This window comes from Campylobacter sp. FU_520, from assembly GCF_025772385.1.
GTDB classification, from domain to species: domain Bacteria; phylum Campylobacterota; class Campylobacteria; order Campylobacterales; family Campylobacteraceae; genus Campylobacter_D; species Campylobacter_D lari_C.
On record NZ_JAKMRZ010000006.1, the window covers coordinates 1 to 56,917 of the forward strand.

Below are 56,917 nucleotides of genomic sequence, written 5' to 3' on the forward strand. Positions count from 1 at the left end.
CTATAATATCGTGCAGTTTATAAAGTGAAAATTGATAATAATCTTGATTGATTTTTTTGTATTTGACATCACAAAAAGGACTTATACGCGTAAAAAAAACGCGTATTTTATCCTTAGAATAAGCAATTTTTTCTTCTTTTAAAATTTTTATAAAATCATCATTTTCGAGTAAAAAGCGTCTTTGAACTTCACAAACCATTTTATTTTTTACAAGCTTTACAGCCATTTACATAGGCAAATACACCAAGATAATCAATAATATTGCCAATTTTTTTCTCAAGATCTTCTTGATATTTATTAATCCCACTATCTTCATAACATACATCTTCTATATGATTGCATTTGCTACAAATTACATGAATATGAGGATATTCATAGATATCATAACAAGTTTTTTGATTTGGCGTATTGATTTCTACCACCAAACCTTGTTCTTTTAAAGTATTTAAATTTTTATACACTGTAGCTAAAGAAATAGAAGGATATTCTTCCTTAATACTTTCATATAAAGATTCTATGTTAGGATGTTCATGGCGTTTTAAAATTTTTAAAATACAAAGTCTTTGTGGAGTAGCTTTCAAATCACAATTTTTAAGCATTTGAATAAGTTCCATAATAAATTCTCCAATATTTTTTTCTATAGTATAACGCTTTTTTTATAAAAAAATAATTATATTAAAGGATATTTTTTATCTTTTAATAAATTTTAATCTTTTCGCATAAAGAATCAACATCAAGTTTTAAAAACTGCTCAACCTCATTTGTCTTACCATGCGTGATAAAGCAATCTTCAAATTCAAAGCTTACTAGTTTTATGTGATAAAGATTTTCTTTTTGTAAAAAATTTGTAATTAAACTTCCCACTCCACCTATTTTAGCACTATCTGAAAAAACAAACCAAGTTTTTGTATCTTTTGCTAATTCTTTTAAAAGCTCTTCATCTAAAGGTTTTGCAAAAATCAAATCTATCAAACTCGCATAATCTAAACCAAGTTTATCCAAAGCTAGTTTTGCTTTGGCTACACCCTGACCAAAACCTAAAAATACTTTATCGCTTTGCACTTTAGATAAAATTTGACCTTTTGCAAGTTTTATCTCACATGGATTAAAATCATTATTTAATAAAAAATTACCCCTAGGGTAGCGAAAAGCAAAAACACCTTGATGAAAATAAGCATATTCCATGATTTTTTCCATCATAGCCTCATCTCTTGGAGCTGCTAGAGTAATGTTTGGAATAGCACTTAAAAAACTAACATCAAAAACACCTTGATGCGTTTCTCCATCTTCTCCTACAATTCCTGCTCTATCCATAGCTATAACTACATTTAAATTCATAATAGCACAATCATGAATAACTTGATCATAAGCTCTTTGCATAAAAGTGCTATAAATTGCTATAAAAGGTTTAAAACCTTCTTTTGCCATAGCCGCCATAGAAGTAACTGCATGTTGTTCTGCAATTGCTACATCCCAAAAGCGTTCAGGATATTTTTCCATTAGCTTATCTATTCCAGTACCACTTGGCATAGCAGCAGTTACGCCTACTATGTTTTCATATTTTTGAACTAAATTTAAAAGTGTATTTGAAAAAATTTCTGTAGCACTTTTTTTACTTACATTTGCCTTTAAACTCTCCCCACTACTTCTATCAAAAGCACCTACCCCATGCCATTTAGCATTTTTTCCCTCAGCTAATGCATAACCTTTGCCTTTGATAGTTTGCGCATGTACAACACAAGGTTTATTCATAGCTTTTGCTTGATTGAGCGCATTAATAACCTCATTTAAATTATGCCCATCAATAGGTCCAATATATTCAAGTCCTAATTCTTCAAACAAAAGTCCAGGTGTAATAAGTCTTAAACCCTCTTCAAAACGTTTTGCCATATAAGAAGCACCTTGAGGAAAGTATTCTAAAAGATTTTCTATGCGTTTTTTAAATTTTTGATAAAACTGCGTTGCCATTGCTTGAGAAAGGTATTTTGAAATAGCCCCAATTGGCCTTGAAATACTCATTTCATTATCATTTAAAATAATCACACAAGGATATTCTCTATCGCCAAGCTCATTTAAGGCTTCATATGCCATACCCGCACTTAGCGCTCCATCGCCTATTAATACAACAGGCAAGCGATCTTCATTTTTTAATCTTATAGCCTTACAAGCTCCAACTGCTAAAGATATAGAAGTGCTTGAATGTCCTGCTACAAAATAATCTCCCTCATCAGGCTTGGTATAGCCACTTAAACCATTAAACTGTCTTAGAGTATGAAAATTATTTATTTTACCACTTAAAAGCTTATGCGGATAAGATTGGTGTGAAACATCAAAAATAAAAGGATCTTTTTGCGCATTAAAAACATAATGCATTCCGATGCTAAGCTCGACAACGCCTAAATTTGAGCTTAAATGTCCACCATTTTTACTCACTGTATCTATAATAACTTCACGCAAATTGTTAGCTAAATTTTCTAGCTCCTTAATTTGCATATTTTTAATATTTAAGTTATTTAAATCTATCATTCATTAACCATATTTTTGATTTTTTGCAAACGATTGTTAAGGTTTGATTCTATATTACCCGCATCACTTAATATTAAAATACTTCCTTTATTAATCGCATCATCAAGACTAAATTTAATATTATTTTGTTCTTGCAAGTGTGTTTTTACATACTCAAAATCATCAGGATTTAATTTTAATTCTATCTTAGTAGCATTTTTAAGCTCATTCATAAGTTCTTTTGCCAAATTTAAGGCTATAAGTGAAGAATTTTCCTCAAGTTCTTTTGCAATTACCTCTTTTGCGATAATTACAGCTGTATCGGCTAATTCTTTTTCATTTTTAGATAAAAAGTTATTTAAATTTTGCACTGTATTTTCAAGCTTTTCTACACTTTTTAAGTATTTTTCTTTTAAAGCTTCTAATTCACTTTCAAAATTTTTTTGAGCTTGTTCATAACCTTCTTTAGTAAATTTTTCTTTTGCGTGTTCTAATTCTGTATTTAAGCGATTATTAAATTCAGCTTCTTGGCTTTCTATTTGCATTTGTAACTTAATGATATTTCCTGACATCTCATCAGTTTTTTTAAGTAAATCTTCTACAAAATCAGGTTGAATTTGTGGTTGAGGGGCTTGTGGTGTGGTTTCTACCGTTTGATTTTCTACTGCTTGCTGAGTAGTATTTTGAACAGGAGAGACTTGATTTATAGTTTGAGTTTCTTCTTGTTTTTGCTCTTCATTAAAAGACATTTCACTCATAACTTTAAAATGATAACCCTCAACTACATGAGCAGAAATGTTTTCGGGTGAAATTACATTAGTTAATTTTGCCATAATCTTACTCTATCATCTCATCAGCCTCACCCACTTGGATAAGACCTTGTTCTGCAAGTTTTTGCACCACTTCTACAACTTTTCTTTGAGCCTCTTCAACATCTTTTACACGTACAGCACCCAAAAAGCCCATTTCTTCAACAAAAGCTTCAGCAGCACGCGTTGACATATTTGCCATAAATTTTTGTTTTAAATCCTCGCTTGCGCCTTTTAAACCTATCATCAAGTCGCGTTTATCAGCAGCTTTTAAAACTTCTCTAATCGCATTAGTACTAAGCTGAGAAATATCATCAAAAGTAAACATTAAATCTTTAATGGTTATAGCAAGTTTTTCATCACTTTGCTCAATATAAGAAAGTGTTGTTTTGGATGCTTTTTGACCCAAGCGATTAAGCACTTCAGCAACCGCTCTTGGACCACCCACTTCAACCTTATAAGAAGTAAGACTTTCAAGTTTACTTTCAAGCACAGCAGATACTCTTTTGATAATTGAAGGTGAAATATCCCCAAGATTTGCCATTCTTATTACAACTTCAGCTCTTAATTCATCACTAAAATACTCCAAAGTTTCAGCAGCTTGAGTGGTATCCATATGAGCTAAAATCAAAGCTATAGTTTGCGGGTGTTCTTTAATGATAAAGTCAGCAAGCTGTTGTGGTTTAATTTGTGAAAGATAAGCAAAATTTTGGTTATTTTCCATACTTTTGGTAAGTTTTTCCAAAATTTTATTGGCAATTTCAGGACCAAAAGTTCTAAATAAAATTTCTTTTGCATATTCCAAACCACCACTTTTTAGGTATTGGTTTGATTGTAATAAAGTATAAAATTCCTCAAGCACTGCAGTAGCAACTGGTTTGTCAACATTTTTTGCTAAAGCAATATAGCGAGAAATTTCAGTGATGACATTAATATCCATATGAGAAAATAAAACTGTCGTTACATCTTCTCCAAGTTGGATTAAAAAAATTGCGACCTTTTCTGGCATAGAAAGGTCATCATAGACCATTTTTTGTTCTTCACTAAGCTTTATCATCAGATATCCTTCTCACCAAATTCAGCTTCATTTTCAACAAGTTTTTGTAACAATAATGCCACTTCTTCACTTTTTTCATTAGCCACTGCTCTTAATTTTTCAAGTAAAACATCATATTGAAGTGCATCTTCATCAAAATTATCCCCAAAGCCAAGTTGCTCTTCAACTTTCTTGCGTGCTGCGTTGAATTTTTCAATAGCGTCTTCAGCTTCATCAATAACTTGTCCATCTTTACCTTCCATCTCTTCTTCAAGCTTGATATCTGCAAGCATTTTTTGAGAAAATGGCACAATAACTTTTTTGTAAAAGATAAAAAGCAAAATCGCAGCAAAGACATACTTAACAGGCGGGATAAATGGCTCAACAAATCTTGAATAAAAAGTTTGAACCTTATTTTCAACTTTAGCTGTTCTATGAAATTCCAAATTATTTACTTCAACCGCATCACCCCTAGCAAGATTAAAACCTATAGCACCTTTAGTGAGATTTTCAATCGCTTTAATTTCTTTATCACTCAAAGGAATATATTCATTAGTAACATTTCCTTGATCATCAGTAATTACTTTATACTTTCCATCTACCACAACAGCTGCAGAAATTCTCTTAACGGTTGCAAATTGCTTAGTGGTGTTGGTAATTTTTTTAGAAATTTCATTGTTAGTTGTGGTTTGATTTTTAGTATAAACCTCGCGTGCACCTTTATCATCTAAACCTTCTACAGGACCGATGTTTGAAACAGCGCCTGGCACACCTTGAATTTCTTTATCTTTATAGCCTTCTCTATGTTCTTCTAAGGTTTGCTCACTGCGTACAACTGTGTTTGGATCATAAACTTCACTTTGAGATTCTTCTTTAGAAAAATCATAATCAATACTAACCTTTGCTACTACCCTATCATAACCGCCTGCAAATGGAGCAATAGAAGCAACAATTTTTTGTTCTAATTCATATTCTTGATCTCTTTTATATTTAATTTGAGCAGCGATTAAATCACTCTCAAAAGCACCTTCATCATCCAAAGGAATACCTTTTTGATCCATGATTTTTACATTTTCAGGAGTAAGTTTTGTTACTGAGGAAGCAATTAAGTTTTTAATCCCCATAATTTGCTTTTTATTAAGCTTTAAACCTTCTTTTATTGTCAAAGCTACTGAAGCAGTTGGTGGGACTTGTTGTTGAGTAAAAAGTGTATCTTTAGCAAAAGCAATATGCACCGTAGCACTATGAATAGGCTCTAAACTTTCAATCGTTCTAGCAAGCTCACCTTCTAATGCTCTTTGGTATTTTACCTTTTGTTCAGCTTCTGTTGCGCCAAATTCTTGTTTATCAAAAAGCTCAAAACCTACTTTATTATCCTTTGGCAATAATCCTGCAGAAGCAATAGCTAAACGCTGTTTATATACTTGTTCGTTAGGAACTAAAATTGTTCCTTCATTGCGCAAAATATAAGGAACCCCACTTTTTTCAAGTTGAGTTACTATCATCGCCGAATCACTAGTATTAGCATTTTCAAATAATACTGAATATCCAGCCTCGCTAGCCACTGTAGAGCCACTTCTAAAAAGGGTTAAAAATACTAAAAATCCAACTACAACAACAATAGAAGCAGCAATGATAATACGCTGTCTTAAACTTAAATTTTGATAAAGCTGACCTACTTGGTGCAGTATAGTTTTATAATCCATTTATTTCCTACAAACTAAAAATTTTTAGAAAACTCTTCAAAAAACCTTGAATTTTCATACTCTGTACCTATACTTATACGCACAGCATTTAAACCATAACTTTGTAAATTTCTTATTATTATACCGTTTTTAAGCAGTTTTTCAGATAAATCTGTGCTATTTTTTTCATCAAAAAAATAAGTAATAAAATTTGTATAGCTTGGAATATATCGAATTTTATAATTTTTAGCAAAATCTTCATAAAGTTTCATTTGTGAAAAATTATTTTCCAAAGTTTTTTGCACAAACTCATCATCATCTAATGCAGCAACAGCAGCTTTTAAACTCAAATTAGTCACATTAAAAGGTGCTCTTAATTTATAAAATGCATTAATAATTTCCTTACAAGCTATACCATAACCCACTCTCATACCACCCAAACCATAAAGCTTAGAAAAGGTTCCTAGATATACTACATTTTGAAATTTATGGATTAATTCTTTAGGATTAATATGCTTTTTACTATCTTTAAATGAAGCAAATTCATTATAAGCTCCATCAATGACTACCAAACAATCCTCATCAATTTTTTCTAAAAACTCAAAAACCGCACTTGCATCCAAACACTCACCTAAAGGATTATTAGGTAAGCATAAAAAAATTACTTTGATTTCATTTTTATGCTTTTGATATAACTCATATAATTCATTTAAATCATGGGTTAAGCTTGGGGTTTTATAAACCTTAACTCCTAGTTGTTTTGCATAAATTTCATACATAGCAAAGCTAACCCCACATTGCAAATAAGCCTTAGAATGATCAAGTTTTGCATGCACTATATATTCTATGATTTGATCACTCCCACTACCTATGATGAGATTTTCTTTCAAAATATCATATTTTTGCGCTAAAGCTTGTTTTAATTCACTCATAGTATCATCAGGATATAAATGAGCTAAATGTGCATTATTTATAATGGCTTCTTTGGCTTTTTTGCTTGTGCCATAAGGATTTTCATTACTTGCTAGTTTAATAACTTCTTTTAAACCATATTCTTTAGCAATTAAATCTATATCCTTGCCACTTTCATAAGTTTTAATAGCTTCTAAAAAAGGATTAAATTTCATTACTTTCTCCTGATAAATATGATCCAAGCCATTTTATATGCTCGGCTTTTTTTAATACTCTTTGGACATTTTCATCATCAATATGTCCTTCAAAATCTATATAAAAACTATGCACAAATTCTCTTGTTTTTATAGGGCGTGATTCAAGTTTTGTTAAATTTATCCCCTCTTTTTTAAACTCATATAACAAATCACTAAGCCCACCTGGTTTGTGTGCAGCAAGTGCCAAAATAGAAGTTTTACAATGAGGCATTTGAGGTATTTTTATATCACTTAAAATCAAAAACCTAGTGCGATTTGCCAAATTATCCTCAATCGTTTCAAATAATATAGGCACATTATAAAGTTTTGCTGCAATCTTAGAGCAAATCGCAGCCGAAGTAACATCTTGCGAAGCTAAGTAAGCCGCATGAGCTGTGGATTTACTTGCTACAAATTCTACTTCACTTAAATCATGACTTTCTAAAAAATTTCTACATTGATTATAGCCTTGTGGATGAGAATATATGCGTTTAATATCTTTTAAATTTTCACTCATACTTACAAAAGAATGATGGATATCCATATAAATTTCAGCAAAAATCTTTACATCTTCATATTTTCCAAGACAATCAAGTGTCACACCCACTGCACCTGCTGTATTATTTTCTATAGGCACTACTCCATATTTTGCTTCTTTGTGAGCTAATTCTTTAAAAACATCTTCTATATTTGCAAGTGGAGTATAACGACTCATAGCACCAAAACGCGTTCTTGCTACTTGATGCGTATAGCTTCCCTCAGGTCCTAAATAAGCTATGCTTTGAGGCATTTCTAAATTTCTTGATACAGCAAAAATTTCTTGATAAATTGCTTCGATTGCATTTTGATCTAATAAACCATGATTATAATTTTTAAGTCTATTTATAATAGCTCTTTCGCGCTCAGGTCTATAAATACTCCCACCTAAATTTTGCTTAATAACTCCTATATCTTTAACATGAAGCATTCTTTCATTAAGTAAAGCCAAAATTTTATCATCGATAGTATCGATTTTATTGCGTAATTTTTCTATCTCTTTCATTTAAACCTCGATATGTAGTAATCCTTAATACTATCATATACAAAATTAAGTTTAGTTGTATCAAGACCTTGAGTGTTAGAAATTTTACCGCTTAAAACCAAGGCTGTTTGCATGCCAAGCTCATAAGCACCAAGCAAATCACCTTTAAAATCATCACTAATGATTAAAGTCTTTTCAAAGCTTGCATTATAATCTTGCTGTTTTAATAAATTTAAAGCACTTTCATAAAAAGCCTTACTAGGTTTTCCTATCACTTTATAATCAAACTCGCATGCATTTTTAAGCATAGACATGATACTTCCAACGCCTGGATAAAGCCTTGAGTTTTTCTTATAAATACTACTTTCATGCATTGCTATAGCTTGCACACCATTTTTAAGATACTCTATCATACTAGCAAAATCTTGAAATTTAAAATCATCATAACTTGCTAGTAAAAATGCTTTTGGGTTTTTATAATCAAGCTCATAGCCTAACTCTTGAAGTGAATCTAAAAATTCTTTTGCTCCAAAAGCTGCTATTTTACAAGGCTTTAAATGATCTTTTAAAACACAAAAAGGATCAATATAAACTTTTTCATTAATTTCAAAACCTAAATTTTGCAAATAATTTAAAAAATCTAATTTTTTGGTATTATTAGTAATAATCACATAAGGAATTTTTTCTTTATTTAAAGATTGAATGAGTTCTAAAGCACCATTTATAGGACTTTTATCATAATCTGAAATCAAAGTTCCTTGCACATCTAAAAACAACATTTCAATCCTTTAAAAAATCAAGCTCTAAAGCAATTTGATCCTCATAACTTTCTCTTTTTCTAATCATTCTTACCGTGCCATTTTCACAAGCTAGCTCGCATACTCTATTACGAGTATTATAATTACTACTCATGCTAAAACCATATGCACCTGCACTTTTAACTATGATCAAATCTCCTGCTTTTGTTTTAGCTAATTTTCTATCTTTAGCTAAAAAATCTCCACTCTCACAAATCCCACCAACAATATCACAAAGGCTTTCTTCTTTATTTTCGCTCAAAAGTTTGATTTCATGATAAGCACTATACAAACTTGGACGCAATAAATCATTCATCGCCCCATCAACAATTACAAAACGCTTTTTATCATTAAATTTTTCATATAATACTTTAGTAACAAACTCGCCTGCATTTGCTACCAAAAACCTACCAGGTTCCATACCTATGCACACATCAAGACCTTGTAAACTTGCTAAAATTCCTTGAGCATAATCATATAAATTTGGCTCTTGTTCATCTTTATAACAAACTCCTAAACCCCCGCCTATATCAAAGAATTTAATATTAATTTTCAAAGCTAAAAGTTCTTTTACTAATTTTGCAACAATCGCTGAGGCCTCATGGATACTACTTACATCAAGAATTTGCGAGCCTATGTGAAAATGCACTCCAACTGGCTCTAAAAATTGTGAGTTTTTAGCATAAAGATACATTTTTTTAGCACTTTCTATATCTACGCCAAATTTATTTTCATGCAAACCTGTAGAAATGTAAGGATGTGTTTTAGCATCTACATTTGGATTTACTCTTATGCTTATACGGGCTGTCTTTTGATTTTCTTTAGCAATTTGCTCCAAAAGAAGCATTTCTTCATAGCTTTCTAAATTTACATAAAGTATGTTTTGCTCTAAAGCATATTTTAACTCATCAGCACTTTTACCTACCCCACTAAAAATAATTTTATAATTCTTAGCCCCTGCTTTTAAAGCTCTATAAATCTCACCCGCGCTAACACAATCAAACCCGCTATCTAAAGAAGCTAAAAGTTTTAAAACACTTAAATTAGAATTTGCTTTAACTGCATAAAAAATTTGTGACTTTCTTGCTTTAAAAGCATCTTTTAACATTGTAAAACGTTCTTTGATTTTATCAAAATCATAAATATAAAATGGTGTGTTATATTCTTTTGCTAATTTTAAATAATCCATAAAAACCTCACTTGTAGTTATTTGTGTTTAAAATAATAAAAACTTCCTATACTCATTAAAATAAATACTGGCAGCATTATACCAAGCTCTGGAAGTAAAATTTCATTTTCACTCAATCTTGTTAATAAAAACAACAAGCCCCAAACTAAAAGTATGCACACAAAAAACACAAAAGCTAAAAGTGCGAGATTAAAAAATCTTGCTGTTAAAGGAAAATAATAATACACAATAAGCATTAAAAATGGCGCAAAAAATGGTGTAAGAACCAAAGAATACAAACTTGTTCTAAGTGTATTAGTAGAAATATTTTGTTTTGCAAAAATTACCATACTTTCTAGCGCGTCTAAAATAGAATAAGAAGGATTGCTCTCTACTAAAGAAATTCTTTCTAAAATTTTTGGAGAAAAGTCTTCTAAACCTTTAATATTTTTAAATTCTTCTATACTCAAACCCTCTTTTGAAACAATCAAATTTTGTGGTACATTAGTAGCTTTAGCATCATTTAAATCCCAAGAATTTCCATTAAATTTAGCAGTTTTTGCATGGATTATGTTTTGAATGTCTAAATTTTTTACATCAAAGATTTTTACATTATATAGGGTTTGAGAATTTGTTTTTTGTATATAAATAAATTTATCATTATATTTAATCAAAACTTCCCCACCCTCTCTATCTACAACGCCACGCTTGAGAATATTACTTTTATATTCATCTGCATAAGCAAAGGCACTAAAATTAAGTCCTACATAAACACAACAAAAAAACATAGCCCATAAAAAAGGATAAAAAATCACTTGATTTTTACTTAAACCCAAAGCATACAAGCTAACAAATTCATTCGAGCGTATCATATTAAAAATACATAAAACCAAAGCAAGGACTATAGCTAAAGGTAGTATATAAGAAGCTGCTGAGCATGTTAAAAAAAATATATACAAAAGCTCTAAATTTGCACTTTTTGGTAGCCTATTGAAATTGAGCAAAAAATCAATCGCTACAAAGAAAAAAGTCAAAGAAAAAAATAAAATAAAAAATGATTTTAAATACAAAGATGAAATATAGCGAAAAAATATACTCATCGTTTAACTTTTTAAAGAATATTTTGAAGCGATTTTTTCTATATCAGAATTTAAAAGCTCAAATAAGGCTTTTTTACTATGTTCTAAAACCTTAGTTAAGCTTTCTTGCTCTTCTTGTTTAAATTTCCCCAAAACATGAGAAATTACATCTTGTCCTTTTCCTACTCCTATACGTACTCTCTCATAAGCATTACCACAAAGATTATCTATACTTTTAAGTCCATTATGTCCACCACTTGATCCACCTATTTTAAATTTCAATGCACCTAAATTTAAATCTATATCATCATGGATTACAATAATTCTATCACATTTATAGTATTCACTAACAGCTTTTACGCTTTCTCCGGATAAATTCATATAAGTGGAAGGTTTTAAAAAAAGAGTAGAAGAGCTTTTAAAAAGCTCTCCTTTAAATTTAGCATTTGAAAGCTTTGTTGTTTGCAAATCTTTCAAAATTAAGTCAATTAGCATAAACCCTACATTATGACGGGTTTGGGCGTATTGTTCTCCTATATTACCAAGTCCTACGACTAAGGTCATTTTATCTTGCTTTTTCTACGCCAACTACAGCTACTCTATCAGCATCAACCATAGTTACACCCTCAGGTACAACCACATCGCGGATTAAAAGTGCATCACCAACATCAAGTTTAGTTACATCTAATTCAAAATAATTTGGTAAGTTTTCAGCTGCACATTTTACTTTCAATCTTCTTTTTGATTGGATTAAAACACCTTTATTTTTAAGACCCATAGCCGTTCCTACGATTTTTACAGGAACCATATATTTAGAAACAACACCTTTTTGTGCTACTTTTAAATCTACGTGTTTTAATTCTGCAGTTACAGGATCTTTTTGATAATCAACTACCACAACATTTAATACTTTGTCTGCTACTTTTACATCAAAAGCTAAAGTAGTTTTTTTGCGTACTTCTTTAATAAATTCATTTACTTTAAAAGCAGCATTGATGTTTTCTAATCCTTTTCCATAGATGTTCGCGATTAGATAACCATCTCTTTTTAAAGCTTTAGCAGCTTTTCTACCGATACTCTCTCTAACGATACCTTCTAACATCTGTTTCCTTTCTAAAAAAATAAACGCTAATTATAGCTAAATAAGTTTATAAAGATTTTAAAATATCTTCATAAGCTATACAAAATTGCTCTAAACCATCATCAAGTAAATCTTTACAAGCTTTACTTAAAGCATCTTTTGAAATATTTGCATTCAATTTTTTCTCTATACACTCATCTTTTAAAGGCTCTTTAAACACAATTTGCTTACCTTTAAAAGCTTTGATAGCATCTAGCGGTGCAGTATTAATAGCTTTATCATAGAGTAATTCTTTAATATAATAATCTTTTTCTAAATCATCACCTTTAACACCCGTACTTGCAAATAAAGCTCTAATATTTGCTTCATTTTGTTTAACGATATAATTATAAGCCTTAGTTGCAGTGAGAATTCCTATATAATTTTTATCTAAAACTTGATTATTTAACAATCTATCAAAACGGCTTACAAAAATACTAATAACTGCTTGAGGTTCTTTTTTGATTGCGATATTATTTTTTCTAAATTCTTTTAAACCCAAATTTAAAGCTTCAAAGCATTTTTTAGTTTGCTCAAAATCAAAAATCAAAGTCGCATTGACACTAATACCATTTTTCATTAATTCTTGCATTACTTCATAAGAAGCTTCCGTGGCAGGAATTTTCATCATTACATTTTCTTTTGAAATTTGCGTGTATAATCTTTTTGCCTCAGCCAAAGATGAGCTAGTATTATCTTTTAATCTTGGGTCAATTTCAATACTAATAAAACCATCATTATTTTCATAATAATTAATAGCTAATTTATCTGCGGCCTTAGCTATATCTTCTACCGCAAGATACTCATATAAAGCTTTTTTATCTTTAAGATTTGATTTTTTGATTTTTTCTTTATAAATAGCTGAATTTAAAATCGCATTTTTAAAAATAGCAGGATTTGAAGTAGCACCGTTGATTGTTCTTGAGTATATTAAATCTAAAAATTCATGATCTAAAAATTCATTTTCTATAAAATCACACCATAGTGAAAATTTCTTCATTGTATTACCTTTATTATTTCTTTTAAATCTTTTTTATCTATACAAATATCTGCATGGGATCTTAAAATTTCTTTGGCACAAAAAGCTATTTTTAATCCACACTCTTTAAACATAGAAATATCATTAGCTCCATCACCCACACACATAATTTCTTCTGTTTTTAAATTTAAAAATTTCTTAAGTCTTTGTAGTATAATACCTTTTGAGTTGTTAAACATAATTTCTCCGCCAACTTTTCCCGTTAAAACACCATTTTTACTATGCAAAAAGTTAGCAAAACCAAAATCAAAATGAAGTTTATCTTGTATTAAGTCAATTCCTTCATGAAACCCGCCACTAAAAACAATTATTTTTATGTTTTTATTTTTTAAATACTCGCATAATTCTTTAGCGCCATTCATCAAGGGTAAATTTTCACAGCACTTTCTTACTTGATCAATAGGCATTCCCTCAAGTAAGGCTACTCTAGCGCTTAAGCTTTCAAAAAAATCAAGCTCACCATTCATTGCTTTGTTGGTGATTGCTTTTACAGCATCACCAACTTTATACTCTTGCGCTAAAATATCGATGGTTTCTCCATCCATTAGCGTAGAATCAAAGTCAAAGGCACAAAGCTTTATCATTAAAACTCACGCTTTAATAAAGCTTCAGCTTTTAATATAGTCAAGATATTTTCTTCTCTTTTACCTATACCAAAAATCATACCTTTTTCTTTTAGTAAAGTTTCAGGTGGTGGATCAATCCTGCTTCTGTGAATTTTGATAGCCTCTGTTAATCTATCTATCACAAAACCCGCATTACCTGCAGGAGTTTGATTGCCATTTGCCATACCCTTTAAAACAATATATCTAGTTTGAGGTGTCATTTTAGAACTACCTTGATTAAATCTTTTTGCAAGATCAATCAAAGGCATAACATTACCCCTCATATTAAACACACCTAAAACATAATCAGGCACACTTGGAACCCTAGTATATTCTATAGGTTTAATAATTTCTTGGATATTAAGAATAGGAATAGCATATTCCTCATCTCCAACCACAAAACCAACAAGCTGAATAATATCCTCTTCTTTATCTACATCAGGTTCTGCAATTTGTGCTTGTTGTTTTTGCAAAACCTGGCTTAATTTATCATTCATCTTCTTATCCTAGTTTTAAATTTTTTCTAACTACATTTTCTAAGTACTCTGGAGAGTAAGGCTTAGTAATATACTCAGTCATTCCTACTTCCACACCTCTTAGACGGTCTGATTTACTAGTTCTTGAAGTTACCGCAACAAGTGGAAGGTTTTTATATTTAGAATATTTTCTAATTTCACCTGCTAAGGTATAACCATCCATTCTTGGCATTTCAATATCAATCAGCACTGCATCAATATCATGCTCACCTGATTTAATTGTATTTAATGCCTCAACGCCGTTAGTTGCTTCTATAATACTCACACCTAGTGGTTCTAGTGATTTTTGCATGATATTTCTATCCATCTTAGAATCATCCACTATAAGTACTGTATAATCACTTGGTTTTTCTTTCACAACTTTTTTAGCTTGCGCTTCAATTTGTGCTTTAATATCTACTTTGATCTCTTTAGCTATATCCATCATAGCAGCAACATCAATAATCAAAGTAACTCTACCATCACCACGAATCGTCGCTCCTGCTATACCTTGGATGTTTTGTAAATATTCACCCATAGACTTAATAACGATTTCTTCTTGACCTACTAAAGTATCTACTATAATACCAAGCTTACTTTCTGCTACACCTATAACAACTACATAAGTTTGATCAGTATTTTCAAGCACTTGTTTTACGCCAAATACATCTGAAAGTCTTACTAAAGATAAAACCTCATCTCTTAAGCGAAGTACGTTTTTACCTTCAATGGTATAAATATCATCAATTGGCACTCTAACCGTCTCAAGAACACTTGCAAGAGGAATAGCATAAAACTCTTCTTGTGTACCTACAAGCAATGATTGAATAATTGCTAAAGTAAGTGGGATTTTAAGCTTCATTACAGTGCCTTTACCAAGCTCACTGTCGATTTCAATCACACCATTTAGTTTTTCAATATTGGTTTTAACAACGTCCATTCCAACGCCACGACCTGAAACATTAGTAATTTTTTTCGCAGTTGAAAAACCTGGTTTGAAAATCAATGCAAACGCTTCTTTATCGCTCATTTGATCAGCTTCACGCTCTGTAATTAGATTTTTCTCTATAGCTTTTGATTTTAAAGCATCCGCATCAAGCCCTTTACCATCATCAGCAATCTCTACTACAATGTGGTTTCCTTCATTGTATGCTTTAAGATTAACCGTTCCTTTTTCTGGTTTACCATTAGCCACACGCGTTGCTGGATCTTCTATACCATGATCACATGAATTTCTAATCATGTGCATAATAGGATCGCCGATTTCCTCCACAATAGACTTATCAAGTTCAGTTTCTTCCCCTGAAATTTCAAGCTCCATTTGCTTACCAAGCTCACGACCCAAATCACGTACAACCCTTGGGAATTTATTAAATACTTTTGCAATAGGTTGCATTCTTGTCTTCATAACTGCTAACTGAATATCTGTAGTGACAATACTAAGTTGAGAAACAACTTGATTTAATTCTTCTAAGAATTTTTCTCCATCATATCTTTCTTCAACATCATCATAAATTTTCAACAAGCGGTTTTTACCTAGTACCAACTCACCAATTAAGTTCATCAAATGGTCAAGTCTTTTAACTTCAACCCTAATGGTTTGATCCATATTTGCACCACTACTTCCACCACCTGCTGCAGGAACTTTTTTCTCAGCAGTTGCATTTTGCGCTTGAGTAGCTGGTTTACTTGGAGCTGGGTTTGCTTCTTGTGTTTTTTTCTTTTCAGCACGTCTTGCTTGATCTTCAGCTTTTCTTACTTTTAAAAGTCTTTCAATTTCAGCTTCAACCTCATCATCACTAAGCTTATTAACATCAACTTCAGGTTCTTCAGCTTTTACTTCTTCTTTTACTTCTTCTTTTGGCTCTTCAGCTTTAGCCGGCGCAACAGACTCCAAGCTTTCACCCTCTGAAATAGCAGTTAATCTTGCACAAATTGGAGCTATATCAAGCCCTATTGCTGTATCGTTTCCATTATCTCTAATAGAATTTAACAAGGTTTTCATCATATCAATAGACTCTAAAACCACATCCATTACTTCAGGAGTAATTTTAAGCTCATTGTGTCTTGCTTTGTTTAAAACATCTTCCATGTGATGAGTAAGTTTTGTTAAAACATCAAAATTCAAAAAGCTTGATGAACCTTTAACAGTGTGTGCAACACGGAAAATTCTATTTAATAGTTCTAAGTCTTCAGGATTTGCTTCTAATTCAACCAAATCATGGTCAATTTGCTCGACTAATTCAAAGGCTTCAACTAAAAAATCCTCAAGTATTTCTTGAATATCTTCCATTTTTACTCCTCACCTTTTTCATGTTTTTTAATAACACGAGAAATTTCAGCAAAGAAATCACTTGCGTTAAATTTAACCAAATATCCCTCACCGCCTGCTTCTTTAACACCTTTATCACTCATAAACTCATTTGATAAAGAAGAATTAAACACGATAGGAATATTTTTAAATCTCTCATCTTCTCTTACTTTAGCTGCAAAGTGGAAACCATCCATTTGAGGCATTTCAACATCACTTACGATGATTTTTAGATGTTTATTTAAATCATCGCCATATGCCCCATATAGCTCTTGAAGTTTTTGTAAACCTTCAACCCCATCTTTTGCTTCAACAACTTTTAAGCCGATTTTATTAAGTAAATCTTTAACAAGTTTTCTTGCAGTAGAACTATCATCAAGTGCCAAAGCTATACCCTCAATTTTTTGAATCTTATCATCTTCAATATCAGTTTGTGGAGTATAAATTCCAAGCTCTTGCACTATGCTTTCTAAATCTAGGATAAGTAAAACCTCATCTCCTTCGATTTTAGTCACACCGGTAATTTTACCCTTATCCAAACTTCCTGCACTTGTTGCAAAAGTAGCTGGTTCTATATTTTTCCAATTTATTCTGCGAATTCTTTTTGCTTCATGCACAATAAAACCAATTAAAACATTACTAAATTCAGTAATGATAACTCTAGGTTTTATATTTGTCATTTCTGGTTCTTGAATTTGCATCCATTTTGCTAGGTTGATTACAGGAATCACCACACCACGAAGATCGAAAATACCTTCCACATAGTCAGGTACTCCCGGAATTTCAGTCAAAAAAGGAATTTTAATGATTTCTCTAACCTTAGAAACATTTACACCATAAATTCCCTCATAGACTTTATCGTGGCCTTGCTTAAAGATGCGAAAATCAACAAGTTCCATTTCATTTGAACCTGTTTTAACGACATTCTCATCAAACATTATGCCTCCTTAAGTTCTATTTTGTGAAATCTGATTTCTGGCTCATATTTTACTACAAAAAAACTTTCCTTGTATGCAAAAGTAGCTAAATTTAAATATTTTATATTTTCGTATTCTAAAAACACATCTTGATGATAATGACCTTCTATTATAAAACCTATATTATAGTGCTTTAAACGTTCTTTTACCAAGGCAGAAAAATGGGGAATTTTTCTAATAAGTTGTTTTTTGTTTTGATTTTTTAGAATTTTTTGAGTAATTTTTTCTTTACTAATAACATTCAAAAAATTTAAAAAAAATAGCAAATAATGATTTCTTAAACTTTTTAAGCAAAATTGCAAAAAAGGTTTTAAAAAAATATCTCCATGAGTTAATTTTACTAAGGTTTTATCTTGGAATTCGCAAAGTAAAGGTTGCTGTTTTATACTAAAAACCTTAACATTTTTAAAAAATTTAGCCAAATTAAAATCATGGTTGCCTTCTAAATAAATGATTTCAATCTCATCAGCAAGCTCTTCAAGTAAATCTATATAAGCTTTTGCAAAGCCATGAGTAGCTTTTACTTCATAAATCAAAAGATCAAAAATATCGCCCATTAAAAAAAGCTGTGAAGTTTGAATTTTTTTATCTTTTAAGGCTTGCAAAAAATCCCAAAAACCACGCCTATTCTCATTTTCATGCGCATCAGCGATAAAAATAGCATTTTCTTTTATAATTATTTTTTGCAAAAATTAAAATTCCAAAGCTTTGTATTCTATAGAAATGATTTCAAATTCACTCTCGCCTTTTGGCAAACGCACTTTAAAATCATCGCCTTCTTTTTTACCAAGCATTGCTTTAGCAATAGGTGAGCTAATGGAAATATAGCCTTTTTCTAAATTTCCCTCATTTACCCCTACCAAAGTATAAGTGCTTTGTTTTTCACTTTCTAAGTCCTCTACAACAACAGTTGAGCCAAATTTTACACTATCATGCTCATAAGAAGATGGATCGATGATTTGCGCTCTTGAGATCAAATCTCCAAGTTCAGCAATCTTTCCTTCTATAAAAGCTTGTTTTTCTCTAGCTGCGTGATATTCTGCATTTTCTTTTAAATCTCCATGACTTCTTGCTATGTCTATTTCTTCTACTACTTTTGGGCGTTCAACTTTCTTTAAATGTTCTAATTCTTTTTCTAATTTCTCATAGCCGTATTTACTCATAGGTTCTTTTTGCATAATTTATCCTTATTTGATTTCATAAAGTATTTTAGCTAAATTTTTTGCACTTGCAAATTGCAAATATTCTTTTAAAAAATCTACTTTATCAAAAAATGCCTTATAATCGTATTTAAGATAAGCTTGATATAAATTTTCCACATTCACTTGCTCTTGTAAAAATTCAGGATTAAGCTCACTTTTTCCTGCAAAATCTAAAAAAATATTTGCAAGACCTATGTGTTTAAGTTTTACAAAACATCTTGCGATAAATACATCAATAGCTTTAGCCTTATAAGCAAGCACAAAAGGCGTGCCAACCAAAGCTGCTTCAAGTGTAGCTGTGCCACTACAAATAAAAGAAAAATCAGCATTTTTTAGCACTTTTGGGGTGTTAGTTTGAATTTCAAAATTACTCACATCCCCGTAAATTTCTAGTCTTTTTAAATTAAACTCGGGCACACAAAGGATTTTTTTGTCTTTAAATTTAGTGCTTAACTCTCTAAAAATAGGCATTAAACGCTTTATTTCACTTTTTCTTGAACCAGGTAAGAAGGCAATAATTTTTTCATCATCATTTTTTGAAAGTATAGAATTTACATCTTCTTGGCTTTTAAACTCTTTTATCTCATCTAAAAGTGGATGACCCACATAAGTGCTTTTACTAAAAAACTCACTATCAAAAGGCAAGATAGAAGCTAGCACATCAAAATGACTTTCTATGATAGGTATACGACCTTTTTTCCACGCCCAAACTTGAGGCAAGATATAATAAATTCTTTTTGCTTTGGAATTTGCTTTTTTTAAAGCTTTTGCAAAAGGTATGTTAAAAGCAGGAGAATCTATACATAAAATCGCATCAATTTTTTGAGCAAGACTTAAATTTACTAGCTCTTTTATAGCTTTTTTGGCTTTTAAAATGAGTGGCAAAACCTCTATAAAACCCATAGCACTAAACTCATGTGAACTATAAAGTGGCTTGGAATTTAGACTAAATTCTTCACATAAATTCTCATCATAAATTCCTACTAAATCAAATTCTTTATACTCATTTTTATAAGCTTTTAAAACTTCTTTTAAATGCAAATTTGCTGAAGGCTCTAAAGCACAAACTAAAAAGGTTTTCATTAACCTACCTTATATCAATTTTCAAAGACATTTTAACAAATTTTAACTTAGAGTTTTAACCCGCAAAAGCGGGTTTAGTTTAATAAACCGGAGTTGCTTCAACGATAGCAGGAGCAAAGAAAAATAATTCTTTTAATTCTATAGGCACAGAAGGATTTACAGTGCAATCATCTAAGCCAAAACGATTTTCTATAGGCACGCGTGCTTCATAAAAAGTACTCATGCATTTTACTCCACCGTGCGTTAAAGATCTAATTTGCACAGCAGAGCTTGTCGTAGGCATGATAGAAAAAACCGTTTGCATTTGTCCATCTTGTAAATCTTGCTTGCAAGATTTTGTTCCAAAAGTTTTTTCATCTAAAACAGCTAAACACACATCAGCACCTCTAGGGTTTATAAACTGCACATAACCAAAAGGGCGTTGCACGGCATATCTATCTTTTTCTTTTAACTCATCGCTAAGTATTATTTCTTTTAAAAACCAATTTTGCTCTTCTAGTATTTCAGAGCTATATCTAAAAGGACTTAACGAAATTCCTGTTTCTAAAGATCTTATGGCAAACATAGGTGTAAAATCTTCTAATTCATCTAAACTAACCTCAGCTCTTAAAAAACTCAAAGCCATAAAAAATAAAATACAAATTTTTTTCATTATTTACTCCTAAGGTCTTCTAAAATTCACAGGAAAATGATCAGAAGCTAAAAAAGTCCTAAGTCCTGCTACAGCTAAAAGAGCAATGATTGGAGGTGGATTATATAAAGAAGCTGTATTTGAATTTCCTGTGATAGCATAGTCAATAATCCTTCCACTAGTTTGAGTATTAGTATTTGGAGGGATCACGCGTGTACGTGCTCTTAAATCTGCATCAAGCAAAGAAACCAAAGCTCCTGATTCTCTATTAAAATCACCCAAAATCATCCAATTAATCTCTGGTCTATTTCTAAAAAATTGATCTACAGCACTCACAATAGCTCCGCCATCATTACCTCCGCTGGCTAAAGCATGTATGCTAAAAAACGCGTCATTTCCTATACGAATGCCTATAATAGGTCTTGAAGCAACAGTTGGGGGTGGCAAAACAAAAACCTCATCAGCTCGCAATCTACTTACTATAGCCATATTCACACGATTTGCTCCAACATCTACTCTTGAATAATATATATAAACAGAATTTGGACGGCTTGATGAGCCCAAATTCCACTCATACTCATGTATAGGGATTCCAACACCAACAGGTTGAACTTGTCTTGGTGTCATTACTGCGGTACTAGGTAGAGTTCCTGCTTCTTGAACAGCCAAAATATCCATAGGATTGGCACCCGTTACAAGCTGTCTAATGCTAATATTCCATTTACTTTCAGTAGAAGCTGATGAACCTTGTAAATTCCAAGTTCCACTATTGTAATTTTCTAAAGCTCCAAATAATAAATTAAAACCTAAAACTAAAAATATTATCTTTTTCAAAATACTCCTCCTTCAGCATAAGGTGATCTTGTTTGAAAAGCAGGTGCGCTAATACTCCATTGTCTATCTAAATTTTTTTCTTTTGATTTCAAACAAGGTGTTAAATATATACTATAATAATCAAAATTAAATTCCTCCATTACATTTGCAACCGTTGTTTGTATGCATTGTTGTGTAGCATAATTTTGAATTTGATAGGCACCATTACTCATAGGATAAAGTCTCCAAAATTGCGCAAAATTGCTTTGATCACAAGGATAATGCACAATGCCATTTCCATAAGCATTTAAACAAGTATTAGTTTTTGCATTTTTAATCATAACTTTATTATTTGGAAATTCAATGAGCTGCCACACTCTTGCATCACCAAAAGACTTACTATCAAATAAATTATAACCCCATATCCAATTACCTGGATTTAATGCCCAAACAGTTAATGCGGCACCATTTGGATTCATGATAGTTACAAAATCACTTGCAATACCTGAATTTTCATACAAAGCATTTGAGGCAAATTTATTATCCGAAGTTAGTCTTGGTAAAGGTCCTTTTATAGGATTATCTCCTTTAAAGGTATTTGTTTTTATAAGCGGTGGCTCAAGCGGTATAGCTGAAAATTTTTTACCTTCTACCAAAGCTGGCGTTTTTTGCTTAGTAGGTGGTGTTGGATTTTTACCTATTTTTAAAGGATCAATATCATTTACACCACCCAAAGAACGACCCAAAGGATTAAATTGCTCTTTAGAAGAGCATCCTATAAAGAATGTTATCAATATACTTAGAATCATTACAAATTTAATTTTTTGCATTTTTCCTCCTTTGTTTAAATTTAAATATATTATCATAATTTTAAATAAATTTTGATAGAAAATATCATTTAATATTTTTTTATTAATTTTATCAAATATTTAAAAAATGAATTGTTATAATTTATTAATTTTTAATACAAAAGGAAACATTATGGATATTGTTCAAAGATTTATAAATTACACTAAGATTAACACCACTACAAGTAGAGAAAATGGTGCCAAAGGCATTATGCCATCAAGTCCTAATCAAATGGAGCTTGCAAAATTACTCGAAAAAGAACTACAAGAACTAGGTTTAAAAGACATCAAAAGAAGAGAAAACACCATCACCACAGCTCTTTTGCCAGCAAACACTCCAAATGCTCCTAAAATAGCCTTTTTTGCACATTTAGATACAAGTATGGAGCAAACTAACGATACCAAAGCGCAAATCACTAAGTATCAAGGTGGGGATATATGCTTAAATAAAAACTTAGATCTTTATCTAAAAGAAAGTGAATTTAAAGAACTTAAAAACTATATAGGAGATGATATCATCCACACCGATGGCACAAGCTTGCTTGGAGCTGATGATAAAGCAGCTATTGCGGCGATTATGGATATGCTTGAATTTTTTGTAAAAAATCCTGATATTAAACATGGTGATATTTATGCTTGCTTTTTACCTGATGAAGAGCAAGGTTTAAGAGGGGCAAAAGCTTTTGATATAAAAGAAATTAATGCTGATTTTGGGTATTGTTTAGATTGTTGTGAGATAGGAGAGTTTATTTATGAAAATTGGAATGCAGGAGATTGTGAAGTAGAATTTATAGGAAAATCTGCTCATCCTATGAGTGCTAAAGGAAAATTAGTAAATTCTTTGCTTTTAGCACATAAATTTATCTCTATGCTTCCAAATGGTGAAGCACCTGAATATACAGAAAACAAAGAAGGATATTTTTGGGTTAAAGAGCTCAAGGGAAATAGTGCTAAAACTATTTTAAAAATAGATATTAGAGAATTTGATGATGAAAAATACAAACAAAGAATGCAATTTTTGCAAGATTTAAATGATAGTTTTAAAAAGCTATACGGAGAAGAAAGAATTAACATCAAGCTTAACGATCGTTATAAAAATGTCTTTAATAGTCTAAAAACAACCAAATCTTTGCCTATTAAACTTGCTTTACAAGCTTATGAAAATTTAAATATCAAAACTAAAATCATTCCTATGCGTGGAGGATATGATGGAGCAGTGCTTTCAGAAAAAGGCTTGCCTTGCCCAAATATCTTTACCGGAGCACATAATTTTCATTCTATTTATGAGTATTTACCTGTTAAATCTTTAAAAGCAGCAAGCAAAGTTATACAAGAAATCATCATCCTAGCTGCAAAATAAATTTAAGCCTTAAAAGGCTTAAATTTATAATAATACAAAAGCAATTACAACCACCGAAACAACACAACCTAAAGCAGTTCTTTTAACAATTTCTAAAGGACTAACCCCAGCGATAGCTGAAACGATAATACAAGCTCCTAAAATAGGCGAAAGGTATCTTCCAAGCACTGCTGACATTGCCACTGCGGTACCAAGTTTAACTTGATCAAAACCAAGATCTTGAGCATGAATAGTTACAGCCTTATTAAATGCCATAGCAGCAGCGTCACCACTACCTGTAACCATAGCCATTAAAAATGGTATAAAAGTTCCACCAAAACGCACATAATGTTGTTCATTTTTAAGCCATTCTATGATGATATCAATCACCCCGCATGCTTTTAAACCTGCAACAAAAACACTTGCAGCTATGATAATCCCTATAATCTCTGCATAAGATTTTCCCATACCATTAAAAAACTCTTTAAAAATATTATCAGGCTTACTCATAGTTACTACTAAAGCTATAATCGCTCCTAAAAGCATAGCTTCAGCAACTCCAACTTCTTTTGTCCATGTTAAAAACTCATAATCATTTAAAGGACTTGCACCTATAATTAGCACAATTAAAGGCACTAAAGGCATAAGCGCATAAAATACATTTACTTTTTCAATATTATCTTCAGTCTTGTTTTGATTAGCCACTTCAAAAACTTGTCCTTTTTGATAGTCTTTAAAAACCACCGCCATAATCATCAAAGAAATCATCACTATCACTCCTGCTGTTAATGCATTTGGAGTTTGAGTTAAAACAATTTCTTGTATATTTTTCCCTGAAATTTCAGAAATCAAAGCCGTATGAGAAACACCTGGACTTAAAATTCCTCCTATAGTTCCACAAAGCACTGTTGCTGCTGCCATGGCAGGTTTTATACCTGAAGCCATTAAAAGCGGTATTAAAGTCGCACCAACTGCTGCTGAACATCCTGCTGCTGAAGGTATAGCTATAGCAATAAAAAAAGTCACCATAAAAGCAAGCGGGATTAAGAAAAATCCTACATTTTTCAAAGGTGTTGTAAGTAATTTAACCAAATGTTTATCACACTTAGTCACTTTCATCACAAAAGCAAAACCCATACTCGCACAAATTGCCTTAATCAAGGCAGGTTGCACCATAGCATGCGTAAAAGCACTCAAAGCTTCAATGGGCTTAAGTGAAATCAAGCACAAAATGAAACCAACGCTAATTAAAGATGTTTTTGTTTCTACTTTTTTAATAAGCAAATAAACCACAGCCACAATACCAAAAATCGCAGCTAAAAGATAAAAAGTTTGCATTTTTCTCCTTTAGATTTTAGTTGTATGATTAACTTTTAAATATTCCACATTAAAAGGATAGCTTAGCTTTAGCACATCATGATGACCTATGATTTTTAAGCTATCATCTTGCACTTTTAATGCAGAACCCTCCGGTATAGCATAAACAATGTCTTTTGGATTAGTTAATAAAAACTCTTCCAAGCGCTCCTCTCTACTTTCTCCATTATGCCCAGGAATTTTCCCACTAATAAAATGCGGGTTGATTTGATAAGGAAAAACCCCTAAACTATCAAAACTTTTTGGCATAACAATAGGCATATCATTAGTTGTTTTTATGCTAAGACCTGCTATGTTAGAACCTGCACTCCAACCTATATAGCAAACCCCTTTTTCAATACGCTCTTTTAACACTTCAAGCAAATCATTTTCATATAATTTATGCAAAAGCATAAAACTATTGCCTCCACCTACTAAAAAAACCTTTGCATTTAAAATCGCTTCTTTTAAATTTTTAAAATGGTGCAATGATTTGATATTATCTTTTTTCAAACCTTCTTTTACCCTGGCTTCATAAGCATCATAAGTCCTTCTAACTCCTGCATAAGGTATAAAAAGAATTTCTTCATCTACCATAGAATTTTCTTTTAAAAAATCATCTATAAATTCTCTAGTATGACTTAAATACGCACTATCTTTATAACCAGAAGCACTAAAAAGTAAAAGTTTTGACATCATTCTTTCCTTTAAAAAAATTAATCAAAACTATAATTTTAATATTTAAAAAATGAAAAAACAATTTAGTAATAAAAAAATATTGTATTACTTGTGTTAAAATTTAAAAAAAGGAAAAAATATGAAAGAAATTTTAATAACAAACGATGATGGCTATGAAAGTGAAGGTTTAAAAAAGCTTATTAAAATGCTAAGAAAGCATTTTAAAGCTAAAATTACCATAGTAGCTCCTGCTAGTGAAAAATCAGCATGCTCGCACTCCATAACACTAACCAAACCTTTAAGATTTCACAAGGTTGGAAAAAGATTTTACAAGCTTGATGATGGCACACCTGCAGATTGTGTTTATCTAGCTTTGCATGCTTTATACAAAAAGCGTTTACCTGATCTTGTCATAAGTGGAATTAACAAAGGTGCTAATGTAGGCGAGGATATAACCTACTCAGGAACTTGCGCAGGTGCTATGGAAGCTGTGCTTCATGGAATTCCTGCTATAGCTTTATCACAATTTTACAAAGATAGTCAAAAAGAGCTTGATTATAAACTTGCTTTAAAACTTACTAAAAAAATAGTCAAAAATATCTTTGAAAAGGGCTTTCCTTTAGATAAAAAAGAATTTTTAAATATCAACTTTCCTTCTAGCAAAACAGCCTTTCAGAGCTTAAAAATTTGCAAAGCAGGTAAAAGAATTTATAGTTATGAAGCACACTCAAATACAAATCCAAGAGGTGTAGAATACTACTGGCTAGCTGCTGCTAATCTTGATCATGAAAATGAAAAAGACTCAGACATAGCACTTTTAAAACAAGGCTATGCCACAATAACACCTATAATGCTTGATCTAACAGCTTATAATCAAATGAAAAATCTCAAAAAATGGATGAAAAATGGATAGATACACGCGTATAAAATGGCTTGTTAATGAAGAAAATTTTATTAAATTTCAAAATACTAAAGTTTTAGTTTGCGGACTTGGTGGAGTTGGTGGAATTTGTGTTGATGCACTTTTTAGAAGTGGCTTTAGTAATCTAACTTTAATCGATGCGGATAAATTTGAAACTACTAATCAAAACCGCCAACTTCATAGCGAAAATATAGGTGAGGAAAAAGCTAAGGTTTTTGAACGCATTTATAATGCCAAAGGTATAGTTAGTAAAATCGATGATGAGTTTTTAAAAAGTTTTGATCTAAGCGAGTTTGATTTAATCATCGATGCGATTGATGATATACCTGCTAAGGTTGCTTTGGCTAACTTGGTTGATTTGAAAAAGCAAATTTTTATCTCATCAACCGGTGGAGCTAGAAAGCTTGATCCAACGCGTATTAAAACGACAAGCATATTTAAAACTCACGGCGATGCTTTAGCTAAAAAATTCCGTTATGAACTTAGAAAATCAGGCTTTAAAGGAGACTTTGATGTGGTATTTTCAGACGAAGAAGCTCATTGTAAAGATCTTGGCTCATTTATGGGCGTAACAGCCTCTTTTGGACTTGCTTTAGCTTCTTTGGCTTTAAGGAAAGTACTTGATAAGAAAGCTTGATATAAAAGACTTAGCTTCTTGTATCAAGCTTTTTAAGCAAAGCGTATCTACTCTTTGCAAAAATGATTACACAAAAGAACAAATTCATGCATGGATTAATATAGACCAAAAAACTTGGGAAAGAAAATTTCAAAATCAACTAGGCTTTGTTTATGAAGAAAAAGGTCAAATCATATCTTTTATAAGTATAAATTTAGAAGAAAAAACTCTCGATCTTTGCTTTACTCGTGCAAACTATGCTCATCAAGGTTATGGCAAAGCTTTATTAGAATTTGCTCTTAAAAACTACCCTTATAGTGAAATTTATACTTTTGCTAGTCTTAGTGCTAAAATTTTCTTTTTAAAAGCAGGATTTAAAATCATCAAAGAAAACATTGCTATAAGAGATCAACAAGAATTAAAAAATTTTTTAATGAAAAAGGAAATAAAATGAAAAAAATACTTTTACTTTTTAGCCTTTTTTGCTCTTTTGTTTTGGCAAATGAAAATTTAGAAAATATTTTTAAAGATTACAATGAAAGTGGAGTTTTTATAGCTTATGATGGCAAGGATTATTATAGTAATGATTTTAAAAAAGCAAACAAACGCATTTTACCTGCCTCTACTTTTAAAATTTTCAACGCCCTAATCGCACTTAATGAAGGCGTTGTGAAAAATACTAATGAGATTTTTTATCATTACAAAGGCGAAAAAGTATTTTTACCCTCTTGGAAAAATGACGCAAATTTAACCCTAGCTATGCAAAGATCTCAACTACCTGCTTATAAAGAACTAGCTAGAAAAATAGGCTTAGAAAAAATGCAAAAAAACTTAAGTAAACTCAACTATGGCAACCAAAAAATAAATAAAATCGATGAATTTTGGCTTGATGATTCTTTGCAAATTAGTCCTAAAGAGCAATCCGTTTTACTTTTTGAACTAGCAAATCTAAATTTAGATTATCCTAAAAATATACAAAAAGAAATTATAAATATAATAAAACTTAGTGAAAATAATCATTATGAGCTTTTTGCAAAAACAGGCTGGGGAAAAGAAAAATACGGACAAATCGTAGGTTTTATAAAAGATAAAAAAACTCATCAAATTTATGCTTTTGCTTTATGTATGGATATAAGTGATTTTAACAAGCTTTATCTAAGAGAAGAATTAGCAAAAAAATATCTATCAAATTTAATAAACTTGACACATAAAAAATAAAGGATGATAAGTCAAGGTATTTTGAAATTCTTTTTCATAGTTTTTTAAAAATGCCTTGCTTATGAAAAATTTTTCACTCAAAGCATTTACCCCACTTAATTTCAAATGTCTAAAAAGCTCTAAAGTATCATCAAATTTTAGCTCTTTTAACTCTTCTTTTGCCTTTATGATCTTAAAATTTTTAGAAAGCTTTTGTGCCATTTGCTCTAAAGTTAAATATTCAAGTGATAAATTAGTGCTTTGTTTTATTTGAGTGAAATTTTTTTCTCCAAAAGTAGAAAAAAGCAAAATCCCATTTTTACTTAGCATATTTGCAAGATTTTCTAAAAGCTCATCTATCTTTAGCCACTGCATACAAGCATTTGAGGCTATAAGATCAAATTTTTTCGTATAAAAATGATGATTTTTAAGTTCATTCATATCAAAAACACCAAATTCATCAAATTTGCAAGGATTTTCAAAAGGATAAATATCATTTAAAAAATAATGCTTAAATTTAATATGCTCTTGCAAAGCCTTACTAAAAACCCCTACTCCACAGCCAAACTCAAATACCGCTTTAAAATCGCTCAAATCATTCTCACTAAGCATTTTACAAAGCTCTTTAACCATGTCTTTTTGCACTGGTGTATTTGCGCTATAAGTATCTTTTGCTCTTATGAAAGTTTGCAAAGCTCTTCCCAAGTGTGGTATTTAAAAAATGCAAAATGTGGCTCATCGATAAACATTGCCTTTTCTTTGAAAAAATTAAAAGCATGATTTGGTGGAAAGATTTTATCCTCTTTGCTAATTATAGCTTTATCCCAAGTGAAATTTTCATTTAAATCTTTAGTGCAAAACTCGTATAAGCTTAAAAGTTCTGCTTTTAAATGCTCGTTTTTTTCAAAGTAAAATCCATCACTTAAACTCATTCTTTTTTCAAGCAAATTTGATTTAAAATCCTCTAAAACAAATCTTTTCATCGTAAGTTTAAAAATGGCTTTTTTGATCCCAAATTCATCATTTATAGGTAAATTTGTGCCATTTATGGCTATTTTTTTATCAAATTTTATATCTTTTAAAATTTTACTCGCTACACAAACTCCCATAGAAAAGCCAACAAGAGTGATTTTTTCAAATTTATGAAGATTAATTTCCCAACCAAAACTCGTATAATCATACGCCATTAAAACATTTACATCACTTTTTAAGTGTGCAAAATGGCTAAAATGTGAACAAAACCCTGAAAAAAATAAAATCAACTCAGATGAATTTGCATTTTCATGTAAAAAATGAGTTTTCAAAGTACCTCCAAAACCTTTTCTAAGTCTTTTTTCACTAGCCCAGCATGTAAAGAAAAGCGAATTCTAGCTGTATTTTTAGCTACGGTTGGCTCTTTAATAGCAGGTGCAAAAATACCATTTTCTAAAAGCTTTTGAGAAATTTCACTAGCTAGTGCATTTTGCCCTAAAATAAAAGATATCACATAAGCCTCGCCTAAAACTGCACCTTTACTTGCTAAAGCATTTTTAAACCAAGCACTTAACTCTAAAAGCTTTTTTCTTTGAGTATTAAATTCATGCAAATGCTTAAAAACATGCAAAGTCCAAGCTACATTGATAGGTGCAATGGCGGTTGAGTATATAAAAGCTCTTGCTTTGTTGATAAAAAAATCTTTCTCATCACTTATCATGCAAGCTCCCATAGAAGCTATAGCCTTACCAAAGGTAAAAACTAAAAAATCCACTTCCTTTTCTAAGCCCAAAAATTTCACATAACCCAAACCATCATCATTAAAACAACCTATGCTATGAGCTTCATCGATGTAAATTTTGATATTTTTAAACTCTTTTTTTAAATTTATGAATTCTTTTATAGGCGCAAAATCTCCATCCATACTAAATAGCGCTTCACTTACGATGATGATATTTTCAAATTCTTTATAATGCTTTTGCACTAAGCTTTGTAAATGCTTTATATCATTGTGCTTAAATCTTATAAATTTAGCCCCACCAAGCCTTAAACCATCGATGATGCTTGCATGCACTTGTTTATCTGCTAAAAATAAAGTATTTTTAATGCTTGCTAAAGCTTGCAAACAGCTAACATTTAAGGCATAACCGTTGTTAAAGTGTAAGATTTTTCTACCTAACTTAGCTTCTAAAAAGCTTTCAAATTCATCAAAAATCGCATAATTTCCACTCAAGCTTCTTGAACTTGAACTAGAAAATTCAAATTTTTTTAAATGTGTTAAAAAATCTTGTTTTAATGCTTTTTCATTGCTTAAATTTAGATAATCATTGCTCGCTAAATTTAGCAATTTTTGCTCATTATAAACGACATATTTTCCCTCATGCTTTAATGAGCGTAGAATTCTAAAATTATCTTGTTGTTTTAATGCATCTAAAATTTGTGCAATTTGCATTATTGTTTAAGCCTTGCATAGTTTTCACAACCCTCATCGCTTTTTAAATCACAAGCCTTGCCAAAATATTCTAAAGCTTTAGAAAGATCCTTTCTAACACCAGATCCATTTACATACATAATCCCGAGATTATTGCAACTACTTCCATTATTCAAATCGCAAGCTTTTTGATGAAACTCAACTGCTTTCAAATTATCCTTTTTTACACCTTGTCCATTTTCATACATGAAACCAAGATTAGAACAACCTAAACCATTTTCTAAGTCACATGCTTTTTGATATAATTCTACTGCTTTGAAATTATCTTTTCTTACACCTTTTCCATTTTCATACATAGCTCCAATACCAAAACAACCGATTCCAATATTTAAATCACAAGATTTTTTATAAAACTCAACTGCTTTAAAATTATTTTTTTTAACACCTTCCCCTCTTTCATACAAAGCTCCAATACCAAAACAACCGATTCCAATATTTAAATCACAAGCTTGTTTGTAATACTTCATAGCATTTATATAATCACCACTTTCATAGGCTTTAATCCCTTTTTCAACCAAATCCTCTTGTGAGTATGCAAAATTTAAAAATAAAATTGTTAGAACAACTAATATTTTTTTCATTATTTTTCCTTTTGAAATTTTAAAATAAAAAAACTAATTATATAAATATTTTCTAAATAATCCTTTTTCATTTTAAAGCATAAATTTGAGTAAAAATTGTAGTATCATTAGTAATAAAAATCAAAGAAGTAAAAATGAATTTAAAAGAACTAGACTTAAAACACATTTGGCACCCTTGCACACAAATGAGCGATCATGAGTTTTTACCTTTAATACCTATAAAAAAAGCCAAGGGAGTGTATTTGTATGATTTTGATGAAAAATCATACATAGACTGCATTAGTTCTTGGTGGGTAAATATCTTTGGCCATTGCAATGAATATATCAATGAAAAAATCAAAGATCAGCTTCAAAATTTAGAGCATGTCTTGCTTGCAGGCTTTTCACACGAGCCTATCATAAAGCTTTCGCAAAGACTTTGCAAGCTTTTGCCTTTTGATAAATGCTTTTTTGCAGACAATGGTAGTTCAGCCATAGAAGTGGCTTTAAAAATGAGTTTTCAATACCACTTAAACAATGGCTCTAAAAAGGATAAATTCCTATCACTTAGCAATTCTTACCATGGTGAAACCTTAGGTGCATTAAGCGTTGGCGATGTAGCACTTTATAAAAAAACCTATGAGCCTCTACTTTTAAAAAGCATCACAACACCTGTGCCAACAAGCAAGGACTATGCAAAAGAACTTGAAATTTTAGAAAGCATTTTAAAAAATCATCATCATGAAATTTGCGCTTTTATACTTGAGCCTTTACTTCAATGTGCGGGCAATATGCACATGTATGAGCTTGGGTATTTAGATGAGGCGGTTAAACTTGCTAAAAGTTATGGTGTGCAAGTAATATTTGATGAGATAGCCACAGGTTTTGGACGCACAGGGGAAATGTTTGCGCTTGATTATTGCTCACAAAGTATTGATTATATATGTCTTTCTAAAGCTATTACGGGTGGGTATTTACCACTTTCAGTGGTGCTTACTAAAGATGAAATTTATGAGAAATTTTATGATAGCTATGAGAGCCAAAAGGCCTTTTTACACTCTCACTCTTACACGGGCAATGCCCTAGCTTGTGCAGCGGCTAATGCGACTTTGGATATTTTTGAAAAAGAAAATATCATCGCAAAAAATAAAATCAAAAGTGCTTTTATAAAAACTCAATGGAAAAGTTTAAAAGAATTTGACTTTTTAGGAAATTTTAGAAATTTAGGTATGGTAAGTGCATTTGACATACAAAAAAGCAAATATCAAAGAGCAGGACTTGAAGTCTTTCAAAGAGCCTTAGAAAAAGGCTTGCTTTTAAGACCACTTGGAAATACAATTTATTTCATGCCACCATATGTTATAAATGAAGATGAGATTGTTTATATAGTGCAGTCTTTAAGAGAGATTTTTAAAGATTTTTGAAAGTTTCTCGCACACTTTATCATCAAATTCTATGATAGGAATTTTAGCGTAATTGCTTATAAAATCCTTGCTAAAAGTATCTTGGCTTTTTAAAACCAAAGCAATGATTTTAATATCTCTTTGTTTTAGTGCTTCTATGCTTAAAAGCGTGTGATTGATACTTCCTAGATAGTCTTTTGCCACTAAAATCGTAGGGTGCTTAAACTCGCTCATATAATCAATCATTGTTTTTTCATCATCAATGGGCGAAAAAAGCCCACCAGCTAGCTCGATGATGAGTTTTTCACTTTGTGGAATTTGTATATCAAAAGCTTTATAGTTTAAATTTTCTAAAATCCTGCCTTTGTGTGGTGAAGCAGGAGTTTGTAAAAACACGCCTTCTTTGAAAATCTTAGTTTTTGGACTAAACTCAGCTACTACCTCGCTATCTTTTGGCGTGCCTGCTTGGATAAGCTTAAAATAATCAAAACCCAATTCTTTACAAAGTCTAGCACTTAGATAAGTTTTACCAATATCTGTGTCTATACCACTAATGTATATTTTCATTTTAAGCCTATGAAAGTATTTTTAAACCCACAGTACAAGCAATGATAAGAGCAATTAAAAAAAGCTTTAAAAAGCTTTTACTTTCTTTATAAAAAAGCACCCCAATGATAACCCCGCCTGCAGTTCCAGCTCCTGTCCATATAGAATAAGCCACACTCATAGCAATGCTTTGCATACTAAGGCTTAAAAACCCAAATGAAAAGGCAAAACACACTATCAAAGCTAAAAGATAAAGCTTATTTTTAGTGCTTACAAGTTGCTTCATGATAATCACACCAAAAATTTCAAAAGCAGTCGCTAAAAATAAAAAAAACCATTCCATTATTTAGCTTCCTTGCTAATGATTTTAAGACCTATAATACTTAAAAGTAAAATGGCTATTAAAGCAAGCTTAGTAATGGAAGTTGGCTCATTGAAAATAAACATCTCATTAAGCACTACTCCAACTGTACCAATACCCACAAAAACACTATAAGCAATACTTACTTCAAGTCTTTCGCAAGCTTTTAAAAAACATGTAAAAGATATACAAACCCCAATGGCTGTTAAAGCATAATGCCAAATTTCAGTTGAGTATTTTAAGCCACTCACCCAAAAACACTCAACCAAACCACCTAAAATCACCATAAACCAACCAAAATTAGAGCTTATTTTTGTTCTTTCTATCATAATCTACCTTTTTTCAAAAGCGCAAATTATAACTAAAATTACAAAATAAAAATTTAAGCAAAAAATAATTTTAATAAAAAAGCTATTGTATTTTATAAATATTTTTAAATATTTCTATAATATTAATTTATATTTAATTTTTATTATTATAGAATTTTCAGCTTACAAAAAAGGAGATACATATGAAATTTTTAGCAGGTAGCAAAAAGGCTTTATTGGTATTAGCTAGTTTAGCTTTTTTAACAAGCAATAATACTTTTGCAAAAGATTTTGAACCTATTATCGTTATACATGGTGGAACAAGTGGCTTAGGACTTACTAAAGAAGAATTTGCTAAAAGAGAAAAAGTAATGAAAGAATCTTTAAAAGCAGGTCAAAGCATACTTGAAAAAGGTGGAAGCTCAGTTGATGCGGTTATAGCTGCCATTAAAGTCATGGAAGATAGTCCCGAATTTAATGCTGGAAAAGGCGCTGTTTTTACTTCTGATGGATTTAACGAACTTGATGCATCATTAATGGATGGAAAAAATTTAAAAGCAGGTGCAATTGCTATGGCTAGGACGATTAAAAATCCTATCGAAGCAGCAAGACTTGTTATGGAAAAAACACCCCACACTTTAATAGCGGGCGAAGGTGCTGATAAATTAGCCAAAAAACATGGTTTAGAAATAGTAGGACAAAAATATTTCTTTACAGAATATAGATACAAACAGCTTCAAGAAGCTAAAAAAAGCAAAGAAGTTTTATTAGATAGTGATAAAGCAAAAGCTCATCTTGGTGTAAGTACTGAGCCATATTTAGGCACAGTAGGTGCAATAGCTTTAGATAAAAACGGCAACCTAGCAGCAGGTACAAGCACAGGTGGTACTACAAATAAAATGACAGGACGCATTGGGGATTCTCCTATCATAGGAGCAGGAAACTATGCAAATAATGACTCAGTAGCGATTTCTTGCACAGGAACAGGCGATATTTACATAAGAGTAGCTGCAGCTCATGAAGTTGCGTCTTTGTATAAATACAAAAAACTTTCGGTACAAAAAGCAGCCGAAGAAACTATCAAACAAGTAGCTAAACTTGGCGGCACAGGTGGAATCATCTCTATAGATAAAAACGGAAAAGTTGGCTATGCTTGGACTAAAGATAAACTTGGAATGTATCATGGACAAGCAAAAATCGGAGAAGAACCAAAAGTATTTTGGCCACTTGGAAAATAATTAGCGTAACTTAACTTTTTTAATGCCTCGAAGTTTAAAAATCTTTGAGGCTCCACTTTCAAAAAACTTTTCATCTATTATTTTATCTGCATTTTGCATAGCCCAATTTAGATCAAATTTTTTTCCATGAAGATTTGCAGAAGTAGAATAAAGCCAATCAAACTCTTTTAAAAAATTCTCATGAGCGCAATCTTTCACAACGCGTATTGCTTTAGAATTAGGATATAAAAAAGTAGTTTTTTTGGATTTTCTAATAGTATTTTTAAAATGATTTGGCACTCTTGTAAGTTTTTTAAGCTCACTAAATTTAGCCGTAGTAATCAGACAATCTTGGCTTAAAGGCCTTTTTTTTAAAGCATTAAGGGCTTTTAAGTCCTTGCTTAAAAACCCTGCTGTTGTATCAGTTTGAGCAAGATAAATCATGCTTTTAAGTATTCTTGTAAGCTCTTTACTTCAAGACATGATTTATTTTGTATAGCTTTAATCGCTTTAGCACCTGCATACGCTGCTCTTAGGTTTGTAAAATATGGGGTTTTAAAGCGTAAAATATTTGCTCTAATTTTTTTAGTATCGCCTTTAAAGCTATGCTCATCGCTAGTATTTATAGCAAGTTGAATTTGAGAATTTTTTAACTTATCCTCTACATTTGGGCGTCCTTCAGAAATTTTATGTACAAACTCACACTCCAAACCTGCTTCTTGTAAAATTTTATAAGTACCACTTGTAGCAATGATTTTAAAACCTAGCTTAATGTATTCATTAGCTAAATCTACTGCATATTTTTTATCTTGCTCTCTTAGTGATAAAAATACATTGCCACTTTCTGGTAAGAAATTTGAAGAAGCAAGTTGGCTTTTTGCATAAGAGTTTTCAAAGTCTTTACTTACTCCCATAACTTCACCGGTTGAGCGCATTTCAGGCCCAAGCTCAAGGTCACTTCCGCTAAGTTTAGCAAAAGGAAATACCACTGATTTTACGCTAATGTGTTTTGGTTTTTTAGCTCTTAAAATTCCATTTTTTTCTTCTACTACTTTAAAGGTATCATAAAATTTCAAACTTTCTCTTAAATTTCCCTGCCACATCACGCGTGTTGCAACCTTAGCTAAAGGAATTCCTGTAGCCTTACTTACAAAAGGCACAGTTCTACTAGCTCTTGGATTTACTTCTATCATATAAAGTTTATTATCATGGATAGCAAATTGTATATTTAAAAGTCCTACTACTCCTAAATTTAAAGCAATATCTTTTGTTTTTTGCTCAATCATTTCAAGCATAGCTTCATCAATATTTACAGCAGGTAAAGAACAAGCACTATCGCCTGAGTGAATTCCTGCTTCTTCAATATGCTCCATAATACCTGCTACATAAACTTCTTTTCCATCACTTATCGCATCTACATCAAGTTCAGTTGCATTGTCTAAGAATTGATCGATTAATACCGGAGATTTATCACTCACATCTACGGCTTCTTGCATATAAAGTCTAAGCTCGCTCTCATCATGCACCACACGCATTGCACGACCACCCAAAACATAGCTTGGTCTAACAAGCACAGGATAACCTATCTCATTTGCTTTTATAATCGCTTCTTCTACACTTATAGCTGTGCCGTTTTTAGGTTGATTTATGCCTAAATCTTCGATAAATTTAGCAAATTTCTTTCTATCTTCAGCTAAATCTATCACCCTTGCACTTGTTCCTATGATCTTTGCTCCAAAAGCACTAAGGCGTTTTGCAAATTTAAGCGGAGTTTGACCACCAAAATGCACTATCACCCCATCTGGTCTTTCTCTATCAATAACTGCTCTTAAATGCTCAAAATCAATCGGCTCAAAATATAAAATATCACTTGTATCATAATCTGTTGAAACCGTTTCTGGATTACAATTATACATTATAGTTTTTACGCCCATATCTTTTAGAGCAAAAGAAGCATGCACACAAGCATAATCAAACTCAATGCCTTGTCCTATGCGGTTTGGCCCACCACCTATAATCATCACTTTTTTATCTTTTTTATCTTTACTTTCTTTTACTTGTGTAGCTTCATTTGCATTAATACTTGAGTATAAATACGGGGTTAGTGCTTCAAATTCGCCCGCACAAGTATCTACTTCACTATATTGAGCGATGATTTTATGTTTAATTCTTGCATAATAAATATCATTTTGGCTTAACTCAAGATTATCTTTTTGATTAATCAAGCTAGCGATTTTTTTATCTGAAAAACCTAAGGTTTTAGCTTTTCTTAATAGTTGCTTATTACTTAAAATATCCATATCAATTTGATTTTCAAATTCCACTATTTCTTTGATCTGATTTAAAAACCAAGGATCTATTTTGCAAAGCTCAAAAAGCTCTTGTGTGCTAAAACCTTCTCTAAAAGCTTGTGCTATATAAAGCAAGCGTTTTTCATTAGCTTGGCGAATTTTTGCCAAAAGCTCATTTTTATCACATTCTATAGTATCAAACCCACTTAAATTTCTCTCAAGTGAGCAAAGTGCTTTTTGAATGCTTTCTTTAAAAGTTCTCCCTATAGCCATAACCTCACCCACGCTTTTCATAGCAGTGCCTAGCTCTGTGTTTACATTTGGGAATTTTTCAAAAGTAAAACGAGGAATTTTAGTTACAATATAATCAATTACTGGTTCAAATGAAGCAGGAGTTCCTGTGATATCATTTTTAATCTCATCTAAACTAAATCCAACTGCTAAAAGCGTAGCTACCTTAGCTATAGGATAACCCGTAGCTTTACTAGCTAGGGCTGAAGATCTTGAAACCCTAGGATTCATTTCAATAACTATCATTCTACCATTAGTTGGATTGATAGCAAATTGCACATTTGATCCGCCTGTATCTACTCCAATTTCTCTTAAAATAGCAAAAGAGGCATTACGCATTGCTTGGTATTCTTTATCAGTCAAAGTTAAAGCAGGAGCTATAGTGATAGAATCACCCGTATGAACTCCCATAGGATCAACATTTTCAATAGAGCAAACGATAATACAATTATCATTTTTATCTCTAATAACCTCCATTTCGTATTCTTTCCAACCAAGCAAGCTTTCTTCGATTAAAATTTCATGGATAGGGCTTAGCGCTAAAGCAGTATTTGCAAGTTCTGCAAACTCATCCATATTATACACCACGCCACTTCCTGCGCCACCTAAAGTAAAAGAAGCCCTAATCATCAAAGGAAAACCAATCTCATCAACAGCTTTTAAAGCCTCTTCATAATTATACGCATACATAGATTTTGGCAAATCCATACCAATTTTTTTCATACATTCTTTAAAAACTTGTCTATCTTCACCTTTTTTAATCGCTTCAGGATTTGCACCTAAAAATTTTACATCTGCAAGCTCGCCACTTTCATAAACTTCCATAGCGACATTCAAAGCAACTTGGCCACCCATAGTAGGTAAAATCGCATCGATTTTTTCTTTTTTGATAATACTTAGAATACTTTCTTTGGTAATTGGTTCTATATAAGTTGCATCAGCAAATTCAGGATCTGTCATGATCGTAGCTGGATTAGAATTGATCAAAACTACTCTATAACCTAGCTCTTTTAAGGTTTTTGCCGCTTGAGTCCCTGAGTAATCAAACTCACAAGCTTGACCTATAACGATAGGCCCACTGCCTATTAATAATATATTTTTGATATCTGTTCTTTTTGGCATGTATTTTCCTAAGCTGAATTTTTAGCCAAATTATAACAAATATAAGTTTTTTAGAAGTTGAAATTAATAAAGAATTTAGCTCTTAAAGAGCTAAATTTTATTGACGCTTACCAAAAGTTATAGCATAAGCTTCATTTCTTACATCAAATAAAGGATCTTGTGGTGGATTAACGCCTTGAGGTACATCTGAAGGAAAATATACATCAAAATTACAATCTTCCTTGCTCAAGGCATTAACCTTAAAAGTCCCAACTAGACTTTCTTTGTGCTTACCACTCCATAAAGCCGTTGTTTCATTGGTAATATCATTTTTATTTGCATATACTAAATACATTTTATACTCAACCGGCTTATTAGCTTTTACACGATTTTGAAAATCTTCTTTTAAAAAATCACTACTTGCACTTTTCATTTGTGCCTCATTTAAATACGCCACACCTTCACTTGGAACTAATTTCCATCTTGCTGGTAAATAATTTTCTCCATTTGCTTGTTTAAAATAAAAAGTATGGATACTAAAAAATGGAGTATTTGCCACGCTTTTACTGATACCAATTTTATCCGTATATGCAGCAAAATTTCTATAAGAATCAACCTCTTTCATCATCTTGCTTATTTTTTCTTGATCGACTTTACCATTTACAGGAAGTCTCATTTCAAAAAACTGACCAAACTCTTTAGGATTTTTTGCAAAATTTATTTCTGTATTTAGCATAACCATAGTCCAAGAGGCAGAATCTTTAGGATCAGTAATTCTAATAGCCATACCCCTTGTTTTGCTTTTATCATCTTTAAAAGCGCCACCCAAAGAATATCTTACTTGGATCGGTAAGCTTTTTTGTGTTAACAAAGGCACATCAACTTCTTTATTGATAGACACAGCTGGCTCAAAAGTTCCCATAGCACAAAAACCCTTTGCATGATTAACTTTTGCTTTTGGATTTTTAGGATCTGCGTTAAGTTGATAAAAAATATCTGCTATTTTTTGTGCATCATATTCTACTTCATTTGCATAAATAGCACTACTTAAACAACAAATAGCCAAACAACTGCTGATATATTTTTTCATTAAAGCTCCTAGTTTTAAACTTAGAAGCTATTGTAATATTTAATTCTAAATAATAATTTATATTAATTAAAATAAATAATTTTTTACTATAAATTTTCTACCATATAAAAATAACTTGGTATTTTCATTTTAACATAAGGTTTAACATAAGCATTTTGATAAGCACCCTCTTCTTCTATTTTAAAAATTTCTCCCACCGGAATTCCTGAAAAGAAAATCTCATCTAAGCCACTTGTATAAACTTTATCACCCATTTTAAGTTCAAGCCATTTAGGGATATATTTAACTAAAACATAATCATTTCTTCCATGAGCTATACCTGGTGCTTGTTCTTTACCTATGTAAACAGAAAAAACACACTCTTCATCACCTTGCAAAAGACCCAAGGCTCTACCATTTTTTTCTATGACTATACCTGCTGTATAACCATTATAAATTAAGCCTTTGATTTTTCCTTTATAATCAACATCAAGCCAAACCTTATGATAATCACTAATTTGCGCATAAGAAGTTGCTTTAACTAAACTCACATTAGGATAATAAAAACTTGAGTTTTTATCGCTTAAAATATTATTTAACTCATTAGCAAAGTTTTTCATATAGATATTATTTTTTTCAAGCTCAGCATTTCTTTCTCTTAAAGTTCTAATTTCTTCAGCTTGGTTAAAATGTTCGTTGAATTTGTTTTTTAAAAGATCAATACTTTGAGAAAATTGATTAACAATAGCAATATTTAAATCTAAAACATTTCGTTTTATTACATCTCCATAATAAAACGAAATAAATACTAAAAAAGATAATATTAAAACGCTAAGAATTTTACTCTTCATTCGTTAGCTGGTGTAATAATGAAATTTCTTCTAAAGCTTTACCTGTACCTTTTGCAACTGCTAAAAGTGGCTCATCAGCTACATATACCGGAAGTTTTACAATTTCAGATAAATATTTATCAAGCCCGCGTATTAAAGCTCCGCCTCCTGTTAAAACAACACCATTTTCAACAATATCAGCTGCAAGATCAGGCGGCATCATTTCAAGAACGATTTTTAAAGCATCAGCGATTTCTTTTAAATGTTCGCGCATAGCTTCTCTTACATCTTCACTTGTTAGTTCGATTCTATTTAACAAGCCTGTTACTTGATCACGCCCTTTAACCACCATAGAAAGCTCTTTTGGAAGTTGAACTGCTGAGCCTATTGCGATTTTAATTTCCTCACCCGTTCTTTCACCTATGACAAGGTTGTATTTTTCTTTTACATAATTTACTATACTAGTATCAAGTTTATCGCCAGCTGTGCGGATAGATTTTGAAATCACAAGTCCACCCAAAGAAGTAACGCCAATTTCAGTTGTACCACCACCAATATCTACCACCAAGCTCCCTTGAGGCTCTCTGATTGGTAAATTTGCACCAATAGCTGCTGCCATAGGCTCTTCTATCAAAAATACTTCTCTAGCACCCGCACTTAAAGCACTTTCTCTAACTGCTTTTCTTTCAACTTGAGTTAAACCATAAGGTACTGAAATGATAATTCTAGGTCTTAAAAAAGATTTTCTTCTATGAGTTTTTTCTATAAAATAACGGATCATTTTTTCAGTCATATCAAAATCAGCAATCACACCATCTTTCATAGGACGGATTGCTTCGATATTACCTGGGGTTTTTCCTACCATTTCCTTAGCTTCTTTTCCAACAGCTAAAATTTTAACCCTACCATATCTTTCACGCTCTACTGCAACAACCGAAGGTTCATCAATCACTATACCTTTATCTTTTACCAAAACTAAAGTATTTGCGGTACCTAAGTCAATCCCCATATCACTTGAAAAAAATCCAATTATTTGATCTAAAATCATTCTCAGCCTTTAACTTTTTTATTTTTTATAAATAAAGGTTTTGCACCTTCTTTGATCACTTCTTTAGTAATTACTATGCTATATCCATTATACTCTGGCAAATCAAACATCAAATCTACCATCATCTCTTCAATAATACTTCTTAAACCCCTAGCTCCTGTTTTACGCTCTAATGAAAGCTTAGCAATCTCTCTTAGTGCTTCATCTTCAAATTTTAATTCCACATTATCAATAGCAAAAAGTTTTTGATATTGTTTAATAATAGCATTTTTTGGCTCTGTCAAAATACGCACCATACTTTCTTCATCAAGTTCTTCTAAAGAAGCAAGCACATGCAATCTTCCTATAAGTTCAGGAATAAGCCCAAAATGCACTAGATCATCAGGCTCTAATCTTTGAAGCAAGGCTTCTTTTTCATCCTTTTTATCATCAGTAAAAAATCCCATGACATTATCGCCTAGTTTTCTTTTAATGATATCACTAATACCATCAAAAGCTCCACCGCATACAAATAAAATATTAGTCGTATCTATTTGTATAAAGTCTTGATTTGGGTGTTTTCTACCACCTTTTGGCGGAATATTTACTAAAGATCCTTCAATGATTTTAAGTAAAGCTTGTTGCACACCCTCACCACTCACATCTCTTGTAATAGAACGATTTTCACCCATTCTTGCGATTTTATCTATCTCATCGATAAATATAATCCCTTTTTGGGCTCTTTGCACATCTCCATCAGCAGCTTGTAAAAGACGAGTAAGAATATTTTCAACATCTTCTCCCACATAACCTGCTTCGGTTAAAGAAGTCGCATCGCAAATTGCAATAGGCACATCTAAAAATCTAGCTAAAGTTTGCGCTAACAAAGTTTTTCCACTTCCTGTTGGGCCTACTAATAAAATATTTGATTTTGCTAATTCTGTATCATCATCTTCTAAGTCAGATCTAAAAAGTCTTTTGTAGTGATTATACACACCTACACTAAAGATTTTTTTAGCTCTATCTTGTCCGATGACATATTTATCTAAATATGCTTTTAATTCTTTAGGGGTTATGTCTTTAAAATTTTCTTTATCAACTTCTTTATTTTTTAGCTCTTTTTCCTCTCCAAAGAAAATATTACAAGCACTTTCAGCACAATACTCACATATAAAGGCATTATTATAATCATTTACTAAAATTCTTCTTTCACTTGTTTCTATTTCATTGCAAAAACTACATCTTTTAACCATGGTTTTTTTCCTTATATATAGGAATTCCTCTTTTTGTTTCTAAGATAAAATTACACATTTTTTTCACATTTTCACTAGAAGTATTTTCTAGCAAACTTAAAGCATTATCTTTTAAATTTCCTTGTCTGAATAAAAATTTAAAAGCCTTGCTTAAAACATCCACTTCTTCTTTATCAAAGCGTCTTCTAATGCCTACTAAATTCAAGCTTCTAATGCTTGCACGATTTCCCTCAGCCAAACAAAATGGCACCACATCTTGAGAAAGCGCGCTAGCACCTGCTATCATACACCCTTCTCCTACTTTTACAAATTGATGTATTGGAGTAAGCCCACCTACCACAGTATAATCTCCAAGTTCTACATGGCCTGCCAAAGTAGCATTATTTGCTAAGATGATGTGATCTCCCAAAGAACAATCATGCGCAATGTGCGAATAAGCCATGATAAAAGCATTATCGCCTATCCTTGTAAAACCATCACCCTTAGCTGTACCTGAGTTAATAGTAACAAATTCTCTAATAACCGCGTTTTTTCCTATAATAACACCTGAGTTTATCTCATCTTTATAAGATATATCTTGTGGAATATCTCCAACTATGGCATAAGAAAATACTTTAGAATTCTCACCTATAGTTACATTGGGTAAAATTCTTGCACCTTGTTTGATGATAGTATTTGCGCCTATGTTAGCATTTTTACTAACATAAGCATAAGCTTCTACTACAACATCATCTGCTATAATAGCTCCATCTTCTATAACTGCACTTGGATGAATTTTGCTCATCATTTATCTACTATCATAGCTTTAAGTTCAGCTTCTGCTACTAATTGTCCATCTACAAAAGCTTTTCCTTGAAAAATCCACATATTTCCGCGATTTTTCACCACACTCATTTCATAATCAAGTCTATCACCTGGACGCACTGGATTTCTAAATTTAGCATTATCAATACCTGTAAAATATACTACTTTGGTGCTTGGATCTACTTTATCATCCATACTTTCAAATGCTAAAACCCCTCCAGTTTGTGCCATACCTTCTAAAATTAACACACCTGGGTAAATTGGATGATCTGGAAAATGCCCCATAAAAACATGATCGCTTATACTAATATTTTTATAACCTCTAATAACTTCTTTGTTTTTTAATTCTACGATTTTATCTACAAGTAAAAATGGATACCTATGTGGTAAAATTTTTTGAATTTGCATTACATCTATCATAAATTTAGCCTTAAAATATATTCAAAATTCAGATTTTACAAAAAAAATATTAATAAATTAATTAAGTTTTATAACTTCACAATCTTTTCTTTGCTATCAAAATAAATTTCACTTTTTGCCATAAATTCATAAGCACCTTTAATAATATTTTCAACAATAATCACCGGCGAAAGATCATAAACACCAAAATGTTTTTGTCTTATTTTGATTTCTTGCTCTATTTTTAAAGGATTTTGTAAAAAATCTTCATAATTTTTAAATCGCATTTTACATAAGCTATTGAAATAATCAAAACTCCATAAATTAATCTCATCCTTTGCACTTTTATAATGCTTTAAACCCTCATCTAAAATACTAAATTTAGTGTAAGAATTTTTAAAATGTGAGTAAAATAAAACATGAGTTTTTATAGCTTGCTTATTTTGTTTTATCAAAGCTCTTAATAAACGATAATTTAAAAATTTCTCTCTTTGAATTTCAAATTTAATGCCTTTTTTTTCTAAACTTTTTACTTGGTTGTAAAATTTTATTTTTTCTTCTATACTTGAAGGCAATATTTGTTTATTAATAGGACTCATAAGCTCATCTATAAAAGCTTTTTGACCCTTTTGTTTAGAAAGTGCATAAATACATCCGCAATAATTTTGATGATAAAGCATATCTTGCTTTGCTAGGGCAAATTGTCTTTGCGTGCCTCCATTTTTTCTAAAATCAGGTGCTAAAAACTCTATGCCAAATTTATCACATTCTTTTTGTAATGCTAATTTTAATTGCTCCAAATCTTTTTTAGGAGATGTTAAAAGGGTTGTAGTAAGCCTTTTTTCTCCTATTTTTTGGGCAAATTCAACACTTTTATGTATTCTAAAATCAAAACAAATTTGACATCTTGCACCTTTTTCAGGCTCATCTTCATAACCCTTTACACTCTCAAGCCATTTTTCATACTCATATTCACCCTTATAAAGTTTAATACCTAGTTTATCACAACTGCGTTTAACATCTAAAAATCTAAGTTCATGCTCACTATATGGATGGATGTTTGGATCATAAAAATATCCTATGATTTTCTCTTCAGGATAGGCTTTACTTAATTCTTGTATAAAATAATGACTATCCACGCTACAACAAATATGCACTAGCATAATTCTTTTAACACCTTAAAAGCATGATCTTTTGCTTTTACATTTCTATAAATTTTTACGATATTTCCTTCCTCATCAATTACAAAAGTAGATCTTATAAGCCCTTCATACTCTTTTCCATAATTTTTCTTTAAACCCCAAGCGCCATAAAGTTTACAAATTTCCTTTTCAACATCACTTAATAAAGTGTGTTTTAAATCATATTTTTTTATAAAATTTTCATGTGATTTCACACTATCTGGACTAACACCTATAATCACAGCATTTTGCCCTAAAAAATCATCATAACTTTGACTAAATTCACAAGCTTGTGTAGTACAACCTGGGGTATTATCTTTTGGATAAAAATACAAAATAATTTTTTTACCCAAAAAATCACTTAGAGAAATTTTAACCCCATCTTGATTTAAAAGTTCAAAAACCGGAGCTTTATCACCAATTTGTAATTCTTTCATTTTTTACCTTTCAATCTTAATTTTTCTACACTTTCACCACCAAAAGCAATATTATATGGTTCAATATCTTCTAGCATTATGACTATATTTTGCTTTGGCTTATTATATTTTGTATGCAAAAGCTCTGTAATATCTGCTATCAACTCTTCTTTTTGTGCTTTGCTAAATTCTGGTTTAGCAAGTTTGATATTAATAATAGGCATTGTTTTTCCTTGCTTTAAATAAAGAATTTTACTATATTCTAGCAATTATTAGTATATTTTTGATAAAATTAGTTTTATTTTCAATAAAGGCTTACTCATGATTAGGGCAAAAAAAATTTGGATGGATGGAAAAATCATTGATTTTGATGATGCAAAAATTCATGTTTTAACACATTCATTGCATTATGCAAATGCAGTTTTCGAAGGAACAAGAGCTTATAAAACACAAAATGGTTTAGCAATTTTTAGATTAAAAGAACATACCAAAAGACTTTTAGAGTCTGCAAAAATCACTTTAATCAACTCACCTTTTTCTCAAGAAGAACTTGAAAATGCGCAAGTTGAACTTTTAAGAGCAAATGATTTTCAAAATAACACTTATTTGCGCCCATTGATCTTTTTGGGCGATGGAACTATGGGAGTTTATCATGCTAAAGCTCCTGTGAGAGTGGCTATTGCTGCTTGGGAATGGGGTGCTTATTTGGGTGAAGAAGGCTTAGAAAAAGGTATTAAGGTTAAAATTTCTTCTTTTGCTAGAAATAGCGTAAAATCTAGCCTAGGCAAAGCCAAAGCAAGTGCAAATTATTTAAATTCTCAAATGGCTAAATATGAAGCTATAGAAGCAGGATATGAAGAAGCTTTAATGCTTGATGAAGAAGGTTTTGTAGCAGAAGGAACAGGCGAGTGCTTTTTTATGGTTAAAGATGGAAAATTAATCACCCCACCAAATGATTTTTCATTAAAAAGTATCACTCAAGATACTGTTTTAAAAATTGCACATGATTTGGGTATAAGCGTAGTGTGCCAAAGAATTTCAAGAGATGAAGTTTATGTGGCTGATGAAGCATTTTTCACAGGAACTGCAGCAGAAATAACTCCGATAAATAATATTGACGCAAGAATTATAGGAAATGGAAAAAGAGGTGAGCTAACAACAAAGCTCCAAAATGCGTATTTTGATATAGTTTATGGACGCAATGAAAAATACGCTTCTATGCTAACTTATATTTAACAAAGGAACTAAATGCCAGCTGATTTGAATGATTATTTTAACAAAAAAAACAATCAAAACAACAATAAGCAAAATTTAAATTTCAAAGCTCCTGAATTTAACTTCAAAGGTTTTGGAAAATTTTCTCCATTAATTTATAGTGCGATTGCAATTATTTTAGTTTTTGCACTTTTTAAACCTTTTGCAATAGTTAATTCAGGAGAAATGGGGATCAAGTCTACCACGGGTAAATACAGCCCTACTCCGCTTGAACCAGGACTTCATTTTTTTATGCCAGTATTGCAAAAAATCACTATAGTAGATACTAGAGTAAGACAAATTAATTATGCTTCTATTGAAGGTGTAAATGAAAATTTACAAATAGGCTCAGGGGTTGTAAATAAAAATAGTATTTCAGTGCTTGATTCAAGAGGTTTACCTGTGTCTATTGATGTAACCGTTCAATATAGATTAAATCCTTTGCAAGTTCCTCAAACCATAGCTACTTGGGGGCTTAATTGGGAAAATAAAATCATTGATCCGGTTGTAAGAGATGTAGTAAGAAATGTGGTAGGTCAATATACTGCAGAAGAGCTTCCAACCAATCGTAACACCATAGCAGTGCAAATTGATCAAGGCATTAGAAAAACTATAGAAAGCCAGCCAAATGAGCCTGCTGAGCTTCAAGCAGTTCAACTTAGAGAGATTATCTTGCCCATAAAAGTAAAAGAGCAAATTGAAAGAGTACAAATTGCCAAACAAGAGGCTGAAAGAACTAAATATGAAGTAGAAAGAGCTAACCAAGAAGCACTTAAAAAAGCAGCTTTAGCTGAAGGGGAGGCAAATGCAACCATCATTAGCGCTAAAGGTAGAGCAAGTGCGGTTAAAATAGAAGCTGATGCGCAAGCATATTCAAATAGAGAAATAGCAAAAAGTTTAAATAATCCTTTGCTTGATTTAAAACAAATTGAAACTCAAAAACAGTTTAACGAAGCACTTAAGGTTAACAAAGATGCCAAAATTTTCTTAACACCTGGTGGAGCTGTACCAAATATTTGGGTTGATAGCAAAGATAGCAAAAGAACAAGCTCGGTAGCAAACTAAAATTAAAGAGTGATAATGAACGCCCAGCACATTCGAGAGCAAATGATTTTTTATACCACTCATTTGCACTTGATTGATTTTTTACTAATGGCTTTGGTTATATTTTTTTTCATTATCACTTTATTTATTGCTTTAATTATTAGAAATAAACCTGCCTTTGCTTTTACGGTTATTTTTTTAGGAATTTTATGCTCAACTAGTATTGCGTATTTGGGATATTTTTTAATTGATACTAAAGTTAGATCAAGAATAACCAGCTTAGATAATGCTCAATTTTTTGTATACGACAACTCGCTTAGCGTTGATTATAGCTTAACAAATACTTCCAAAAAAAGTTTTAAGTATTGTAAATTAAAAGTAGAAGTCTTTAAAAAAAATGATGATAATAGCACTTTTAAAAATTTAATACACACTATAAAACCTCTAAGAAGCAAATCTACCATTATAGAAAAAACAATAAACCCCAACCAAACTATTAATTTAAAAACTAAATTTTCCGATTTTAAAGAAGGTCAAAAATTTGACATTGAAATTCATTCAAAGTGTTTTTAAATGGGATATTTTACTTTTTTTCATATTCTAATCATTTTCATTATGCTAGCTTCTACAGGTTTAACTTGGGTTTTACTTTACTTAAAAGTTCAAAATAAAAAATATATGATTATTTTTTGCATAGTGAGTTTTATACTCGCCTTGATTTTAACCATCTCATTGCTGCTAACCATAGATCAATATACCAAAAAAGCAAGTTTGAGTAATTTTTCAACCTACAGACGCTTAGCAACAGAAAGTATTATAGTCAAAGGTAGAATTACCAACGATACTAATTTTAAGCTTTCAGAATGTTTTTTGGAGCTTAGAATAATTGATGATAATAAAAAACATGAAGTTAGTGGTGAAATTTTTAATCAACAAAATTTTGATAGTATCAAAAGAGCAAGCCAACAACAAAGAGATGCTTCATACAATATAAATATCGCAAAAAACCTACCAGGGCATACTTATAAAGATTTTTCATTTGAAGTGGGATTACCACCTCATTTTCAAAGTTATAAAATATTTAAACAATTAAAATGCAAATAGGGATTATTTAATAAAATAATCCCCATCAAAACTAATCAAAGAATATTTTCTTTCATCGCCTATACTTGAAACTAATTCATTAATATCCAAAAAAGTCAAGCTATCTGCGCCTGTATATTCTCTAACCTCTTCAACACTTTTATTAGCTGAGATTAGCTCTTCAAAAGTAGGCGTATCTATACCATAAATGTCAGGGAATTTAATTTCTGGGCATGCTATAGCCAAATGGATTTTTCTTGCACCTGCTTGTTTTAAAAGTGCGATGATTTTTTTAGAAGTTGTTCCTCTTACCACACTATCATCAATCACCACTATATCTTTACCTTCTAAAACTTTTTTCATAGGATTGAGTTTTAATTTTACTTTCAAATTTCTCATTTCTTGAGTTGGTTCTATGAAAGTTCTTCCAACATAATGATTTCTCACTATTGCCATTTCAAGTGGAATTTTTAAATACTGTGCAAAACCTATAGCAGCACTCACACCACTATCTGGAACTGGCACTACAAAATCTGCTTTTTCTTTAAATTTTTTAGCCAAGGCTTCGCCCATTTTTTTACGCACTTCATATACACTTTTACCTTCTATAATACTATCAGGTCTAGCAAAATAAATATATTCAAATGCACAAATTCTTGGATCTGTCTTATCAAAAACTTGAATGCTTTCAAACTCATCACTACCTTGAGTAAAAACTAGCATTTCACCGGGTTTTACATCACGAATAAATTCAGCCTCTATCAAATCAAAAGCACAAGTTTCACTTGCTACAATATATCCGCCATCTTTTAATCTACCCAAAGATAAAGGTCTAACCCCATAAGGATCTCTTACTACAAAAAGTTGATTTTTACTAGCAAGCATAAAGCAATACGCTCCCTTGCTTTGAGTTAAACTTTCTATAAATCTATCTTTTAAAGTTTCTTTTTTGCTTTTTGCTATTAAATGTACTACATTTTCTGTGTCCATATTTGAGTGAAAAATAGCACCATTATCAATTAGCTCTTTTCTAACTTCTTCTTTATTAATTAAATTTCCATTATGTACTAAAGAAATATCGCCCAAAGAACAAGTAGCTGCAACAGGCTGTGCATCATGCAAAGAAGAATTTCCTGCAGTAGAATAACGATTATGTCCTATAGCTATCTCGCCTTTTAATCCTGCTAAAATTTGAGTATTAAAAATTTGTCCTACTTCACCTTTAGCTTTATGAGTTTTGATATTTAAACCATCGCTTACGCTAATCCCACTTGCTTCTTGTCCACGGTGCTGCATTGCAAATAAAGCATAATAAGCCACCGTACTTGCATTTTTTGAATTAATTACTCCAACTACTGCACACATTTAAATTCCTAAACAATCATCTATATCATATAAGCCATTTTCTTGAGAAACTAGCCATTTTGCACATTTTATTGCACCTTTTGCAAAAGTAGCTCTTGAAGTGGCTGTATGATTTAATTCTATAAATTCACCTTCATTGTAAAAACCAACCCTATGTGAACCCACTATATCACCACCTCTTAAACTCATCACTGCAATTTCATCTTTGCTTCTTTGCCCAATAATCCCATCTCTACCGCTTACTCTAACTTTTTCTAAGTCTAAATTTCTAGCCTTTGCAACACTTTGTGCTAAAGTCATCGCAGTACCACTTGGAGCATCTTTTTTCTTATTATGGTGCATTTCAAGTATTTCTATATCAAAATCTCTCAAAGCCTCGCTAGCTAAATAAGAAAGTTTTTTTAAAATCGCCACACCTAAAGACATATTAGTCGCATAAAGAATAGGCATAGTAATACTTGCACTTTGCATTAATTCATTTTGCTTAGCATCTAAACCTGTAGTACCTATCACCAAAGGCTTGGGATTACTTCTTGCATATAAAAGCAAATCCTCACACCCTTTTGGAGTAGAAAAATCAATAATCACATCACATCTATTAAAAAAATCTTCATAATTTGATCCTTGATCAAAAAACGCACTAGCCTTTGCCTGCTCATCATCTTCTAGGCAAAGTCTTATTTGAGTACCCATACGCCCATTACTTCCATGAATTCCAATACTAATCATTTTAAAATCTGCCTTTTTAGAATTTGGAAAATTGTAGCGTTTATTTATTTAAAAGCAAATAACTCTTTTAATTAATCATCCCATTTTTGCCCTAAAAAATTTCCATTTCTATCAAAAAACATTTCCATATTATTGCTTAGTTTAATTTCATATCCAAATTCTTCCCAATCTACATCTACAATAAAAGCTCCAGGAAAAGAACTTTGAATTTTATCCATAATAGGTTTAGAAAGTCCGTAATAATTTTGGGTATAAGGATTATGTTGAGGCATATTTTGTTGATATGAATTAGTATTTTGTTGTGTAATATTTGCACTAGCCATTAGCGCTAAAGTTATACTTAGAATTAATATTTTTTTCATTTTAGATTCTCCTTAATTTTTATAGGAGAATCTTAATTAGTTTTTGTGAAATTTATGTGAAGATTAATGCAAACTTTCAATATAAGCTAAAGCACTAAGCGCTGCAACCGCTCCATCACCTGCTGCGCATATTACTTGTTTTGGCGCATCTTTTCTTAAATCACCTGCTGCAAACAACCCTGCTATATTAGTTTGCATTTTAAGATCTACACTCACTTGACCGCCTTCTTCCATGGCACATAAAAACTCGCCATTATCTTGTTTTAAGATTTCATTTCTTACATTTAATCCAACAAAGGTAAATATTCCAGGCACATCAAGTTCTCTTTTAGAGCCATCATTAAATGCTATTTTAATTTTATTAACACCCATATTATCGCCACAAACCTCATCAATCGCTGCATTTGTGATTAATTCTATTTTGTCATTATTTTTTACTTTTTCAACTGTTGAAGGTGCTGCTCTAAACTCATCTCTTCTGTGGATTAAATATACTTTTGAACAAATATTAGCTAGATACAACGCCTCTTCTAAAGCTGTATCACCCCCACCTAAAACAGCTACTTCTTTATTTTTATAAAAAAATCCATCACAAGTTGCACAAGTACTTACACCTTTACCAAAAAACTCATCTTCACCTTTAAAACCAGCACGACGCGGTGTAGAACCTGTACATACAATTACAGCTTTTGCTTGTTCGTTTTTACCACCTTCTAATTTTATATTAAAACTTCCATCAGCATTTTTGCTAATTTGCTCTACACCTACCATTTCATGTTTTAAACCAAAACGCATACACTGTTCATTCCAAGGAGCCATAAAAGAAATTCCATCTAAAACTTGAGCAACACCAGGGTAGTTTTCAATTTCTGAACTTGAAGTAATCTGTCCACCAGGCATACCTTTTTCAAACATGACAACATTTTTTAATCCACCTCTTGTAGCATATAAGCCAGCGCTTAAACCTGCGGGTCCACCACCTATAATAGCTAAATCTAACATAATATTTTCCTTGTAGTTTTATTTATAGGTATTATACAAATTTTTCTTTAATTATAAATAATAAAAATTATTAAATAGTAAAAAATATGAAGAAAAGCCACAAAAAGTGGCTTAAGATTATAAAAGTGAGTTTAGTTTGTCTGCTAAAGCTTGTTTTGATTGAGCACCCACTAGCTGATCAACTACTTCACCATCTTTAAAGAAAATGATAGTTGGAATAGATCTTACACCAAATTGTGCAGCTAAATCGCCTTGCTCATCTGTATTTACTTTACAAATTTTAGCCTTACCATCAAAATCATTTGCAAGCTCATCAATAACTGGAGCTAACATTCTACAAGGTCCGCACCATGGAGCCCAAAAATCTACTAAAGCTACACCTTCTTTTGCTTGTGCAAAATTTTCTGTAGTTAAATCAATATATTTTCCCATTTTTTCTCCTTTATTTTTTCAAATTCTATTAAAATAGAATAAACATTCTCTTAATAACCAATGTTCTCTAAAAGTTTTATATCATCTTTATATACACAAAGTAAATCTATTTGATAATTCTCATCACTTTTGTGTTTCATAAAGTAATACCCTATAGCTTTGATGATTTTATTGTGTTTTTTATTATCTAATCTATATGCTACTTCATAATCTCCTTGCGTACTTTTAACCTCAACAAAATGTAAAATTTTATCTTTTTTGGCAATGATATCGATTTCTCCAAATTTAGAATGAAAATTTCTTTTTAAAATTTCAAAACCTTGAGTTTTTAAATACTCGCACGCTAAATCCTCTCCTTTTTTGCCAAAAAGATACTGTAATAAAGCCATTAATCTTCTATTCTCATCATAAAAACATCATCTTTTACAAATTCTTGTTCTTTAAGTTTTTGAATTAAAATTTGTATATTTTTTTCATAAGTTTGATGAGTGATAAAAAATAAAGTACTACAATCTTGCTTTTCTTTTTTTGGCTTTTGTAAAAAAGTATCGATTGAAATTTGATGTTCGCTCATTAATTGTGTAATTTTTGATAATACCCCTATTTTATCTAATACTTTCAATCTTAAATAATATCTTGTATAAATTTCATCTTTATTTAAAAGTTTATAAGAAGTATCATTTAAATACCCAAAAATAGCACTATTTTTTTCTTTTCTTGCTATATCGATTAAATCAGCTATAACAGCACTTGCAGTTGCCTTGCCACCTGCTCCTGGGCCATAATATAAACTTTCGCCCAAAATATCTCCATCAACACTAATAGCATTCATCACTCCATCAACCTTTGCTAGTATTTTATCTTTACTAAGCATAGCAGGATGAACCCTTAGTTCTATTTTTTCATCTTTTATTTTAGCAATACCCAAATGCTTTATGGTGTATTCAAATTCCTTTGCAAAATAAATATCTTCATCGCTTACCTTACTAATACCCTCAATCAAGATATCTTCAGGTTTTACTCTTAATCCATAGGCAATATTTGCTAAAATTAAAAGTTTATGTGCAGCATCAAATCCTTCTATATCAAAAGTAGGATCAGCTTCGGCATATCCTAAATATTGAGCTTTTTTTAATACTTCTTGAAATTTAGCATTATCTTCAGTCATTTTACTTAAAATATAATTGCTTGTGCCATTTAAAATGCCTTTAATAGAAACAATATTATTAGCACTCAAGCCCTCTTTTAAAATTTTAATAATAGGAATTCCGCCTGCCACACTTGCTTCATAACCAAAAGCTGTATCTTGTGCTAATTTTTCAAGCTCATAACGATGATAAGCAAGCAAAGCTTTATTAGCAGTTACTACTGATTTTTTTCTTTTTAAAATCTTTGAAATTATCTCAAAAGGCAAATCAATACCGCCCATTAACTCCACAAATACATCAATATCTTCGCGCTCTAAAACTTCATCAATATCATTAACCACAGGAATCAATGCATTTGATTTTGGATTTCTTGCTAAAGCAACCACTGGAATAATTTCTTCATCACATCTTGCTTTGATTAAATCTTGATTTTTTAACAAAGTTTCTACAACGGCACTTCCTACCGTGCCATAGCCTAAAATTGCTATTTTCATTTTATTCTCTTAAATATTTTTTTATATTTCTTGCTGCTTGACGAATACGGTTTTCATTTTCTATTAAAGCTATTCTAACATACTCATTGCCCGCTTCACCAAAGCCAACTCCAGGGCTTACTGCTACATTTGCTTTTTGCAAAAGCTGTTTAGAAAATTCCATACTACCAAGATGAGCCTTACTTTGAGGGAGTTTAGCCCAAACAAACATACTTGCATTAGGTTTTTTTAGCTCCCATCCTGCTTGAAAAAACGAATCAAGCAAGACTTCTAATCTTCTTGCATAAGTTGCTTTAATCTCTTCAACACAAGTTTGATCTCCATCTAAAGCTATAGTAGCAGCAACTTGTATAGGAGTATACATACCATAATCAAACCAGGATTTAATCTTTTTCAAAGCCGCAATTAAGCGTTTATTACCCACCACAAAACCTACGCGCCAACCTGCCATGTTATAAGATTTTGAAAGTGTATAAGTTTCTACTGCTACATCTTTAGCACCTTCAACTTCAAAAATTGAAGGAGTTTTATAAGAACCAAAAGTTAAGTCCGCATAAGCAATATCAGAAATAATATAAAATCTTTCTTTTTTTGCCATAGCTACCAATCTCTCATAAAAACTTTTTTCAACTGTAACTGTTGTAGGATTATGTGGAAAATTTACTACTACATATTTTGGACGCGGAATGCTTTCATGTAATGTTTTTTGTAAATTTTCAAAAAAAGTATTTTCGTTTAATTCATAATTTTCATTAAAATCAAAATTCATAGTTGCTACATTACCACCTGCTATGATAAAAGCTTGAGTATGTATAGGGTAAGCAGGTGTAGGTACAATAGCTACATCTCCTGGGTTAATAACAGCTCTTGCTAAATTTACAAAGCCTTCTTTAGAACCCATCGTTGCAACTACTTCACTTTCAGGATCTAAATCAACATCGTATTTTCTTTTATACCAATTACAAATTGCAAGTCTTAGTTTATAAATTCCACTCGAAGCAGAATACCCTGAAGTTTTGTCTTTATTTGCACTTTCGCAAAGTTTGTCTATAATGTGTTGAGGAGTTTTGCCATCAGGATTTCCCATAGAAAAATCTATTATATCCTCCCCTGTCCTTCTTGCTGCCATTTTAATCGCATTAACTTCAGCAAAAACATAATTTGGAAGTCTTTCTATGGTATTAAAATGAATTTCTTCAAACATCGTCCATCCTTTTAGCGTCTTAAGTAAATTTTTAAACCCCTTTTTATATTATCAAGGCTAAACATATCCCCTATAATAGCATATTTTGCGCCCAATGGTATATTTACATTTACTTCATTTTGCTTATGTGTATTTTCTACACCTTGAATAAAATTTAAATTTTTATCTAAAAACTGAATTTTACAAAACCAAGAATCAAGATTGTGCGCGCTAAGCTCCATACTTTTTGCACCTTGCAAATCAATAATATATTCCCTTAAAGGTTTATTTAATTGAGTAATAGTATTTAGCGGAATTTGAGTATTAACTTTGGGTTTTGCTTTTGAAAAATCTAACTCATATTCATAATTTAGCTCTGAAATTTTAGAAATGTCTTTAATAAAAACAGAACTTCCTAATAAAGCCTTGTAAAAAACTCCTGGATCAAGCATATACTGAGAATCTACAGCTAATTTATAAGTGATATAATTTTCTCTTAAAATTAACTCAGTTGGTATAAAATACACATAGCCTAGCTCGTTTAAAGTATCATTAATCGTTTTAAAAAATAAAACAGAATCAGCTTGGGCTTTAAAACTAAAAGTTAAAGTTTTTGGCTCATTTAATATAAAATTTGCCAAAGAATTTGTTTTTAAAATTTGAGAAATAGTGTAAATATCTACATTTCCGCGTTCATCTTTATAATCATTTCTTGCAAATAAAAGCTCTAATTTTGCATCTTTAGAATTATCATTAACAATATGCTTAGCAACCTCTAAAGCACTTAGCGCAAAAGCATT

General features: G+C 31.3%; 64 protein-coding genes (1 of these 64 cut by a window edge). 11 read left to right on the forward strand and 53 right to left on the reverse strand.

Annotated elements, in window-relative coordinates:
* The 24 genes from L8W55_RS03180 to L8W55_RS03295 form a co-directional block, all read right to left on the reverse strand.
* On the reverse strand, positions 1 to 199 hold a 199-nt coding region (locus L8W55_RS03180; protein WP_263677301.1), incomplete at its 3' end, for a hypothetical protein.
* A gap of 1 nt (position 200) precedes the next feature.
* Positions 201 to 614: a peroxide-responsive transcriptional repressor PerR gene (gene perR / locus L8W55_RS03185; RefSeq protein ID WP_087699633.1), complete on the reverse strand. Its 414-nt coding sequence runs from the start codon at positions 612 to 614 to the stop codon at positions 201 to 203.
* 82 nt (positions 615 to 696) lie between these two features.
* Positions 697 to 2,526: a 1-deoxy-D-xylulose-5-phosphate synthase gene (gene dxs, locus L8W55_RS03190; RefSeq protein ID WP_263677302.1), complete on the reverse strand. Its 1,830-nt coding sequence runs from the start codon at positions 2,524 to 2,526 to the stop codon at positions 697 to 699.
* Entirely contained in the window at positions 2,523 to 3,338 is an 816-nt protein-coding gene (fliH, locus tag L8W55_RS03195) for a flagellar assembly protein FliH (protein ID WP_263677304.1), read from the reverse strand. Before fliH ends, dxs begins: the two co-directional genes overlap by 4 nt.
* Positions 3,339 to 3,342: 4 nt before the next feature.
* The gene (fliG, locus tag L8W55_RS03200; protein ID WP_263677305.1) at positions 3,343 to 4,371 is read right to left on the reverse strand and encodes a flagellar motor switch protein FliG; all 1,029 of its coding nucleotides are present in this window, start codon (positions 4,369 to 4,371) and stop codon (positions 3,343 to 3,345) included.
* Positions 4,371 to 6,056, reverse strand: a complete 1,686-nt coding sequence (gene fliF, locus L8W55_RS03205; RefSeq protein ID WP_263677306.1) for a flagellar basal-body MS-ring/collar protein FliF — start codon at positions 6,054 to 6,056, stop codon at positions 4,371 to 4,373. Before fliF ends, fliG begins: the two co-directional genes overlap by 1 nt.
* A gap of 14 nt (positions 6,057 to 6,070) precedes the next feature.
* On the reverse strand, positions 6,071 to 7,162 hold the full coding sequence (gene hisC / locus L8W55_RS03210; RefSeq protein ID WP_263677307.1) for a histidinol-phosphate transaminase: 1,092 nt from the start codon (positions 7,160 to 7,162) through the stop codon (positions 6,071 to 6,073).
* Complete coding sequence (gene pheA / locus L8W55_RS03215; RefSeq protein WP_070255253.1) at positions 7,152 to 8,225, reverse strand: prephenate dehydratase; 1,074 nt, start codon at positions 8,223 to 8,225, stop codon at positions 7,152 to 7,154. Before pheA ends, hisC begins: the two co-directional genes overlap by 11 nt.
* The gene (locus L8W55_RS03220; RefSeq protein ID WP_263677309.1) at positions 8,222 to 8,983 is read right to left on the reverse strand and encodes an HAD-IIA family hydrolase; all 762 of its coding nucleotides are present in this window, start codon (positions 8,981 to 8,983) and stop codon (positions 8,222 to 8,224) included. The genes pheA and L8W55_RS03220 overlap by 4 nt, the downstream gene beginning before the upstream one ends.
* Position 8,984: 1 nt before the next feature.
* On the reverse strand, positions 8,985 to 10,190 hold the full coding sequence (lysA, locus tag L8W55_RS03225) for a diaminopimelate decarboxylase (protein WP_263677310.1): 1,206 nt from the start codon (positions 10,188 to 10,190) through the stop codon (positions 8,985 to 8,987).
* 17 nt (positions 10,191 to 10,207) lie between these two features.
* Positions 10,208 to 11,269 (reverse strand): LptF/LptG family permease, encoded by a 1,062-nt coding sequence (locus L8W55_RS03230; protein WP_263677311.1) that lies wholly within the window; start codon positions 11,267 to 11,269, stop codon positions 10,208 to 10,210.
* A gap of 3 nt (positions 11,270 to 11,272) precedes the next feature.
* Positions 11,273 to 11,812, reverse strand: a complete 540-nt coding sequence (gene pth, locus L8W55_RS03235; RefSeq protein ID WP_263677313.1) for an aminoacyl-tRNA hydrolase — start codon at positions 11,810 to 11,812, stop codon at positions 11,273 to 11,275.
* A 1-nt stretch (position 11,813) separates the two neighbouring features.
* On the reverse strand, positions 11,814 to 12,350 hold the full coding sequence (locus tag L8W55_RS03240) for a 50S ribosomal protein L25/general stress protein Ctc (protein ID WP_039619203.1): 537 nt from the start codon (positions 12,348 to 12,350) through the stop codon (positions 11,814 to 11,816).
* Between the two features lie 46 nt (positions 12,351 to 12,396).
* The gene (locus tag L8W55_RS03245) at positions 12,397 to 13,368 is read right to left on the reverse strand and encodes a transaldolase (RefSeq protein ID WP_263677314.1); all 972 of its coding nucleotides are present in this window, start codon (positions 13,366 to 13,368) and stop codon (positions 12,397 to 12,399) included.
* Entirely contained in the window at positions 13,365 to 13,991 is a 627-nt protein-coding gene (gene serB / locus L8W55_RS03250; RefSeq protein ID WP_263677315.1) for a phosphoserine phosphatase SerB, read from the reverse strand. The genes L8W55_RS03245 and serB overlap by 4 nt, the downstream gene beginning before the upstream one ends.
* A complete protein-coding gene (locus L8W55_RS03255) occupies positions 13,991 to 14,509 on the reverse strand; it encodes a chemotaxis protein CheW (protein ID WP_039619209.1) in 519 nt (172 codons plus the stop codon). The genes serB and L8W55_RS03255 overlap by 1 nt, the downstream gene beginning before the upstream one ends.
* A gap of 4 nt (positions 14,510 to 14,513) precedes the next feature.
* A complete protein-coding gene (locus L8W55_RS03260) occupies positions 14,514 to 16,820 on the reverse strand; it encodes a chemotaxis protein CheW (protein WP_263677316.1) in 2,307 nt (768 codons plus the stop codon).
* Positions 16,821 to 16,822: 2 nt separating this feature from the next.
* Positions 16,823 to 17,776 (reverse strand): chemotaxis protein, encoded by a 954-nt coding sequence (locus L8W55_RS03265; protein ID WP_263677317.1) that lies wholly within the window; start codon positions 17,774 to 17,776, stop codon positions 16,823 to 16,825.
* Complete coding sequence (locus L8W55_RS03270) at positions 17,776 to 18,504, reverse strand: UDP-2,3-diacylglucosamine diphosphatase (protein WP_263677318.1); 729 nt, start codon at positions 18,502 to 18,504, stop codon at positions 17,776 to 17,778. Before L8W55_RS03270 ends, L8W55_RS03265 begins: the two co-directional genes overlap by 1 nt.
* Positions 18,505 to 18,507: 3 nt before the next feature.
* Entirely contained in the window at positions 18,508 to 18,993 is a 486-nt protein-coding gene (gene greA / locus L8W55_RS03275) for a transcription elongation factor GreA (protein WP_039619215.1), read from the reverse strand.
* Positions 18,994 to 19,002: 9 nt separating this feature from the next.
* Positions 19,003 to 20,100 (reverse strand): lipid-A-disaccharide synthase, encoded by a 1,098-nt coding sequence (lpxB, locus tag L8W55_RS03280; RefSeq protein ID WP_263677319.1) that lies wholly within the window; start codon positions 20,098 to 20,100, stop codon positions 19,003 to 19,005.
* 79 nt (positions 20,101 to 20,179) lie between these two features.
* Complete coding sequence (locus L8W55_RS03285; RefSeq protein WP_263677320.1) at positions 20,180 to 20,752, reverse strand: cytolethal distending toxin subunit A; 573 nt, start codon at positions 20,750 to 20,752, stop codon at positions 20,180 to 20,182.
* Positions 20,753 to 20,761: 9 nt separating this feature from the next.
* The gene (locus L8W55_RS03290; protein WP_263677321.1) at positions 20,762 to 21,565 is read right to left on the reverse strand and encodes a cytolethal distending toxin subunit B family protein; all 804 of its coding nucleotides are present in this window, start codon (positions 21,563 to 21,565) and stop codon (positions 20,762 to 20,764) included.
* A complete protein-coding gene (locus L8W55_RS03295; protein ID WP_263677322.1) occupies positions 21,562 to 22,374 on the reverse strand; it encodes a cytolethal distending toxin subunit A/C in 813 nt (270 codons plus the stop codon). Before L8W55_RS03295 ends, L8W55_RS03290 begins: the two co-directional genes overlap by 4 nt.
* A gap of 151 nt (positions 22,375 to 22,525) precedes the next feature.
* Here L8W55_RS03295 and pepT point away from each other — a divergent pair, with 151 nt between their 5' ends.
* Entirely contained in the window at positions 22,526 to 23,752 is a 1,227-nt protein-coding gene (gene pepT, locus L8W55_RS03300) for a peptidase T (RefSeq protein WP_133319528.1), read from the forward strand.
* Positions 23,753 to 23,776: 24 nt separating this feature from the next.
* On the opposite strand, the gene dcuC is transcribed toward pepT, so the two are convergent.
* The gene (gene dcuC, locus L8W55_RS03305) at positions 23,777 to 25,069 is read right to left on the reverse strand and encodes a C4-dicarboxylate transporter DcuC (protein WP_263677323.1); all 1,293 of its coding nucleotides are present in this window, start codon (positions 25,067 to 25,069) and stop codon (positions 23,777 to 23,779) included.
* A gap of 9 nt (positions 25,070 to 25,078) precedes the next feature.
* On the reverse strand, positions 25,079 to 25,783 hold the full coding sequence (gene pepE / locus L8W55_RS03310; RefSeq protein WP_263677385.1) for a dipeptidase PepE: 705 nt from the start codon (positions 25,781 to 25,783) through the stop codon (positions 25,079 to 25,081).
* 121 nt (positions 25,784 to 25,904) lie between these two features.
* Between pepE and surE the strand changes: the two genes are divergently transcribed.
* From surE to blaOXA, 4 genes are read left to right on the forward strand one after another with little or no spacing between them, the layout of a single operon-like run.
* Positions 25,905 to 26,678, forward strand: a complete 774-nt coding sequence (surE, locus tag L8W55_RS03315) for a 5'/3'-nucleotidase SurE (RefSeq protein WP_263677324.1) — start codon at positions 25,905 to 25,907, stop codon at positions 26,676 to 26,678.
* Positions 26,671 to 27,324: a dinucleotide-utilizing enzyme, molybdopterin/thiamine biosynthesis family 1 gene (locus L8W55_RS03320; protein WP_039619235.1), complete on the forward strand. Its 654-nt coding sequence runs from the start codon at positions 26,671 to 26,673 to the stop codon at positions 27,322 to 27,324. The genes surE and L8W55_RS03320 overlap by 8 nt, the downstream gene beginning before the upstream one ends.
* Positions 27,308 to 27,757: a GNAT family N-acetyltransferase gene (locus tag L8W55_RS03325; RefSeq protein WP_263677325.1), complete on the forward strand. Its 450-nt coding sequence runs from the start codon at positions 27,308 to 27,310 to the stop codon at positions 27,755 to 27,757. Before L8W55_RS03320 ends, L8W55_RS03325 begins: the two co-directional genes overlap by 17 nt.
* Positions 27,754 to 28,521, forward strand: a complete 768-nt coding sequence (blaOXA, locus tag L8W55_RS03330; protein WP_263677326.1) for an OXA-493 family class D beta-lactamase — start codon at positions 27,754 to 27,756, stop codon at positions 28,519 to 28,521. Before L8W55_RS03325 ends, blaOXA begins: the two co-directional genes overlap by 4 nt.
* Here the strand turns inward: blaOXA and L8W55_RS03335 are convergent.
* The 4 genes from L8W55_RS03335 to L8W55_RS03350 are packed head-to-tail and all read right to left on the reverse strand — an operon-like array spanning position 28,495 to position 31,545.
* Positions 28,495 to 29,193: a methyltransferase domain-containing protein gene (locus L8W55_RS03335; RefSeq protein WP_263677327.1), complete on the reverse strand. Its 699-nt coding sequence runs from the start codon at positions 29,191 to 29,193 to the stop codon at positions 28,495 to 28,497. The genes blaOXA and L8W55_RS03335 overlap by 27 nt on opposite strands.
* Positions 29,178 to 29,804 carry a pimeloyl-ACP methyl esterase BioG family protein gene (locus L8W55_RS03340; protein WP_263677328.1) on the reverse strand — a complete coding sequence of 209 codons (627 nt, stop codon included), beginning with the start codon at positions 29,802 to 29,804 and terminating at the stop codon, positions 29,178 to 29,180. The genes L8W55_RS03335 and L8W55_RS03340 overlap by 16 nt, the downstream gene beginning before the upstream one ends.
* Positions 29,801 to 30,925 (reverse strand): aminotransferase class I/II-fold pyridoxal phosphate-dependent enzyme, encoded by a 1,125-nt coding sequence (locus L8W55_RS03345; RefSeq protein WP_263677329.1) that lies wholly within the window; start codon positions 30,923 to 30,925, stop codon positions 29,801 to 29,803. Before L8W55_RS03345 ends, L8W55_RS03340 begins: the two co-directional genes overlap by 4 nt.
* Positions 30,925 to 31,545 (reverse strand): TPR repeat protein, Sel1 subfamily, encoded by a 621-nt coding sequence (locus L8W55_RS03350; protein ID WP_044599304.1) that lies wholly within the window; start codon positions 31,543 to 31,545, stop codon positions 30,925 to 30,927. The genes L8W55_RS03345 and L8W55_RS03350 overlap by 1 nt, the downstream gene beginning before the upstream one ends.
* A gap of 134 nt (positions 31,546 to 31,679) precedes the next feature.
* On the opposite strand from L8W55_RS03350, the gene L8W55_RS03355 reads away from it, so the two are divergent.
* The gene (locus tag L8W55_RS03355; RefSeq protein WP_263677330.1) at positions 31,680 to 32,948 is read left to right on the forward strand and encodes an adenosylmethionine--8-amino-7-oxononanoate transaminase; all 1,269 of its coding nucleotides are present in this window, start codon (positions 31,680 to 31,682) and stop codon (positions 32,946 to 32,948) included.
* On the opposite strand, the gene bioD is transcribed toward L8W55_RS03355, so the two are convergent.
* Genes bioD through L8W55_RS03370 form a run of 3 tightly spaced genes read right to left on the reverse strand, consistent with a single transcriptional unit; the run spans position 32,922 to position 34,163 of the window.
* Entirely contained in the window at positions 32,922 to 33,494 is a 573-nt protein-coding gene (gene bioD, locus L8W55_RS03360) for a dethiobiotin synthase (protein WP_263677331.1), read from the reverse strand. The two genes, L8W55_RS03355 and bioD, sit on opposite strands and share 27 nt — an antisense overlap.
* A 7-nt stretch (positions 33,495 to 33,501) precedes the next feature.
* Entirely contained in the window at positions 33,502 to 33,816 is a 315-nt protein-coding gene (locus L8W55_RS03365; RefSeq protein ID WP_087699706.1) for a DMT family transporter, read from the reverse strand.
* Positions 33,816 to 34,163 (reverse strand): DMT family transporter, encoded by a 348-nt coding sequence (locus L8W55_RS03370; protein ID WP_039627086.1) that lies wholly within the window; start codon positions 34,161 to 34,163, stop codon positions 33,816 to 33,818. The genes L8W55_RS03365 and L8W55_RS03370 overlap by 1 nt, the downstream gene beginning before the upstream one ends.
* 182 nt (positions 34,164 to 34,345) lie before the next feature.
* Between L8W55_RS03370 and L8W55_RS03375 the strand changes: the two genes are divergently transcribed.
* A complete protein-coding gene (locus tag L8W55_RS03375) occupies positions 34,346 to 35,380 on the forward strand; it encodes an isoaspartyl peptidase/L-asparaginase family protein (protein ID WP_263677332.1) in 1,035 nt (344 codons plus the stop codon).
* On the opposite strand, the gene L8W55_RS03380 is transcribed toward L8W55_RS03375, so the two are convergent.
* The 11 genes from L8W55_RS03380 to L8W55_RS03430 all read right to left on the reverse strand — a co-directional run bounded on the left by L8W55_RS03380 (position 35,381) and on the right by L8W55_RS03430 (position 46,245).
* Entirely contained in the window at positions 35,381 to 35,803 is a 423-nt protein-coding gene (locus tag L8W55_RS03380) for a Sua5 YciO YrdC YwlC family protein (protein WP_263677333.1), read from the reverse strand. It abuts the gene before it with no gap.
* Positions 35,800 to 39,063 (reverse strand): carbamoyl-phosphate synthase large subunit, encoded by a 3,264-nt coding sequence (gene carB, locus L8W55_RS03385; RefSeq protein ID WP_263677334.1) that lies wholly within the window; start codon positions 39,061 to 39,063, stop codon positions 35,800 to 35,802. The genes L8W55_RS03380 and carB overlap by 4 nt, the downstream gene beginning before the upstream one ends.
* A gap of 97 nt (positions 39,064 to 39,160) precedes the next feature.
* Positions 39,161 to 40,132 (reverse strand): catalase, encoded by a 972-nt coding sequence (locus tag L8W55_RS03390; protein WP_263677335.1) that lies wholly within the window; start codon positions 40,130 to 40,132, stop codon positions 39,161 to 39,163.
* An 86-nt stretch (positions 40,133 to 40,218) separates the two neighbouring features.
* Positions 40,219 to 40,962 carry a rod shape-determining protein MreC gene (mreC, locus tag L8W55_RS03395; RefSeq protein WP_263677336.1) on the reverse strand — a complete coding sequence of 248 codons (744 nt, stop codon included), beginning with the start codon at positions 40,960 to 40,962 and terminating at the stop codon, positions 40,219 to 40,221.
* Positions 40,952 to 41,989: a rod shape-determining protein gene (locus tag L8W55_RS03400; RefSeq protein ID WP_012662095.1), complete on the reverse strand. Its 1,038-nt coding sequence runs from the start codon at positions 41,987 to 41,989 to the stop codon at positions 40,952 to 40,954. The genes mreC and L8W55_RS03400 overlap by 11 nt, the downstream gene beginning before the upstream one ends.
* A 2-nt stretch (positions 41,990 to 41,991) precedes the next feature.
* The gene (gene clpX / locus L8W55_RS03405; RefSeq protein WP_039619273.1) at positions 41,992 to 43,221 is read right to left on the reverse strand and encodes an ATP-dependent Clp protease ATP-binding subunit ClpX; all 1,230 of its coding nucleotides are present in this window, start codon (positions 43,219 to 43,221) and stop codon (positions 41,992 to 41,994) included.
* Complete coding sequence (gene lpxA / locus L8W55_RS03410; protein WP_263677386.1) at positions 43,214 to 44,005, reverse strand: acyl-ACP--UDP-N-acetylglucosamine O-acyltransferase; 792 nt, start codon at positions 44,003 to 44,005, stop codon at positions 43,214 to 43,216. Before lpxA ends, clpX begins: the two co-directional genes overlap by 8 nt.
* Positions 44,005 to 44,445 (reverse strand): 3-hydroxyacyl-ACP dehydratase FabZ, encoded by a 441-nt coding sequence (gene fabZ / locus L8W55_RS03415; protein WP_263677337.1) that lies wholly within the window; start codon positions 44,443 to 44,445, stop codon positions 44,005 to 44,007. The genes lpxA and fabZ overlap by 1 nt, the downstream gene beginning before the upstream one ends.
* Positions 44,446 to 44,513: 68 nt before the next feature.
* Entirely contained in the window at positions 44,514 to 45,587 is a 1,074-nt protein-coding gene (locus tag L8W55_RS03420; RefSeq protein WP_263677338.1) for an epoxyqueuosine reductase QueH, read from the reverse strand.
* On the reverse strand, positions 45,581 to 46,042 hold the full coding sequence (gene bcp / locus L8W55_RS03425; protein WP_263677339.1) for a thioredoxin-dependent thiol peroxidase: 462 nt from the start codon (positions 46,040 to 46,042) through the stop codon (positions 45,581 to 45,583). The genes L8W55_RS03420 and bcp overlap by 7 nt, the downstream gene beginning before the upstream one ends.
* Positions 46,039 to 46,245, reverse strand: a complete 207-nt coding sequence (locus L8W55_RS03430) for a tautomerase family protein (protein WP_039619281.1) — start codon at positions 46,243 to 46,245, stop codon at positions 46,039 to 46,041. Before L8W55_RS03430 ends, bcp begins: the two co-directional genes overlap by 4 nt.
* Positions 46,246 to 46,342: 97 nt before the next feature.
* Here L8W55_RS03430 and ilvE point away from each other — a divergent pair, with 97 nt between their 5' ends.
* Genes ilvE through L8W55_RS03450 form a run of 4 tightly spaced genes read left to right on the forward strand, consistent with a single transcriptional unit; the run spans position 46,343 to position 49,423 of the window.
* Entirely contained in the window at positions 46,343 to 47,257 is a 915-nt protein-coding gene (gene ilvE, locus L8W55_RS03435) for a branched-chain-amino-acid transaminase (RefSeq protein WP_263677340.1), read from the forward strand.
* 12 nt (positions 47,258 to 47,269) lie between these two features.
* Complete coding sequence (locus tag L8W55_RS03440; RefSeq protein ID WP_039619283.1) at positions 47,270 to 48,340, forward strand: prohibitin family protein; 1,071 nt, start codon at positions 47,270 to 47,272, stop codon at positions 48,338 to 48,340.
* A gap of 15 nt (positions 48,341 to 48,355) precedes the next feature.
* Complete coding sequence (locus L8W55_RS03445) at positions 48,356 to 48,892, forward strand: DUF2393 domain-containing protein (RefSeq protein WP_263677341.1); 537 nt, start codon at positions 48,356 to 48,358, stop codon at positions 48,890 to 48,892.
* Positions 48,893 to 49,423 carry a DUF2393 domain-containing protein gene (locus tag L8W55_RS03450; RefSeq protein WP_263677342.1) on the forward strand — a complete coding sequence of 177 codons (531 nt, stop codon included), beginning with the start codon at positions 48,893 to 48,895 and terminating at the stop codon, positions 49,421 to 49,423.
* A 3-nt stretch (positions 49,424 to 49,426) separates the two neighbouring features.
* Here the strand turns inward: L8W55_RS03450 and purF are convergent, their stop codons facing one another.
* From purF to L8W55_RS03495, 9 genes are all read right to left on the reverse strand, one after another.
* Positions 49,427 to 50,767, reverse strand: a complete 1,341-nt coding sequence (gene purF, locus L8W55_RS03455; protein WP_263677343.1) for an amidophosphoribosyltransferase — start codon at positions 50,765 to 50,767, stop codon at positions 49,427 to 49,429.
* On the reverse strand, positions 50,768 to 51,496 hold the full coding sequence (dapB, locus tag L8W55_RS03460; RefSeq protein WP_263677344.1) for a 4-hydroxy-tetrahydrodipicolinate reductase: 729 nt from the start codon (positions 51,494 to 51,496) through the stop codon (positions 50,768 to 50,770).
* A 71-nt stretch (positions 51,497 to 51,567) separates the two neighbouring features.
* Complete coding sequence (locus L8W55_RS03465) at positions 51,568 to 51,858, reverse strand: PepSY-like domain-containing protein (protein WP_263677345.1); 291 nt, start codon at positions 51,856 to 51,858, stop codon at positions 51,568 to 51,570.
* A 63-nt stretch (positions 51,859 to 51,921) separates the two neighbouring features.
* Entirely contained in the window at positions 51,922 to 52,860 is a 939-nt protein-coding gene (trxB, locus tag L8W55_RS03470) for a thioredoxin-disulfide reductase (RefSeq protein WP_263677346.1), read from the reverse strand.
* A 117-nt stretch (positions 52,861 to 52,977) separates the two neighbouring features.
* Positions 52,978 to 53,292, reverse strand: a complete 315-nt coding sequence (trxA, locus tag L8W55_RS03475; protein ID WP_039619298.1) for a thioredoxin — start codon at positions 53,290 to 53,292, stop codon at positions 52,978 to 52,980.
* Positions 53,293 to 53,342: 50 nt separating this feature from the next.
* Positions 53,343 to 53,681 (reverse strand): YraN family protein, encoded by a 339-nt coding sequence (locus L8W55_RS03480; RefSeq protein WP_263677347.1) that lies wholly within the window; start codon positions 53,679 to 53,681, stop codon positions 53,343 to 53,345.
* Entirely contained in the window at positions 53,681 to 54,934 is a 1,254-nt protein-coding gene (locus L8W55_RS03485) for a homoserine dehydrogenase (protein WP_263677348.1), read from the reverse strand. The genes L8W55_RS03480 and L8W55_RS03485 overlap by 1 nt, the downstream gene beginning before the upstream one ends.
* Before the next feature lies 1 nt (position 54,935).
* Positions 54,936 to 56,138, reverse strand: coding sequence for an LL-diaminopimelate aminotransferase (locus tag L8W55_RS03490; RefSeq protein ID WP_263677349.1), 1,203 nt, complete (start codon positions 56,136 to 56,138; stop codon positions 54,936 to 54,938).
* Positions 56,139 to 56,149: 11 nt separating this feature from the next.
* Positions 56,150 to 56,917 carry the 3' portion of a hypothetical protein gene (locus tag L8W55_RS03495; protein ID WP_263677350.1) on the reverse strand. It continues 39 nt past the right edge of the window, so the window shows 768 of its 807 coding nt (coding positions 40-807); its start codon lies off the right edge, out of view — the gene reads right to left on this strand; it ends in the stop codon at positions 56,150 to 56,152.

What these genes read in the sequence shown, in the direction of transcription:
- surE (WP_263677324.1), top strand. Translation starts at nt 25,905, where the DNA reads ATGAAAGAAATTTTAATAACAAACGATGATGGCTATGAAAGTGAAGGT.
- L8W55_RS03220 (WP_263677309.1), bottom strand. Translation starts at nt 8,983, where the DNA reads ATGTTGTTTTTAGATGTGCAAGGAACTTTGATTTCAGATTATGATAAA.
- greA (WP_039619215.1), bottom strand. Translation starts at nt 18,993, where the DNA reads ATGCAAAAAGAACCTATGAGTAAATACGGCTATGAGAAATTAGAAAAA.
- carB (WP_263677334.1), bottom strand. Translation starts at nt 39,063, where the DNA reads ATGCCAAAAAGAACAGATATCAAAAATATATTATTAATAGGCAGTGGG.
- L8W55_RS03295 (WP_263677322.1), bottom strand. Translation starts at nt 22,374, where the DNA reads ATGCAAAAAATTAAATTTGTAATGATTCTAAGTATATTGATAACATTC.
- L8W55_RS03400 (WP_012662095.1), bottom strand. Translation starts at nt 41,989, where the DNA reads ATGATTTTAGATCAAATAATTGGATTTTTTTCAAGTGATATGGGGATT.
- pepT (WP_133319528.1), top strand. Translation starts at nt 22,526, where the DNA reads ATGGATATTGTTCAAAGATTTATAAATTACACTAAGATTAACACCACT.
- fliF (WP_263677306.1), bottom strand. Translation starts at nt 6,056, where the DNA reads ATGGATTATAAAACTATACTGCACCAAGTAGGTCAGCTTTATCAAAAT.
- L8W55_RS03480 (WP_263677347.1), bottom strand. Translation starts at nt 53,681, where the DNA reads ATGGCTTTATTACAGTATCTTTTTGGCAAAAAAGGAGAGGATTTAGCG.
- L8W55_RS03420 (WP_263677338.1), bottom strand. Translation starts at nt 45,587, where the DNA reads ATGCTAGTGCATATTTGTTGTAGCGTGGATAGTCATTATTTTATACAA.
- hisC (WP_263677307.1), bottom strand. Translation starts at nt 7,162, where the DNA reads ATGAAATTTAATCCTTTTTTAGAAGCTATTAAAACTTATGAAAGTGGC.
- perR (WP_087699633.1), bottom strand. Translation starts at nt 614, where the DNA reads ATGGAACTTATTCAAATGCTTAAAAATTGTGATTTGAAAGCTACTCCA.
- L8W55_RS03350 (WP_044599304.1), bottom strand. Translation starts at nt 31,545, where the DNA reads ATGAAAAAAATATTAGTTGTTCTAACAATTTTATTTTTAAATTTTGCA.
- purF (WP_263677343.1), bottom strand. Translation starts at nt 50,767, where the DNA reads ATGTGTGCAGTAGTTGGAGTAATTAATTCAAAAAATGCAAGTACGGTG.
- pheA (WP_070255253.1), bottom strand. Translation starts at nt 8,225, where the DNA reads ATGAAAGAGATAGAAAAATTACGCAATAAAATCGATACTATCGATGAT.
- L8W55_RS03485 (WP_263677348.1), bottom strand. Translation starts at nt 54,934, where the DNA reads ATGAAAATAGCAATTTTAGGCTATGGCACGGTAGGAAGTGCCGTTGTA.
- L8W55_RS03375 (WP_263677332.1), top strand. Translation starts at nt 34,346, where the DNA reads ATGAAATTTTTAGCAGGTAGCAAAAAGGCTTTATTGGTATTAGCTAGT.
- bcp (WP_263677339.1), bottom strand. Translation starts at nt 46,042, where the DNA reads ATGAAAGAATTACAAATTGGTGATAAAGCTCCGGTTTTTGAACTTTTA.
- L8W55_RS03490 (WP_263677349.1), bottom strand. Translation starts at nt 56,138, where the DNA reads ATGTTTGAAGAAATTCATTTTAATACCATAGAAAGACTTCCAAATTAT.
- dapB (WP_263677344.1), bottom strand. Translation starts at nt 51,496, where the DNA reads ATGATTAGTATTGGAATTCATGGAAGTAATGGGCGTATGGGTACTCAA.
- fliH (WP_263677304.1), bottom strand. Translation starts at nt 3,338, where the DNA reads ATGGCAAAATTAACTAATGTAATTTCACCCGAAAACATTTCTGCTCAT.
- trxB (WP_263677346.1), bottom strand. Translation starts at nt 52,860, where the DNA reads ATGTTAGATTTAGCTATTATAGGTGGTGGACCCGCAGGTTTAAGCGCT.
- lysA (WP_263677310.1), bottom strand. Translation starts at nt 10,190, where the DNA reads ATGGATTATTTAAAATTAGCAAAAGAATATAACACACCATTTTATATT.
- fliG (WP_263677305.1), bottom strand. Translation starts at nt 4,371, where the DNA reads ATGATAAAGCTTAGTGAAGAACAAAAAATGGTCTATGATGACCTTTCT.
- L8W55_RS03260 (WP_263677316.1), bottom strand. Translation starts at nt 16,820, where the DNA reads ATGGAAGATATTCAAGAAATACTTGAGGATTTTTTAGTTGAAGCCTTT.
- dxs (WP_263677302.1), bottom strand. Translation starts at nt 2,526, where the DNA reads ATGATAGATTTAAATAACTTAAATATTAAAAATATGCAAATTAAGGAG.
- L8W55_RS03445 (WP_263677341.1), top strand. Translation starts at nt 48,356, where the DNA reads ATGAACGCCCAGCACATTCGAGAGCAAATGATTTTTTATACCACTCAT.
- L8W55_RS03370 (WP_039627086.1), bottom strand. Translation starts at nt 34,163, where the DNA reads ATGATAGAAAGAACAAAAATAAGCTCTAATTTTGGTTGGTTTATGGTG.
- L8W55_RS03365 (WP_087699706.1), bottom strand. Translation starts at nt 33,816, where the DNA reads ATGGAATGGTTTTTTTTATTTTTAGCGACTGCTTTTGAAATTTTTGGT.
- L8W55_RS03430 (WP_039619281.1), bottom strand. Translation starts at nt 46,245, where the DNA reads ATGCCTATTATTAATATCAAACTTGCTAAACCAGAATTTAGCAAAGCA.
- L8W55_RS03345 (WP_263677329.1), bottom strand. Translation starts at nt 30,925, where the DNA reads ATGCAAATTGCACAAATTTTAGATGCATTAAAACAACAAGATAATTTT.
- L8W55_RS03450 (WP_263677342.1), top strand. Translation starts at nt 48,893, where the DNA reads ATGGGATATTTTACTTTTTTTCATATTCTAATCATTTTCATTATGCTA.
- L8W55_RS03245 (WP_263677314.1), bottom strand. Translation starts at nt 13,368, where the DNA reads ATGAAGAAATTTTCACTATGGTGTGATTTTATAGAAAATGAATTTTTA.
- L8W55_RS03285 (WP_263677320.1), bottom strand. Translation starts at nt 20,752, where the DNA reads ATGAAAAAAATTTGTATTTTATTTTTTATGGCTTTGAGTTTTTTAAGA.
- serB (WP_263677315.1), bottom strand. Translation starts at nt 13,991, where the DNA reads ATGATAAAGCTTTGTGCCTTTGACTTTGATTCTACGCTAATGGATGGA.
- L8W55_RS03255 (WP_039619209.1), bottom strand. Translation starts at nt 14,509, where the DNA reads ATGAATGATAAATTAAGCCAGGTTTTGCAAAAACAACAAGCACAAATT.
- L8W55_RS03465 (WP_263677345.1), bottom strand. Translation starts at nt 51,858, where the DNA reads ATGAAAAAAATATTAATTCTAAGTATAACTTTAGCGCTAATGGCTAGT.
- blaOXA (WP_263677326.1), top strand. Translation starts at nt 27,754, where the DNA reads ATGAAAAAAATACTTTTACTTTTTAGCCTTTTTTGCTCTTTTGTTTTG.
- dcuC (WP_263677323.1), bottom strand. Translation starts at nt 25,069, where the DNA reads ATGCAAACTTTTTATCTTTTAGCTGCGATTTTTGGTATTGTGGCTGTG.
- L8W55_RS03320 (WP_039619235.1), top strand. Translation starts at nt 26,671, where the DNA reads ATGGATAGATACACGCGTATAAAATGGCTTGTTAATGAAGAAAATTTT.
- bioD (WP_263677331.1), bottom strand. Translation starts at nt 33,494, where the DNA reads ATGAAAATATACATTAGTGGTATAGACACAGATATTGGTAAAACTTAT.
- mreC (WP_263677336.1), bottom strand. Translation starts at nt 40,962, where the DNA reads ATGAAGAGTAAAATTCTTAGCGTTTTAATATTATCTTTTTTAGTATTT.
- L8W55_RS03230 (WP_263677311.1), bottom strand. Translation starts at nt 11,269, where the DNA reads ATGAGTATATTTTTTCGCTATATTTCATCTTTGTATTTAAAATCATTT.
- lpxA (WP_263677386.1), bottom strand. Translation starts at nt 44,005, where the DNA reads ATGAGCAAAATTCATCCAAGTGCAGTTATAGAAGATGGAGCTATTATA.
- fabZ (WP_263677337.1), bottom strand. Translation starts at nt 44,445, where the DNA reads ATGATAGATGTAATGCAAATTCAAAAAATTTTACCACATAGGTATCCA.
- L8W55_RS03265 (WP_263677317.1), bottom strand. Translation starts at nt 17,776, where the DNA reads ATGTTTGATGAGAATGTCGTTAAAACAGGTTCAAATGAAATGGAACTT.
- pth (WP_263677313.1), bottom strand. Translation starts at nt 11,812, where the DNA reads ATGACCTTAGTCGTAGGACTTGGTAATATAGGAGAACAATACGCCCAA.
- lpxB (WP_263677319.1), bottom strand. Translation starts at nt 20,100, where the DNA reads ATGAAAACCTTTTTAGTTTGTGCTTTAGAGCCTTCAGCAAATTTGCAT.
- L8W55_RS03390 (WP_263677335.1), bottom strand. Translation starts at nt 40,132, where the DNA reads ATGAAAAAATATATCAGCAGTTGTTTGGCTATTTGTTGTTTAAGTAGT.
- trxA (WP_039619298.1), bottom strand. Translation starts at nt 53,292, where the DNA reads ATGGGAAAATATATTGATTTAACTACAGAAAATTTTGCACAAGCAAAA.
- ilvE (WP_263677340.1), top strand. Translation starts at nt 46,343, where the DNA reads ATGATTAGGGCAAAAAAAATTTGGATGGATGGAAAAATCATTGATTTT.
- L8W55_RS03440 (WP_039619283.1), top strand. Translation starts at nt 47,270, where the DNA reads ATGCCAGCTGATTTGAATGATTATTTTAACAAAAAAAACAATCAAAAC.
- clpX (WP_039619273.1), bottom strand. Translation starts at nt 43,221, where the DNA reads ATGGTTAAAAGATGTAGTTTTTGCAATGAAATAGAAACAAGTGAAAGA.
- L8W55_RS03380 (WP_263677333.1), bottom strand. Translation starts at nt 35,803, where the DNA reads ATGATTTATCTTGCTCAAACTGATACAACAGCAGGGTTTTTAAGCAAG.
- L8W55_RS03355 (WP_263677330.1), top strand. Translation starts at nt 31,680, where the DNA reads ATGAATTTAAAAGAACTAGACTTAAAACACATTTGGCACCCTTGCACA.
- pepE (WP_263677385.1), bottom strand. Translation starts at nt 25,783, where the DNA reads ATGTCAAAACTTTTACTTTTTAGTGCTTCTGGTTATAAAGATAGTGCG.
- L8W55_RS03240 (WP_039619203.1), bottom strand. Translation starts at nt 12,350, where the DNA reads ATGTTAGAAGGTATCGTTAGAGAGAGTATCGGTAGAAAAGCTGCTAAA.